Origin of the sequence: Bowmanella denitrificans (assembly GCF_039522935.1) — a bacterium.
Lineage (GTDB): Bacteria > Pseudomonadota > Gammaproteobacteria > Enterobacterales > Alteromonadaceae > Bowmanella > Bowmanella denitrificans.
On record NZ_BAAAEI010000031.1, the window covers coordinates 115344 to 173014 of the forward strand.

The following is a 57671-nucleotide window of genomic DNA, read 5'->3' on the forward strand; positions in this document are numbered from 1 at the left end:
GTTGTTATTGGACTATCAATCTGGTGGTTTTAAACCCTCCAAGTACACTAGTTTTAACACCAGATACGATAAGCTGAATACGCCTAATAGCGCAGGGTATAAAGCCTTTAGACAGTCACGTTGTATTATCCCTGTCACAGGTTTTGGTGAAACTCAGGGGCAGGGTGTTAATGCTGTTTATACCGATTTTTTTGCGCTTGAGGGGGCGTTGGCGCTGGGAGGGTTGTGTCGGGAGTGGCTGCACTACAAAACCGGGGAGCAAGCGCTGTCCTGTTCTGTTATCACTCTTGCAGGCCACGAAAAGTTGCGCCCCTTCCACGAAAAATCCATGCCGCTTATTTTAAATCAGCAGGATGGCTCAATGGATTTGTGGCTGGATGGCAGCCAGACTGATGTCAGCGTCTTTGATATCATGCTCCAGCCGCACTTGCCACAGGACTTACTGGCCCAACATGTGGATAAACCCTCCACACATAGACCTGTTGGCGAGCCGCTGTTTATCGCTGCGGACAATCCATGAAGCTTAAGCCCAAGCATGTCTTGCTGCTCCTACCAAAGCAAACTGTAATTCAGATAATGCATATTGGCGCCCTGGTTGCGTTCGGCCAGATAGGCGTTGGAATAATGGTTAATGCCGTAGGAAAGCCGGTGACGCCGGGCAAATTGAACCCCCAGTTCAAATCGGGTTTCAAACAGCCAGCGCGAACCCAATGAACGGTCCATCAGATAAACATCGCTGAAGTAGCTGGCGCCGGCACCTACGCCCAGATACCAATCCATCGATTGTACTGGGATGCTGTAACGAAGTACCGGCAGCAAGCTGGCACCCTGCTTACTTTTGTCACGCCAGGGATCTTCCCAGTGATTAAGCGCGCCTTCCAGTTCAATACTGAGCTGATGGTTAGCGATAACAGACCATTGGTAACCTGTGGAATACAGATAGGCCAGCCGGTAGGAGTCGGCCTTCGTGCTAAGGTGCTGCTCAGCTTCCCCCCGCGACCAGCTTTGGCCGACGGATAACACCACCCCATCTGCCAGTGCCTGCGGCATCAGAATTAAAATCAGCCAGCTTAGTGATCGCATAATGGCATCTGCGTCGTACTACCTGAATTAACGTTAGTTAACAACGGGTGTTAACTCAACCAAGACTTAACAAGACACTTAGTTACTTTAACTACGCAGGCTGTAACTGGCTGTACTATAAATGAAATGCCTTAGGTTAAAGAAAGAAGGACAGATTGATGTTTGGGCGTGAACTGAAAAAGCAAAATCAAGCATTGTTTAACGAACTGCATCTGCTTAAACAGGTTCGTGATGGTCTGTTTGAGGAAATGTTGTCATTGTCACTGGATGCTAAGGGAAGGGTCTTTTTTGCTAATGATAGTTTTCTGAAGGAATTAGGCTTTACGACGGAAGAGCTAAAGGGAAAGCTGCTGCAGGATATGGTACCACAGGAGCTCAGAGGGACAGATCACTTTAAACGTATGGTGTCAGCCATCGGCAGCAAGGAACACTGGGTGGGAGCCGTTCAGGTTACTCACAAAAAAGGCGAATATTGCTGGCTGCGCGCCATTATTCATCCTGTATTTGATCAGCAAAATCAGCTTGAACACTTTGTTGTATACGCCAATAACCTGACACGTACTATTGAGGCATCCCAACACTACGAAAATATGATCAAGGCATTACAGCGTTCCACCGCCACCATTGAGTTTGATATGGATGGCAATATATTGAATGCCAATCCGCTGTTTTTAAACGCGATGGGCTACAAGCTGGAAGAAATAAAAGGCAAGCATCACCGCATATTTTGCGCCCCTGAGATACATCAATCTCCTGAGTACGAGACATTCTGGCGCAGGCTCAGAGATGGCAATTTTTTTGCTGAGAGATTTAAGCGCATAGATAAACAGGGGCGTGATGTGTGGCTGGAAGCGTCTTATAACCCTATTTCTGATCTGAGAGGGCGTTATTACAAGGTAGTGAAATTTGCCACTGTGATCACCGAGCAGATTGAACGGGAAATCGCTGTATCTGAGGCAGCCAATGTGGCTTTTGAAACTTCACAGGAAACCGATGCGGCAGCACAACGGGGCATGCAGGTGATGGAGCAAACGGCTGAGGTTATGCGCAAGCTTGACCAGCAAATGAGTGATGCTGCTGCCAGTATCGCTGGACTTGAAACGCAATCTAAGCAAATTAGCACAATTGTTCAGGCGATCAGTAGTATTGCGGAACAAACTAATCTGCTGGCCTTGAATGCGGCTATAGAAGCTGCACGAGCGGGGGATCAGGGCCGGGGCTTTGCCGTGGTTGCGGATGAAGTACGCCAACTTGCATCACGTACCAGTAAGTCCACCGAAGAAATTGTCAATGTAGTGACAAACAATCAGACCATGACCAACACTGCCGTGGGCACCATAGAAAAGAGTAAGAAACAAGCCGAAGATGTGCAGGAACTGGTGATTCAGGCCCAGGCAGTTATTGACGAAATACTGCAAGGCTCTACCCGTGTAGTTGAGGCCGTTGCGCAGTTCTCCAATCAGTTAAAGGATTAATCCCGAGGCACGGTTTGTCGGGACAACTTACTCGCCGTGTCAACCAGGTGCTGCAGGTTGACACTTACATCCTCATACATTTTTCTACGCCGGACAACATCTTCCCCACAGCCCGCTCACAGATCTGAGATTCACTATTGGGCACACTGTCTCCCACAAACATAAGGAGACCATCATGATCAAAACACAAATATTGCCACTGTTATTTCTGGGTTTAGCCGCACCGGCTTTTGCCCAGGCCGAGCCTGAGTTTTCCCCACATAGTATGGGCCTGACCTTAGGGGGCGGCAGTGCCAAGTACAAGGGTTCCAGTGAAGATGGCAACGGGGTGGGCAATCTGTATCTGTATTATCACTACAGCTTTACCTCTCAGTTTGGTCTGGAAGTGGGTATCAATGGTGGTACTGAAGCCAGCGACTGGGAATGTAAAAAACGTGACCGGGATAACTACGAGTGTCGTAATGACCGCAAGCCCATTTTCGGAATTAATGCCGATGAACTGGATTACACTAATCTGGTCGTAGCGGCGACGGCAAACTATCCCCTGAGCGAACGTAACTCGTTGTATGGCAAAGCGGGTGCGCAGTTTTTTGACTACGAAATCAGTCAGAAAAACGCCAAACTTGCTGATGATTCTGGCGTTGGCCTGTATCTGGAAGGGGGCTGGCAGTATCGCTGGGACAATGGGATTGGCATGGACGTCGGGGTAAAATACCTGACCATGAGTGATCTAAAAGTCACAGGGATGGATGTGGGTATCAGCTACCGGTTTTAACTTAATGCACCAGCCCAATGCCGGGCTGGTGTTTTTATACTTTAGTTTGAATGCGCCGAACGCCCTGCTGCCAGGATTTGTATAATTCGTCCCGTTTCGCCTTGCTTAAAACGGGATCAAATGAACGGTCTTCTGTCCATTGCGCGGCCAGTTCCTCAAGGGATGCAAAAGTACCGGCCTGCAACCCGGCCAAGTAAGCCACACCTAGTACCGTGGTTTCATTTACTTTGCTACGTTGTACCTGGGCCCCGAGCATATCGGCCAGAAATTGCATTAACCAGTCGTTTCTGACCATGCCGCCGTCCACCCGCAGGCAGGTAGGGCGCACACCGTCGGCTTCCATAGCCTTTTGCAGATCTTTGGTTTGATAACATACCGACTGTAATCCGGCGCTGACAATTTCCTTAATACCGGTATCGCGGGTTAAGCCTAAAATGGCCCCTCTGGCATCCGGATCCCAATAAGGCGCTCCTAAGCCGGTAAAGGCCGGTACCAGCAGCACGCCGTGATCTACCTTGGTTTCCCGGGCTAATTGCTCAGATTCACCGGCTTGTTCTATCAGGTGCAAACCATCGCGTAACCACTGTATGGTGGCGCCAGCCATAAAAATGCTGCCTTCCAGGGCATAGGTGGGTTTGCCGTTTAAACGATAAGCCAGGGTGGTCAACAGGCGGTTTTGTGATTGCAATGCCTGTTCGCCGGTATTGAGCATCAGAAAGCAACCCGTGCCATAAGTGCTTTTGGCCATGCCCTTGTCAAAGCAGCATTGGCCAACCAGGGCCGCCTGTTGATCCCCTGCCATGGCCAGTATCGCAATCGCACCGCCAAACCAACTGGTATCTGTACTGCCAAATTCACAGGCGCTGTCTTTCACTTCGGGCAGCAAAGCGGCGGGAATATCAAACAGCCTGAGCAGCTCCTGATCCCATTGCTGAGCATGAATATCAAACAGCAATGTGCGCGAAGCATTAGTGGCATCGGTGGCATGTACCCGCCCCTTGGTTAAGTGCCAAAGCAGGTAGCAGTCCACCGTGCCAAAACACAATTTGCCTTGCTCTGCCTGGTGTCTGGCGCCAGGCACGTTTTCCAGTAACCAGTGGATTTTGCTGGCACAGAAATAGGGGTCCAGCAGCAGGCCGGTCTTGCTCTGTACTTGTGCTTCAAGATCGGGTTGGGCGTCCGTCAGTTTTTGACAATAATCTGCGGTGCGTCTGTCCTGCCAGACAATGGCCGGGTAAATGGGCTCGCCGCTGTCTTTATCCCAAATCAGGGTGGTTTCGCGTTGGTTGGTAATGCCGATACCAATAATGTCAGCAGCATTGAGCTGATGTTCTTTTAACAGCTGTTGGCAGCAGTCTAATACGGTGTGCCATAGATCGCCGGGGTGGTGTTCCACCCAGCCAGGCTCGGGATAGTGCTGGCTGAAATCCCGCTGCACCATATCAACGATGTGGCCTTGGCGGTGGACCAGTACCGCTCTGGAACTGGTGGTTCCCTGGTCTATGGCAAGCAAATAGCGACTCATATGACATCCTTTGTGACTGGCTGCATTAACCATATCTGAGACATCAGAGAATACCAACTGTACAGATTGCCTCTGCGTATTTATATGGATACATTGACCCTATCTGACCGGGAGTGGCAAATGGATGAATTCGACCTGTTGGTGGTAGGGGGTGGTATTAATGGTACAGGCATTGCAGCTGACGCGGCAGGGCGGGGCTTGTCAGTACTGTTGTGTGAACAGAAAGATCTGGGCTGGGCCACCTCTTCATCCAGCAGTAAACTGATACATGGCGGACTAAGGTATCTGGAGCATTATGAATTCCGCCTGGTCAGCCATGCCCTGGCAGAACGTGAGGTACTGCTTAAAAACGCCCCACATATTATCCGGCCGTTGCGTTTTCGTTTACCGCACCGCCCCCATTTGCGCCCTGCCTGGTTAATCCGAACCGGGTTGTTTTTATATGATCATCTGGCTAAAAGGGTGAGTTTGCCACCGTCGGCCAGGGTGCGTATGCATGACCCTAGCCCACTGCTAAATGACGTGGATACCTGTTTTGAGTATTCCGATGGCTGGGTTGATGATGCCCGGCTGGTCAGCCTGGTGGCGCAACAGGCGCGTGACAAGGGCGCGCAGATTTGCCCCCGCACCCGTTGCAGCGCCGTGCAACGCCAATCGGATCACTGGTTGGTGGAATTAACGTCAGGCACAGGGGAAAAACGTCCGGTTAAGGCCAAAGTACTGGTAAATGCCGCGGGGCCTTGGGTGGGCAGATTTTTGCAGCAGGGAGTGCATCAGCAATCACAAAACCATATCCGCCTGGTGCAGGGCAGTCATATTGTGGTGCCGCGTATTGATGACCAATCTTATGCCTATATTTTGCAGCACACAGATGGCCGCATTGTCTTTGTCATTCCTTATGAGCAGCACTTTTCACTGATTGGCACCACTGAGGTGGAATATCAGGGGGACCCGGCTAAGGTGCAGATCAGTGCTGCAGAGGTGGACTATCTGCTGAGTGTAGTAAACAGCTACTTCAAAATTAAAATTGCAGCCACAGATATAGTACACAGCTTTTCTGGGGTCAGGCCGCTACTGGATGACAATCAGCAGCAGGCAGGTAAGGTCACCAGAGATTATCGTTTTGAACTCAGTGGCGCCAAGGATCAGCCACCACTGCTAACGGTGTTCGGCGGTAAAATCACCACTTACAGACGCCTGGCACAGGCGGCGGTCAACAAACTGGGCGAGTTTTTGCCAGCCATGGGGCGGCCCTGGACGGCAGCAGCCTTGTTACCTGGGGGAGATTTTACCTCTCTGGCTGCTTTACAATCGGAGTTGTGGCAACGCTACCCCTGGCTGGACAGGTCGGTGCTTGATCGCTATGCCCGTCAGTACGGCACTTTGAGTCATCGGATACTGCAGGATTGCCAGGCGGTTGAAGATTTGGGCGAACATTTTGGTCAGGGATTGTATCGCCGGGAGGTGGACTATTTGTGCCAGTATGAATGGGCCAGCACCACAGAAGATATATTGTGGAGACGCACTAAACTGGGGCTGCATATGAACCAAAGCCAGCAATTGCAGTTGCAGAGATTTATGGATAAAGAGTGAGACAGGAGGGGCTATGCGTATAGCGGTACTTATTGGCGTTGCGATGATTCCAGCCTTTTTGGCAGGCTGGTGGGTTGGTAAGCAAAGAATGGAACCCGTTCTGAGCGACAAGGAACAATATGTACAGGTTGGCAGCTCGCCCCAATCGCCAATTCCAGCCGTTAGCCGACCACAAAGTCAGATGAAGGAAGCAATAAAACTGTCCGGCCGCCAGGCATCAGACCATTCGGAATTTCAGTTGTACTGGCAAACCTATCAAACCGCTGCCGGGTTGTCGGCCCAAACGCTGCAAGATGAACTGACCGTACTTGCCACAAATACCGATGAGCATTATCGCCAGGGTATTTCCAGAATTTACTTCAGTCGCCTGGTAAGCCTGGATGGTGCACTGGCTTTCCAATTGGCTCTGAGGTTGTATGGCGAGCGCATGGAAGACTTTGAGGTCTTGCAAAATGTATTGCATGAATGGGTACTTATAGCCCCCGAGGCTGCTGTAGCAAGCCTGGCTCAACTGGATGACAAACCAATAAAGCACTGGCTGATTTCCTCGGTTATCCATGATCCTGCGGCTGCATCATTGTTGGATAAAGAAAGTCTGTTACCCATGCTGCCATCGTCAATGCGTCAGGGGATGTTAGTCAGACTGAAGCAGGATCTGCCACCGGAGCAAAGTTTTGAGCACTTTCTAAGCGGAAATTACAGTACCAATGAGCGGGAAGCCGGTTTGATGAATGCGCTGCTGCAGTGGGGCCGACAAGATCCTCAGGCTGCCCTGGATAAAATCATAACCAGTCTGCCGGCAAATCGACAGCGTAACTATCTGAATCTAGTGTTACGGCAGTGGGCAGAGACTGATGCCAACAGTGCCCTTAACCAGGCTCTTGTGCTGGAGAAAGGTGACGGTGATTTGATTGCCACTGTGTTACAGGCGGTTGCAGAGCGCGACGGCCTGGCTGCCATGACACAATTCCAGCAACACAGAAACAGAATGCAACCGCACGCCGTACAGGGCATTTTGGCCACCTGGGCTACGCATGATTTGGACGGTACCTTAAGTTATGTGGAACAAAACAGTGCCTGGATTGATAAAACCCAGCTAACCCCGATGCTGAGTAATTTTGCTCAGCAGCGTCCAATTGACGCGGCGCTGTGGGTGTCTAATGCCAACCTGCCACAAGCCGTCATTCGTAATGTAGCTGGTCAACTGGTTTATGCCCATCCGGATGACGCGGAAGCATTGCTGGAATACAGCCTGGATGGCAATTTACGTAATAGTCTGATCGACAGTCTGGCTAACGAAAAACTGGCGATGGGCTTTGCAGAGGCCAGTGCCTGGGTGCAGAGCAAGCTGCCACCGCAGCAATGGACAGAAAAAAGGCGTGAACTGTTGTCTAATCTGGCCCATCAGAACCCGGCCGAAGCGGCTGATTACGTGTTTGAGCAAGTGCCGGTGGACGAACATCTGGTGGCCAGTGTGGCGATGAATTGGGCATCAAGGGATACCCAGTCTGCCAGGCAATGGGTACAGTCACTGCCCAGTGGACCTGCAAAAAATATGGCCATTTCAGGTTATATGCGCAACCTGAATCCCAGTCAGATTAATGATGCGTACTTTCTGCTTGAGCAGATTAGTGACGATGCCGTGCGACAACGTTTGCAAAACCATTTAACCCAGCAACTGAATCAGGGGCAATAAAGACTGCGCTTTATCGCCCCTCAGGGAGCCCTATTAACCTTGTTCGGCTATCCATTCATTGGTGAGCTCTTCAAGTAGATCCAGTGGCAGGCTGCCGGTGCGCAGGATCTGGTCATGGAAAGCGCGAATATCGAACTTGTCACCCAGTTGCTGTTCGGCACGTTGGCGCAGTTCGAGTATTTTCAGCTCGCCAATTTTGTATGATAGCGCCTGACCCGGCCAGCTGATGTAACGGTCTATCTGGTTGACTACATCCGGCATGGAGAGTGCCGTATTGTTGGCCAGATAATCTATTGCTTGTTGTCTTGACCAGCCCAGGGCATGCATGCCGGTATCCACAACCAGACGGCTGGCTCGCCAGGCTTCGTAAGTTAAACGGCCAAAATCACTGTATGGGTCCTGATAGAAGCCCATTTCTTTGCCCAACCGCTCTGAATACAAGCCCCAGCCCTCACCGTAGGCGGAATGGTAGAGGGTTTTGCGAAACTCCGGCATATCCATCTCGCCGGCAATGGCAGATTGAAAATGATGGCCAGGCTCTGCCTCGTGGAAGGTTAATGCTTCCAGGTTATACAGTGGTTCTGCCTTAAGGTCTTTGGTGCCGATAAAGTAGGTGCCTGACGTGGTGTCGCTGCCATCAGAAGCCACGTAGTAAGCACCGCCGCCGGGACTGGACTTAATATCAAAGGTGTTACGTGGCAGCGTATTGAACCACTTAGGTAACTGGCCGGCCATTTTACGGGTTATGTAGGCAGCCTTTTCCAGCAACTGCAATTCAGATTCGGCGTAGAATTTCGGCTCATTGCGCAGATAATGAATAAACTCTTTAAAGTTGCCGCTGAATTTTACCTCGCGGATGATCTGCTCCATCTCGCCACGAATACGCTTTACTTCATCTAAACCCAACTGATGAATCTGTTCTGCACTCATATTGGTCGTGGTGTAGAAGCGAATCAGATACTGGTAGTAGTCCTTGCCTCCAGGCAAGGCGCTGATGCCCACCTGTTTGCGGCAGTAAGGCATATACTCGCGGGTAAAGAACTCAAACAGCTTGCGGTACTCAGGAACAACCACTTGCATAATCACCTGTTTACCTTGCTTAATCAGTTGCTGCTGGGCTTGTTGATTGATGCGGGATGGCATATTTGCGAAAGGGGCAAAGAACACTGAGTCTTCTACTTTATCCACCAGATGCTTGCTGATTGTCTGTTCATAGCCTGCAAAGCTTTGACAATACTGGGTATGGCCCTGAGCAATGGCTTGCTTGAGACTGGTAAGGTGATCTTCGTTGTAGCGGGGAAAGTCTGCCAAACTGACCAGATAATCCTCATAGTCCTGTTGACTGAGAAATGACATATTGTCCGGCGCAGCGGCGAAGTAAGTATGGTAGCCCGCATAAATGGTGAAAGGATAGAAATGATCTAACTGCTGGTAACTTTGCGCTTCGCTTTGTCGTTCGTATTTAAATAAGCGATAGGTCAGCTGGTCAGCTTTTGGCAGCTGCTGCCAATCGATTTTTTCCAGCTCTGCCAGCATGTCTTGATTAAAGGCGGCGCGGCGCTCGCGACCTTGCTGAGACATATCGGGCAGTTTTCCATTCATTCTGAAGGTATCGGGATCTTTGCGAAAGAATATCTGTTCCTTATTCGCCTGCTGCCAATGACGTGCTAATAATTGTTGCAGGCTGTCACTTGCTTCATTAGCCTGAGCGGGCAAAGCCAACCCGATACCCAGTAAAGCGCCGCTTAGGATTAATTTGATTTTCATTCTGCTTCCTTCAAACATGGCGAGGCAGACAAACTAGCGTAAACCATCGAAAATGCCTAGCTGCAATCCACAGATTGCAGCATAGAGGGCGTCAATGGGACTATGCAGGCCTCAGGCTGAAGGCGGGGCTGTCAGGCATCAGTGTTTTAACCTGTAGCCGGTTTTAAAAATCCACCATACCCCGAACAGACAAATCAGCAAGAACATCAGGGTCATAAACAAACTCAGACCGACACTAACATCCGCGACGCCATAAAATGACCAGCGAAATCCACTGATTAAGTACACCACGGGATTAAACAGGGTAATTTGCTGCCAAACAGGCGGCAACATATTGATGGAGTAAAAGCTGCCGCCCAGGAAGGTCAATGGCGTGATAATCATGGCAGGAATGACCTGCAGCTTGTCAAAGCCGTCAGCCCAGATACCGATAATGAAACCAAACAGGCTGAAGGTCAGCGCGGTGAGTACCAGGAATGCCAGCATCCACCATGGATGGGCAATTTCAAAAGGAACAAATACCCTGGCGGTAGCCAAAATCAGGATACCGAGAATAATTGACTTGCTGGCGGCCGCCCCGACAAAGCCGGTGACTATCTCGAATGGCGATACGGGCGCTGACAATACTTCATAGATGGTGCCAGTAAACTTAGGCATATGTATCCCGAATGAGGCATTGGAAATACTCTCGGTTAACAGTGACAACATTATCAAGCCCGGCACGATAAAAGCACCGTAACTGATGCCGTCTATTTCCACCATGCGCGAGCCGATGGCTGAACCAAACACGACAAAATACAAGGATGTGGAAATGACCGGGGAGGCGATGCTTTGCATCAGAGTGCGCCAAGTGCGGGCCATTTCAAACTGATAAATTGCGCGAATTGCGTAAATGTTCATGCATGCTCCCTGACCAGGTTAACGAAGATATCTTCGAGTGAACTTTGTGAAGACTGCAGGTCTTTAAAATCGATCTGGTGATCGTTCAGTGTTTTGAGCAATTCGGCGATACCTGTGTGCTGAGCATGAACGTCGTAGGTATAAACAAGCTGACTGCCATTGTCCGTCAGCTCCAACTCATAGTGGTCCAAGCCATTCGGCAAGGCAGATATTGCGGTTTGCAGATGAAGTGTCAGTTGCTTCTTACCCAGCTTGTTGATCAGACTATGTTTGTTTTCCACCAGAATTAAACGTCCTTTATTAATAACCCCGATGCGATCGGCCATTTCCTCGGCCTCTTCAATATAGTGGGTGGTCAGTATGATGGTGACACCCTGCTCACGCAGCTTTCTTACCAGATTCCACATGTCACGGCGCAAATCCACGTCTACCCCGGCCGTGGGTTCGTCCAGAAACAGGATTTTAGGTTCATGAGCCAGGGCCTTGGCAATCAGGACCCTGCGTTTCATTCCGCCTGACAGGGCCATGATTTTGCTGTCTTTCTTTTCCCACAGCGACAAACTACGTAGTAACTGCTCCAGATAGGCCGGATTAGCCGGTTTACCAAATAGGCCCCGACTGAAAGTGACCGTAGCCCATACGGTTTCAAAGGTATTGGTAAACAATTCCTGCGGTACCAGGCCAATCAGTGAACGTGATGCCCGGTAGCTGGTTAAAATGTCGTTGCCATCTACTGTAACCCCGCCATGACTTGGATTGACGATACCGCATATAATGCTGATTAATGTGGTCTTGCCTGCGCCGTTTGGTCCGAGCAGAGCAAATATTTCACCTTTATGGATATCCAGATTGATATCCGCTAAGGCGCTATGGCCGGAAGCATATTGCTTGCCCAATTGTTTGACAGATATGATTGGATGCACGACTTCTCCTTGTTGAAGTGGAACGGCAAGGATAAATCCTCAAGTAATATTGAGGTCAACAGTTTAAATGTATTTTTGCTACAGGGACGTTGCCCGGCTACTCTGATATTGTACGCAGGCCAGAATGGCGCTTAACAGCAGCGCTATCAATCCTGTTGCCGCAGATCCTGGCCCCAGAGCCGCCAAACCATAGTTTGCAATGATCTTAGCACCCACAAAACTCCCCAGCGCTATACCCAGATTACACACTGAAATATTCAGTGCCGCTGCCAGAGCAGGTGCATCCGGTGCGGCTGCCGTCACCCTGACTTGGCATGCGACAAATGCAGCCATATGCGCCACCCCCCAAAATACAAACAACAGAAATGCTGGGGCACTGGGCGCTGCATACTGACTTAACAGCAGCAACACCAGTCCTAGCAGCAATGTTATATAGACAGTCGTTTGCAAAGGCTTTTTTTCGACAAGACGGGAGGCAAATTCATTACCGGCCAGACCTGCCAGGGCAAATATAAACAAGGCAACACCGATACGATTTGTCGTAATACCGGCCAACTGCAATAACCAGGGACTAATGTAACTGTAACTGACAAACATACTGGTAAACACCAACAGAGACAGCAACAAGTGCAAGATAAAATGTGGCTTTAGCAATGCATCGCTGATAGTGGTGTGCATTGTTACCCGATGCCTTATGGGGATCGCATGGCGGGTTATCGGAACAAGAACGAAGCAAAGAACGGCTAGCAATAAAAGGATGTTTTGCCAGCCCAGCCATGGACTGAGTGAAAGTCCTAGCGGGATAATCACAACCAGACTGACAACTACACCCAGATTAATTTGACCTACGGCCCGACCCTGTTGTCCTGAGGCCGCGTGAAAGGCGGCATAGCTGCTGGCGATGCTGATATAGGCCGTTAACACTGTGCCCTGAATCATTCTGCAGCCTATGGCAACTTCAAATGAAGATGAAACGGCCGTCAGCATGGTACTAAAGCCTGCCACTGCCAAGCATAAAGCCAGCGCTCGTGAGGTCGACCATCGGCTAAGGTAAAACGTGATAACCGGGCCTGCCAAAGAGGCAGAAAGCGCAAACGTCGACACTAACATTCCCAACTCTTCCAAGGAGCGGTTGTAACTTGGTACCAATAATGGCAACAGTCCAACTATCAGGAACTCAAGAGTAACAAACAGGCAACAGCCTGTGATCAGAGTAAATAGATGGGCGGCGGTTAAACCGCTACCCTGTTGATTAGCTGCCATAGCAAGGCTAAATGTTGGCGCCGTGATCGACAGTAATTTCAGTTCCGGTTAGGGCTTGCCCAGCTTCTTCAGCTAACCAACTGACCACATTGGCAACATCCATGGCAGAGTTAAATTTGGGAATGGCCATTAGCGCAAGTTGACCGCCGGCATGTTCACCGTTGGCTGGATTCATATCTGTGTCCGTTGAACCAGGATGGACGATGTTCACATTGATACGTCGATGACCCAATTCCCGTGCCATAGCCTTTGTCAGCCCAACCAACGCAGCCTTGCTCATGGCATACAGGCTAAGCCCCGGTCCCGGCACTCTGGTCGCAAGATTGCTGCCGATATTGATGATCCTGCCACCATTCGGCATATGTTTGAGCACTGCCTGGCTGGCAATAAATACCGCACGAACATTCACGTTGAGGGTGCTATCCAGATCCTCAACAGAGAAGGATTCCACTGGTCTGGCGTCAAAGATACCGGCATTGTTGATAAGAATATCGATATTTTTGCGGGAGGCACCTAACTGCTGAATAGCGCCCTGCAATGCACGATGGTCGGTATTATCCGCTTTTATTGCCAAAGCGTTACCGCCGGCGTGCTCTATTTCTGCTACCAGTGCGTTAGCCGCATGCTCAGAGTTATGGTAAGAAAATGCCACAAATGCGCCCATTGCCGCCAGTTTTCTGGCAATAGCAGCTCCAATGCCGCGGCTACCACCCGTAATAAATACCGTTTTTCCAGTTAGATTTTTCATTATTTGCCTTTTATGTAGTGATCAATACATATTAAGATGTGGTCAACAGAGTGAGATGTCAAACTATTTTTATAGTGATCGATAAATAATGAGTGACAGTAAGAGAGGAAGGCCCCGGGCCTTTGATCGGGAAAAAGCGTTACAAAACGCAATGGAGCTATTCTGGCAGAAAGGCTTTGATAACACGTCGTTGTCAGAGTTGACGGCCTGTATGGGGCTGAATCCGCCAAGTTTATATGCCAGTTTTAAAAGCAAAGAGGGCCTGTTTAACGAGGCGTTGGCGCGCTATGAAGAAACGGAAGGTAAGGGAATTTGGGAGCACCTGGAAGAAGCGGCAACCGCCCGGGAGGCTGTGGAGCAGTTGTTACATGCGTCTGCCTTAAACTTCTCCCGGCAGGACAAACCCAAAGGGTGCATGATAGTCTTATCGGCACCGCAGATGTGTGGGAGCAGCAACACTATCTGTGAAGAGCTGAGGCTAAAACGTAAGCGCTCCATGCAATTACTGCATAGCAGGCTGGAACGGGCTAAACGGGAAGGTGAACTGCCTGAACAGACCGATTGCGCAGGTCTTGCCAATCTTGTGCTGACTTTTCAGCATGGTATGTCTATTCAAGCCCGGGATGGAAGCAGTCGTCAAACTTTGGTCAAGCTGGCGGAACAGTTTATCAGCGCCTGGGAATGTCTGATTCATATCCGCTAAAGACAGGGCTTGAATATTTTGAGATTATTTTTTGAACAATTTTGCCGATAAAGTAAACTAAGTATTGTAAGTGTCGGGTTTGTATCCATACCCAAAGGATTATCGGCACTGTCATTGGCAAGGGAGGGAGTAGCTGATGAAAAGCCAGACTTTATATTTCGCATACGGCTCTAATATGTCGCAAGCCAGAATTGCCGCCAGGATCCCGTCTGCATGCAAATTATTGGCGGCAGAACTAATGGGCTTTGTGTTACGTTTTGATAAACCCGGCCAGGATGGTTCAGGTAAAGGTAACGTGTGGCGCACCGGCGATCCGAGTGACAGTGTATGGGGAGTGGTCTATCAAATGGATACTGCCGCTATACCGACTCTGGATAGTATCGAAGGCGACGGCTATATCAGACGCACCGTCGCTGTTTACCTGGATGATATCCGCCTTGAAGCGCAAACCTATATTGCCCAGCATACCCAAGCCAATTTGAAGCCTTTTACCTGGTATAAGAATCATGTTCTGACAGGGGCACGAGAAAGCCAATTGCCCTCCGAGCATATTGCTAATATCGCAAGGGTGCGAAGCGTGAAAGATCCTGTCACCAGTCGGCATATGCAGGAAATGGCAGTCTACAAAATGACACCGCAGTTAACCGCTACACATTAACAACATTCACTGGCTGTGAGGATAACAGCCAGTGCCTCTTGGTGTGAAAAAGCTGAAATTTTCACCGCATTAGCTTAGAATCGCGGCCTTTTTTCAACGCTGCGAAGTCCACCTATGCTGGAAAAACTCTTTAAGCTGTCCGCTCGCGGAACAGATGTCAGAACCGAGGTGTTTGCCGGGCTGACTATCTTTCTGACCATGGCTTACATTATTTTTGTCAATCCTTCCATTCTTGCCGACGCAGGTATGGACAAAGGTGCGGTGTTTGTCGCTACCTGTCTGGCCGCTGCCATTGGTTGTCTGATTATGGGGCTGGTGGCCAACTTCCCATTGGCATTAGCGCCTGGTATGGGGTTGAACGCCTTTTTTACATATGGTGTTGTGCAATCCATGGGGCACAGTTGGCAAACTGCGCTGGGGGCTGTGTTTTTATCAGGCATTTTGTTCTTTACCTTAAGTGCATTTAAGGTGCGGGAGTGGATTATTAATGCCATCCCACGCACTTTAAAACTGGGGATTGCCACAGGTATTGGTGCTTTTCTGGCCATGATCGCCCTGAAAAATGCCGGGATTATTGTTGCTCATCCAGCCACTTTGGTGACTCTTGGCGATCTAACCGCTTTTGTCCCGCTGATGAGTATTCTTGGTTTTTTCCTTATAGCAGGCTTTACCGCCCGCAATATGCCCGGCGCGGTGTTGGTGGCTATTCTGATTATGACGGTCATCGGGCTAATGAGCGGCGATGTGCAATATCAGGGGATCGTCTCGGCTCCTCCCTCTCTGGCTCCGACTTTTCTGCAAATGGATATTCAGGCCGCATTGGAACTGTCCATGCTCAGCGTGGTGTTTGGTTTTTTGTTTGTGGATCTGTTTGACACCTCCGGCACTCTGATTGCGGTGACGCAAAAGGCCGGATTGGCGGATAAAGACGGTAATGTGCCGCAATTGGGCAGGGCATTGATGAGTGACAGTGCCGCGACTATTGCCGGTGCATCGTTAGGAACCTCCACTACCACAAGTTATGTGGAAAGTGCCTCGGGCGTGGCGGCAGGGGGGCGTACCGGTTTAACCGCCGTGGTGGTGGGCCTGCTGTTTCTGCTCAGCATCTTCTTTGCGCCTTTGGCTGGCATGATTCCTGTTTATGCCACCGCTGGCGCAATTTTCTATGTGGCAATACTGATGTTGTTTAACCTGCGTGAAATTGACTGGGACGACATCAGCGAAGCGGCGCCGGTGACGGTGGTTTTGCTGTTTACTCCGTTAACTTTTTCCATTGCCCATGGTATTACCCTGGCCTTTATTACTTATGCGTTTGCCAAAGCAGTTTGTGGGAAGTGGCGGGAGGTGAGTCTGAGTGTCTGGATCCTGACACTGCTGTTCGTATTGAAAATTGCTTTCTTTGATCATTAAAAAAGGGAGCAACCGCTCCCTTTGTTTTACTTCATCAGAATATCCAGGATATCCGCAAGTTCCTTCTTGCCTTCAATTATTTCTTGCGGTGTCAGACCGGATAGTTCATGGGGAAAGACCAGCCACTCATCGCTCTTGTTGACATAATAATCCGGCACAATGTCGACCTTGCTATTGGCGGGCTTATACCAAGGGCAGGCTACACGGATATCATGTGGTGTATTCAAGCGCGACAGCTTGCGGATCTGTAACAACAGGGCTTCGATACTGCGACCTGAATCGAACACGTCATCTACAATCAGCAGCTTGTCGTCGGCATTCGCGTTTTCAATCAGATAATGCAGGCCGTGCACCTTAATCTCTTTGGACTGCTTGCCAATGCCATAGTAAGACGAGGTGCGCACAGCGATATGGTCGGTTTTAACGTGCTTGTAATCAAAAAATTCCTGAACGGCGATACCTATAGGTGCACCACCCCGCCAGATGCCCACAATATAATCGGGCCTGAAGCCATCTTCATAGACAATAGAGGCCAGACGAAACGCGTCCTGCAGCAGTTCCTGTGAGGTAATGAATTTCTTTTCTGACATACCGCTCACTCAGTTTGATTAAAAAGGGCGCGAATTATAGAGGAATCGACGGGAAATTACAGGCTTTTACCCTGAAACCAGCCAATTCTGCTGCGGATACTCAATACATATTGTCAGGGTATTAGCACGACTATCATTCACAGTATGAAGGTAAGTATACTGGGTACATAGAATTTTAGCGGGAAAATAGCATGCAGTTAATGAAAGCCAGTTGGATGGAAGTTGAAGATTACTTGCGAACCAGTAAAGCAGTATTGATTCCTATCGGTTCGGTGGAGCAACATGGCCCTAATGGTTTGCTTGGCACTGACGCATTGTGCCCGGAACTGATAGCACATCGCGCCGCGCAGCAGGCCAAGATGCTTGTCGGCCCCACCTTTAATGTTGGCTGTGCACAACATCATCTGGCCTTTGCCGGCAGCATAACCCTGCGTCCCAGCACGATGATTGCAGCGATACAAGATTGGACAGCGTCACTGCGTCGTCATGGTTTTGAACGGATTTACTGGCTGAATGGTCACGGTGGCAACATTGCCACCATTAACGCCGCTTTTGCCGAAGTTTATGCTGAGATGAGTTTTCAATCTCATGCACCCGCGCAAGACTTGTATATGAAGCTGCAAAATTGGTGGCAGTTGCCTGGCGTGGCAGAGCTTTGTAAAGAACTGTATCCCATCGGAGATGGTATGCATGCTACCGCCTCGGAAGTGGCGGTGACCTATGCAGGTTACCCGGAGGCGCAGAAACAGGTTGATATGTCACCCAGAATTGCCCCGATGGGTGAAATTCGCCATGCCCATGCTTACCGTCAGACCTTTGCTGATGGCAGGATCGGCTCAGATCCCAGTCAGGCTACAGTCGAAGGTGGTGAACGCATCATTCAACTGGCGGCCAAGTCTTTGCTGGCAGACTTTCAGACATTCAGTGTCTGAGTAAGGCAAGAGTCAGCCGTTACTCAGCGCGACCTCTAGTCTGGCTTCAGGTAACAGGCTTCGCATGCTTTCCTGCAACCTGGCCAGATTGATCGGCTTGCTCAGGTAAAGGTCCATACCTGCACTCAAACAGGCCTCTTCATCGCCTTGCATGGCATTGGCAGTCATAGCGATAACCGGGATATTGCTATAGTGTGGGCCTGCTTCACCCTGCCTGATACGACGAGTCGCTTCATAACCATCCATAACGGGCATCTGGCAATCCATCAATACTAATTTGTAGTCAGGACTGGCTTTTAATTTTTCCAGTGCATGCTGACCATTTTCAGCAATGTCTGTGTTAATTCCCAGTCGCTCCAACATGGACTTTGCCACTTGCTGGTTAATCTCGTTGTCCTCAACCAATAACACCTGAAGTGTGTCATTGTTAGCCGGCCGTTCGGCGATAGTGGCAGGCTTCTGTGAGCTGACGGTTCTGCCTTGCTGCCAGGCAATCAGTTCCCTGGCCAGTTCTGCCGAAGCAAAGGGCTTATGCAAATTGGCTCTGCTTAGCTGATAAAGCAGGGTAGCCGGACCGGTATGTGGATGAAATGCCAGAATTGGAGGGGCCATGCTTTTCAGACTTTTAAGTTGCGACTCGTCAGGCTGTTCGGACAACACATCAGCATCCATCAATAACAATGCCCAGGGGTGCTTGTGGCTCATACCTTCCTGAAGTTGGGTATTTACTTCACTCAGGCTCGCAACTGATTGAACAATGGCGCCCCAGGCTGCTAATTGTCTGGTGTAGATTTGCCTGGATAGCTCGTGTCTGGCGGCAACCAGAATTTTTTGCTTTTTAAGATCGGGGCTGGCTAAATCCTGTCCTTCTGATGCTTTGACTATTATCTGTAAACTAAAGCAACTGCCCTTGCCTTCTTCGCTTTGCAAACTGATCTCACCCTGCATCAATTCACAAAGCTGGCGACAAATGGCCAGACCCAGTCCTGTACCGCCATAATGCCGGGTGGTGGAAGCATCAACTTGAGTAAATGGGGTGAATAGATCTGCCTGGCGCAGCACAGGAATGCCAATGCCGGTATCTTCAATATCGATCAGCAGCTGTACGGCTTTATCGCGGGCTTCTGTGCGACATCTCAGTAAGATATGACCGCTATGGGTGAACTTAACCGCATTGCCAAGTAAATTGACCAGCACCTGACGGATTCTTCCCGGGTCACTAATAATCCAGGGGTGTTGTACTCCCTGGGCGTCTAAAAATAATTCCAGACCTTTACTTTGCGCACGATAAGCCATGGATTGGGCAACATCTGTGAGTAGCGGCTTAAGTTCAAATCGGGTGGATTCGATTTGTAACTGCCCGGCATCAATTTTGGAAAAATCCAGAATGTCATTGAGTAAGCCCAGCAGATACTCTGCGCTGCTTTTGGCGATGTCGGTGCGATATCGCTGTTCCTGATTTAACTCATCTGCCAGCATCAGGTCGAGCATGCCTAGAATACCGTTCATCGGCGTGCGAATTTCATGGCTCATGACTGCCAGGAATTCGCTCTTGGCCTGGGCTGCCTTTTCTGCACTTTCTTTGGCACTTAGCAGCTCCTGCTCTGCCTGGCGGCGCAAGTCAGCAGCATGTATGGAACCCGCCAGGGTAGCCAGTGAACTGATAAAGGCCTCTTCTGCTTTTGTCCAGCGCCGCATCTCCCCCATATGCTCTGCACACAAAAGACCGACTATACCGCTACCGCCAGTAATCACCGTGTCCAGCATTGAACTGATATTGTGGGGTTTAAGATAAATTTCGGCGAATTCTGAGGTACGAGGATCGTGCAGGGCGTCATTGGCGGCAATATGTGAATCCAGGTACATAGCGGCAAAATAGCGAGGGAAGTTCTCTCTTTTCAGCACTTCGCCCTGACTAAACATGCCTGTACAGCGTTGATATGACGCCAGACAATACAGACTGCTTTTATCATCAGAAAACATCCATAAACTAGTTCGTTCTACCTGTAAGCCCAGGTTTAACTGCTCAACCAGTGTATGTTTGGCTACCATTAATTCACCCTGCAGAATGGCCGGATGTACGGTCAGGCGAGCCAGTATTTCGTTGTGTCTGGCAATGGTCTCGTCGGCTTGCTGAGCGCGTTTGCGTGAATTGATATCCTGGAATGAGCCATAGAGTCTGACACACTGGCCATTCTGCATTTCCGCCTGGCAGGTCACAGATACCCAGATTTCTCTGCCCTTGGCGGTAACGGCCAGGAGTTCCAGTTCCCAGGAAGAGCCGTTTTCCGCTGCTTCGGCGATGGCTTGTACAAAGCGTTTACGGTATTCGCCTTCTTTTATAAAGGTAGCTGTATCGCCCAGTGCTGGCTTAAAGTCCTGCTCCACCTCCAGAATGTTTTTAGTCATCTGTGACCAGAACACCAAAGAGTGGCTTAGATCCTGTTCCCAGGCGCCAATACGGCCTTGTCTGCTCATGGCTTCAAGCATTTCCCGCTGTCTTGCCAACTGTTGCTCATGCATTCTTTCTTGTGTCACATCGGTAGCTGAAGCATACAGCTTGCCCGAGTGTACATCCGGTGTGGTGTTCCAGCGCAGGTAAACGAAGCGGCCATCTTTACATTTATATCTGTTGGTAAAGGAAATTGTCGGCACGCCCTGGTTCAGTTTTCTTATTTCCTCCAGGGTGACCCGGATATCCTCCGGGTGGACAAACTCCAGAAAAGGGCTAGTCAGAAGTTCGGCTTCGCTGTAGCCAAGAATGTTTTCAAACGCACGGTTTATGCGCTCAAAGTAGCCATTGGTGTTGGCAATACATAACAGGTTACGTGACAGGTCAAAAAAGTTTTGCAACTCCCGTTGAGATTTCTCCAGCTCCATGCTGGCCAGCTTTTGCGCTGTGATGTCCAGATGGGTACCGACCATACGCACAGGTTTACCTTCGTCGCTCCACTCCACCACCTTGCCGGTGTCCAGCACCCAAATCCAGTTGCCATCCTTATGTAACATGCGGGTTTCACAGATATAGTGGCTGGCTTGCCCCTGCCAATGACGGTCAAGCTGAGCATCTGAGATTGTCAGATCATCCGGATGAACCAACGACAACCAGGTATTGATCGTCAGGGGTTGCAGCTCCTCAATGCGATAGCCGACCATGGCTGCCCAACGTTCATTAAAGTGGGTTTTGCCACTGGCAATGTGCCAGTCCCATATGCCTACAGCGGTACTTTCCAGCACCAGCTCCAATTGTTCCCGCTGTTGTTTGAGCAAAGTCTCGGTCTGTTTCTGTTCAGAGATATCTTCAATGATGCACCAAATTAACTCCTGCCCCTGGCTATCTGTGATCAACATGCCATTTAACAGGACCGGAAAACGGCTACCGTCTTTGCGAATGTACTCTTTTTCATATGGGCCGAACTGACCGAGTTCTCTAAGTTGGCGAAGTTGTTCCTGCTCCTGCTGAAGATAACTCTTGGGAGTAATCTGCCAATAATTCAGTTGCAGAAATTCGTCTTTCTGATAGCCAGTAGCGTCCAGCAGGGCCTGGTTAACGTCCAGAAAACGCCCACTTTCAAAGTCGTTCAGTCCGATGCCAATGGGGGATAAATGAAACAGGCCTTTCAGGCGTTTTTCCTGATCGCGGCGTTTGGCCGCCAGTTTTAGCTGGGTGTATAAAGAGAGGAACAGGATCAGCGCGACCGAGACCAGAATAACGCGAAAAACCACGGCATTTTCTGCCTTGTTCGGCCACCCGCTGGCTGGAATTGCTGAAATCTGCCATTGGTTTTGCGGCAAGGTCACCTGCATCTGGACCGGATTGCTTGCCAGTACTTGCTGTTCGCCAAAGAAAATCTGTGGCTTGTTGCTACCCTCTTCGTTTTTGCTGATGGTGATACTGAGTTTAAGAGGTTCATTCAACAGGCCGCTGAGACGATATACCTGCTCTATATCTATTACCGCTGACACCAGTCCCCAAAATTTGTCAGTGTCATTCTCTGAGCGGGTACGTACGGGAATACGACTAATAAATGCCTGCCCACCCTGCACTAAATCAACCGGGCCTGCCAGTACCATATGCCCGCTCAGCATGGCCTGACGGGCGCTATCCATTTGATCCGGATGGGCCAGATAGTCAAGGCCAATGGCTTGCTCATTGCCTTTTATTGGGTAAATCATACGCAGCACCATATCTGGTGCAGCACCTATATTGCGAAGCTGGCTTTGCTCTCCCACCAGATGCCGGGCAATTTGTTCAAAGCGGGACTGGCTAATATCGGGTTCGGTTTGAATAACTGCCACCAGCCCTTGCACCACCTGAATATTACTGACAATCGCGCCTTCCAGTCTGGCGCGTATAATGCCAAGCTCGTCGGTCACTTCCCGCCTGCTGTTTTCCAGATAGCGTTGATTATTCAGGTGATCGGCATACAGGCCAAGGCTGATGAGTACGATCAGAATACTATATAAAAGCAGGTTACTGGGATGCGCCAGGCGGCGAAGTGTGGCGAAAGCCCTACTTTTTAATGGTGTAGTCAAATTGGCATATCCCTGTCTTGACCCTTCTATCGGGGTGATATCTCTTGTGTATCAATCTCCAAGAATAGTCGCAAGGGGAATTTATTCCGCGACGAGCTCAACAAAAAATTACCTTTTATGATTGAAAGCGCACTAAATGCGCCAATATCTGAGCTATCGAATTGTCGGGAGAGCGTTTATGTCAGCCTCTGTTCAACTGGTCTGCCCGTCCTGTGAAGCGATTAATCGCATACCGGCAGACCGGTTAAGCCATGCACCTGTGTGTGGAAAATGTCGTGCTGCCTTGATTGTGGCATCGCCAATCCAGGCTAATGATCACAGTTTGCAGCGTCATATCAGCCGTAGCGATTTACCTGTGCTGGTGGATTTCTGGGCACCCTGGTGTGGGCCTTGTGTGGGTTTCGCCCCAATATTCAGTGACCTTGCCAACCAAATGCAGCAGCAGGTCCGGTTTATCAAACTGGACACCCAGGAAAACCCCCAAAGTGGCGGGCAGTTTGGTATACGTTCTATTCCAACCCTGATACTTTTTCACCATGGTAAGGAAATCACGCGACTATCTGGTGCCTTACCTAAACAACAGTTCCACCAGTGGCTGCAGCAACAACTGCAGTCGCTGACTTAAACCACACAATCTGGAGTCTTTATGTCTCTGTCTATGTTCAATGCATCCATTCCTCTGCTTATGCAGGGGCTAAATAACTTATTGGTGATCCTTGGTAAAGCTGAGACGTTTGCCGAACAGAAGAAGGTTGCCTCTGACGTGATGGCCGCCAGTCGGCTGGCTATAGATATGGTGCCTTTAACCAGGCAGGTACAAATTGCCTGTGATACGGCCAAAGGCTGCGGCGCCAGGTTATCAGGTCAGGACAACCCCAGTTTTGCTGACGATGAAACCAACCTGCAGGAATTGCAGGCCAGAGTGCGCAAAACCCTGGCGTTTCTTGAACAACTTCATGCCGAGCAATTTGAAGGTAGTGACGACAAGGCCATTGTGCTGAATTTCCCCAGCATCACCCTGAATTTCAACGGCCAGGATTATCTGACCCAATTTGTGCTACCCAACTTTTATTTTCATCTGACCACGGCGTACGGCATCCTGCGCCATATTGGTGTGGATTTGGGTAAACGTGATTACCTGGGTAAGGTTGGCGGGGTCTGAGCTTCAACAAAAAAGGCGCCTGTTGCCAGGCGCCAAAGGGTTGAGGAATCGGAGAATGAAGCTAACTAGTGATTAATGAGTCGCAGCGGTTTGCATATCGTCTACGCTCAGGCGCAGACTTACCCGGCGGTCAAAGGCATCGCCATCCAGGCTGGGAGTGCTGTCCAGTGGATTGGCTTCTCCCAGGGCCTGACTGCTGATTCGGGATGCCGGTACGCCTTGGCGGACCAGTAATTGCTTCACCGACTCTACCCGCTCAGCTGAGAGTTGTTTGTTGCGCTGTTCGTCACCTCGGCGGTCAGCAAAACCAGCCAGCTCAACTTTCATCGATTTATTGCGTTTCACCGCATCGGCGAGTTCAGTCAGCTGTTGGCTGTAGATGGATTCCAGCGTGCTGGAGCCCGTGCGGAATTGTACATGCATGGTTAGATTGCTATCTTTACCGGCTTGCTCCTGTTCGCCAAGCGAGGCAAGTTGCATGCGACTTTTCTCCTCGCTGCTTTGCAGGCGGGTCAGAAGCTGCTGATTGGATGCCAGCAGTTGATTGATTTCTGCTTCATTTTGCGCCAGGGCCGTTTCCATTGACTTCATTTCCTTGTCAGCTGCCACCGAGTGGCCGACAAAGATACCTGAGACTCCACCTATGATGGCGCCCAGTGGACCACCAGCAATAGCGCCCACCAGCAGGCCGGAACCGAAACCGATGTTTTCCGCTTTCTTTATCTCCTGGTTGGCCAGGGCTGGGGTGGATAGAACCATCATCATGCTTGAAACCAATACTAACTTTTTCATCAATGCTCTCCTTACAAGGGAATATGTGTGTTGCGACAATTTGATTAAAACGCTGTTGGCTGGCACAAAAGAGGAGCAATAAAGGCAATACGCCGATGAATTGTGGCAAAAACATGGCATTTGCCCGGGGCGGCTAGTTTATGGTGTGGTTTAAGGTATAGTCCGCCTCATGCAAGAGGATTGTTGTTATGAGTAGAAGAATTGCCATTGTTGAAGATGAAGCCGCCATTCGTGAGAATTATGCAGCGGTCCTCAGACGTCAGGGCTATCAGGTTGCGACCTATGCCAATCGCCGCGAGGCGATGAGTGGTTTTGAACAACGTCTGCCTGACTTAGCCATCATAGATATAGGGTTACAGGATGAAATCGACGGCGGCTTTCTGCTCTGTCAGTCACTGCGTGGCATGTCGCCAACTTTGCCGATCATCTTCCTGACTGCCAGGGATTCGGATTTGGATACCGTGTCGGGATTACGCATGGGGGCGGACGACTATCTGACCAAAGATATCAGCATGCCACATATGACAGCCCGCATTTCAGCACTGTTTCGACGTATGGAAGCGTTCAGTCAACCCGACGACAAGCAGCAGCAGGTTCAGTGTGGCAGTCTGAGTCTGGATCTGAACCGTATGCAGGCGCGTTGGAAAGAGCTGGCGGTGGATTTAACCGTGACTGAATTTTGGATGGTGCATGCCCTGGCACGTTTTGCCGGCCATGTGAAAAGTCGCCAGCACCTGATGCAGGACGCCCGCGTGGTGGTGGACGACAGCACTATTACCTCCCATATCAAACGCATCCGCAAAAAGTTTGTACAACTGGACGATGCCTTTGACTGTATTGATACCGTTTATGGTATGGGTTACCGCTGGACGAGTGACAGGGACTGATGTTTGGCACTACGTAAGTTTCATCTTTTCGGCCTGCGCTTCAAGCTGCTACTGTTGTCAGGCTTTTTGTTCAGTATTCCCTGGCTTGGCTATGAATATGTGTGGGAAATGGAAAAGTATCTGCGTGCCGGCCAGGAAAGAACGTTGCTGGGTACTGTACGAGCGGTGGCAACGGCGCTGCATGAAAGGCCAAAGCTGTTTGATGCCCAGGCCAGTTACCTAAGTGTTGAGAAAGGCCGGGATCTCTATGCTTACCCAATTGTCGACCCTATCCGGTTGGATGGTGATTTGTCAGACTGGCGTCAGCAGCAGCATGCTTTGCACTATGGGCAGGATCACCTGATTAGCCAGCGCGATGGCAACAATCCGGTCAGCCTGAGCTTTAATCATCTTATTGGTAAGTATCGTCAGCACCTGTATGCCTATTTTGAAGTGTCAGACGATCATGTGGTGTATCGGCCCGCCAATAGTCTGAGCGTGGACAACAATGATTATTTACAAATCGCCTTTACCACGCCTGCGGGGGATTTTCGCCGTTATCTGATCGCCACAGCCAAACCCGGCTGGCTGACCCCATATGAAATGAATGTTCAGGACAGTTTGAGCAACCAGCCATTGAGGCCGGAGAACCGCATTCAGGGCGCATGGCGGGAAACGCCTCAGGGTTACAATATTGAATTACGTATTCCCCTGGAACTGCTTGGCAGTAAACTCAGTTTTGCTGTTACCGATGTGGATAGTCCGGGTGGGCAGGCCCTGGCGACGATTGGCACCTCAAATGTATGGGAAGAAGACAAACTCGGTACAGTGCTGGTTCCTTCACCGGAAATAGAGCTGATTTTAAAAGGCCTGGGGCATACCAACTCGCGGATTTGGGTAGTAGATCAACATCAGCGGGTACTGGCGAAATCCGGAGATATCAAGAATTCAGACGGTATCTGGAGTCGCCCCGCGACAACGACAAACGAAAACTGGTGGGAGCAAATTGCCAGACGCTGGCTGCATCCACTGTACTATAAATTTCTGACCCGGCCCCCCAGTGATTTTATTGATGAGTTATATGATGTTGCCAATTTACAGGGCAGCCATATTGAACAGGCGTTGCGCGGGCAGGCAGGCTCCAGTTGGCGGCTGACACCGGATAATAAAGCCGTGGTGTTGGCGGCGGCTTATCCAATTTATATTGATGATAAAGTCATGGGGGCGGTAATCGCCGAAGAAACCACCAACGGCATTCGCAGTTTGCGCAATCTGGCATTGGAAAAGCTCTTTACCTTGATGTTGGCGGTGATGCTGCTCGGTACTTTAGCGCTGTTTTTGTTGGCGTCGCGTATTTCCAGCCGGATCCGGCGGTTACGCGATCAGGCTGATGCCGCTATAGATGAACAGGGCCGAATCCGCAGTCAATTGAAGGCATCCAAGGTACAGGATGAAATTGGTGACTTGTCCCGCACCGTATCCGATATGGTGCAACGTTTGGGTCAGTATCACCATTATCTGGAAAGCATGTCATCCAGGCTTTCACATGAACTTCGGACCCCTGTAGCAGTGGTGCGCTCTTCCCTTGAAACCCTGCAGATGGAAGAAGAGAAACTGACAGATTCTGTTTATATGCAGCGTGCTCAGGAGGGTTTGAATCGCTTGTCTGCCATCCTAACCAATATGAGTGAAGCAACCCGGCTGGAACAAAGCCTGCAAAGCGCTGACAGACAGGAATATCTGCTTGATGAGGTGTTGGAGGGCTGCGTGCAGGGTTATCAGCTTGCTTACCCTGATACTGCATTGGTGCTTAAATTAGATGACCGTCAGCTTAAGGTTAACGGTGCCCCCGAGTTGTTTGCGCAATTGCTGGATAAACTGGTGGCCAACGCGGTGGAATTTGCCACCCAGGGGACGCCAGTGGAGGTGGTGCTAAAACGCCATGGTCGCAAAGCCGTGCTGGAAATCAGTAATCAGGGGCCGCTGCTACCAGCGCAAATGCAAGGTCGACTGTTTGATTCCATGGTCTCGGTACGACCGCCCAATCAGGCAGGTAAGCTGCCCCACCTTGGTCTGGGCCTGCACATTGCCAGGTTAATCAGTGATTTCCATAATGGTCAGATTAACTTGCACAATTTAGCAGATAACACGGGGGTGATTGTCAGGCTGACCTTGCCCCTGGTGTAATGCACCAAGGTGGTGCATAAACGGCAGTATACCCAGATCCCGGGATAAACGCGCTAGCGCCCGTCAAGCCTGAGCCACAGCGGCATAACAGGTTTTTGCCTGTCAAGTCACAAATGGCAAAAAAACTGACATTTTGTTTAATTTCTAGCCTTTTCATCATGGCAAAAAAACCGTAAACTTAGCGCCCTTTTGAACGGGGTGGATGTTTTTTGCACAGTGGTGTTATGCAGATTGGTCCTTACAAACTAGACAATAATCTGATCCTGGCACCGATGGCGGGGGTAACAGACCGCCCATTTCGGCAATTATGCAAACGCATGGGCGCCGGACTGGTGGTGTCAGAAATGCTGCTGTCCAACCCTGACGTGTGGAAATCCGACAAGTCCAAACATCGAATGGACCATGAAGGAGAAACTGGCATCAGATCGGTACAAATTGCCGGCGCTGATCCAGCGTTGATGGCGATGGCCGCTATTCATAACGTCGAAAGTGGCGCCCAGATAATTGATATCAATATGGGCTGCCCGGCAAAAAAGGTAAACAAGAAAATGGCGGGCTCTGCCCTGTTGCAATATCCCGAACTGGTTCGCGATATTGTTCGTGCAGTGGTGAGCGCGGTGGATGTGCCGGTGACCCTGAAAATCCGTACAGGATGGGACAGGGACAATAAAAACGGTGTGGACATCGCCAGAATAGCTGAAGGTGAAGGTATTCAATCCCTCGCTGTACATGGCCGCACAAGGGCTTGTATGTACAAAGGGGAAGCCGAATACGACACCATTCGAGCCATCAAGCAGGCGGTGAACATTCCCGTTGTCGCTAACGGGGATATTACCAGCCCGCAGAAAGCCAGCCAGGTGCTGGCCATGACGGGGGCTGACGCTGTCATGATTGGACGTGGAGCCCAGGGACGCCCCTGGATATTCCGTGAAATCGCGCATTATCTGGAAACAGGTGAGGTTTTGCCTTCACCTGCATTAGCTGAAATCAGGCAGGTGATGCTCGAGCATGTCAGCAATGTACACCAGTTTTATGGTGAGTTTTCAGGCGCACGTATCGCCCGCAAACATGTGGGTTGGTATTTGGCGGAACATGACCAGGATCGTCAGTTTCGTAGTCGATTCAATGCCATTGAGGATGCCGCTGAGCAAATCAGGGCCTTGGATCAGTATTTTGAACAGTTGATGGAACCGAAGCCTGGCTTCGCTTCTGTCGCCGAGTATCATTAACCTAAGAGCAAAGATAGTATTATGTTCGATCAAAACGTAACTTCTCCTTTTACCACAACGGTAACGACTCCTTCTCAAACTCAGGCTCAGAAGCCACTGCGCGACTCCGTCAAGCAAGCCGTCAACAAATACTTGAAACAGCTGGACAACACTAATATCGAGAACCTGTATGAGCTGGTTCTGGCTGAAGTTGAAGCGCCGCTCCTGGAAGAAATCATGACCTTCACCCGCGGCAACCAAACCCGCGCCGCCATTATGATGGGAATCAACCGTGGCACACTGCGTAAGAAACTGAAGCAGTACGGTATGAACTAAGGCCAATTGGCCACCGATGAAAAGAGCACCTGATGGTGCTCTTTTCATTATTCCGGTCGGCAATTGCAGTGCAATTGGTATTACACTGTGCCAGGCCAATCTCATGTTCTTCTATTTTCATGCCAAGAGGACTTCTTGATGGAAAATGCAAAACCCATCCGCCGCGCCCTGCTGAGCGTATCAGACAAAACCGGTATCTTAGAATTTGCTCAGGCTCTGGCAGCCATGGACATCGAACTGTTGTCCACCGGCGGCACAGCCAAATTACTGGCCGACAATGGTCTGAAGGTCACTGAAGTATCGGATTACACTGGTCATCCGGAAATCATGGATGGCAGAGTGAAAACGCTACACCCTAAAGTGCATGGCGGTATTCTCGGACGCCGTGGTCAGGATGAAGCGGTGATGGAACAACATGATATCCAAGCCATTGATATGGTGGTAGTGAATCTTTACCCGTTCGCTAAAACAGTGGAAAACGATGATTGCACATTGGAAGATGCCATTGAGAACATCGATATTGGTGGGCCGACCATGGTGCGGGCGGCGGCCAAAAACCACAATGATGTGGCTATTGTGGTGAATGCCCAGGACTATGCCAGGGTGCTGGAAGAAATGCAGAACAACAACACCAGCCTGACCTATGCCACCCGCTTTGATCTGGCTATCGCTGCTTTTGAACACACCGCCCAGTACGATGGCATGATCGCCAACTATTTCGGTGCCATGGTGCCTTCTCACGGTGAACCTTCCAGTGAAGGTTCGCAGTTCCCCCGTACGCTGAATCTGCAATTTATTAAACAGCAGGATCTACGCTATGGCGAAAACAGTCATCAATCTGCTGCATTTTATGTGGAAGCCGACGTGCAGGAAGCGTCCGTGGCCACTGCCCGTCAATTGCAGGGTAAAGAGCTGTCTTACAACAACATCGCCGATACCGATGCGGCACTGGAATGTGTGAAAGAATTCGATGAGCCAGCCTGCGTGATCGTTAAACACGCCAATCCTTGTGGTGTGGCGCTGGGCAGCGATATTCTTGAGGCTTACAATCGCGCCTACCAAACCGACCCCACATCTGCATTTGGCGGCATCATTGCATTTAACCGCGAATTGGATGGTAAAACCGCTCAGGCCATTATCGAACGTCAGTTTGTGGAAGTGATCATTGCTCCCAGTGTGTCTGCCGATGCCGTGGAAATCGTCAGTGCTAAACAAAATGTGCGCCTGCTGGAATGTGGTGACTGGCGCGGCCAGTTAACCGAAGAGTTTGACCTGAAACGGGTGAATGGCGGCCTGCTGGTGCAGGACCGAGACTTTGGTATGGTGGAAATGGACGATCTGAAAGTGGTTTCTAAGCGCCAGCCCAGTGAGCAGGAACTGAAAGATCTGCTGTTTGCCTGGAAGGTGGCCAAGTACGTTAAGTCTAATGCCATTGTGTATACCAAAGACGGTATGACCATAGGGGTGGGCGCTGGCCAGATGAGCCGGGTTTACTCTGCCAAGATTGCCGGTATCAAAGCAGCAGATGAGAACCTTCAGGTAGCCGGTTCTGTGATGGCGTCGGATGCCTTCTTCCCATTCCGTGACGGTATAGATGCTGCGGCAGCAGCAGGAATCAAAGCTGTGATTCAGCCTGGTGGCTCGATGCGTGATGAAGAAGTGATTGCCGCAGCCGACGAGCATGGTATGACCATGGTCTTCACTGGTATGCGTCATTTCCGCCATTAATCTGTAAGTCGGCCTGCGGGTCGACTTTCTGTTTGCTGAAGCCGGGGTATACTCGGGCTTAAAACAAGGACAATGGGAGAACAGAATGAAAGTATTGATTATCGGCGGCGGCGGTCGTGAACATGCGCTGGCATGGAAGGCTGCCCAGTCTGAACAGGTTAGTCAGGTGTTTATTGCCCCAGGTAATGCTGGCACCGAACTGGAACCGAATATCCAGAATGTTGCCATTGGTGCAGAAAACATTGGCGGTTTACTGGCATTTGCCCAGCAGGAAAAAATCGACCTGACCATTGTCGGTCCTGAAGCCCCGTTGGTGCTTGGCGTGGTAGACAAGTTCCAGGCCGCTGGTTTGCGCATTTTTGGTCCCAGCCAGGCGGCCGCCCAGCTTGAAGGCTCCAAAGCCTTTACCAAGGACTTTCTGGCCCGCCATAACATTCCCACTGCGGCTTATCAGACTTTTACTGAGGTTGGCCCTGCACTGGATTATGTTAAGCAGCAAGGCGCGCCTATTGTGGTAAAGGCCGATGGCCTGGCCGCTGGTAAAGGCGTTATCGTCGCCATGACGGAGCAGGAAGCGGAAGATGCCATTCGTGATATGCTGGCTGGCAACGCCTTTGGCGATGCCGGTAGCCGGGTGGTGATCGAAGAGTTTCTGAGCGGTGAAGAAGCCAGTTTTATTGTGATGGTGGATGGTAAAAATGTGCTGTCCTTTGCCACCAGTCAGGATCACAAACGTGTGGGCGATGGTGATCAAGGGCCAAATACTGGCGGCATGGGAGCCTATTCTCCGGCGCCCGTAGTTACCGCTGATGTGCACCAACGCATTCTGAACGAAGTGATTTTCCCCACCGTACAGGGCATGGCATCTGAAGGGCATCCTTATGTGGGCTTTCTGTATGCCGGCTTAATGATTACCAGCGACGGCACACCTAAAGTGATCGAATATAACTGCCGTTTTGGTGACCCTGAAACTCAGCCCATTATGCTGCGTCTGCAATCAGACCTGGTCGGTTTGTGTGAAGCGGCGCTGGATGGCAAGTTGGATAACACTCAAATCGACTTTGATGCTCGCGCTGCCGTGGGGGTGGTTCTGGCTGCCAAGGGCTATCCCAGCGATTACCCTAAAGGTGACGTGATCAGTGGTTTGGGCAATGGCGAAAGCGCTACTGCAAAAGTGTTCCATGCTGGTACCAAAATGCAGGAAGGACAGGTTGTCACCAATGGCGGTCGGGTACTTTGTGCCACAGCATTGGGGGAAACAGTGAGCGAAGCGCAGCAGAACGCTTATAAACTGGTTGAAGAAATTAGTTGGAACGGCATGTTTTGCCGAAAAGATATTGCCTGGCGTGCTATTGCCAGGGAACAGGGCAAGTAAACCCAATACCATTAAGGCCCTGAACGGGCCTTAATGGTTGTTCACAAAGCATTGTTTATTGCACCCTGGGATGCTGTTGGCTTAGATCAACGCGTCTGCGGATAACGTAATATAAAACGCGCGCCTCCCAACGGCGAGCGTTCTACTTTACAACTGCCCTGGTGCCATTGTTGTATCCGTCTGACAATCGCCAGACCAAGTCCGGCCCCTCCGCGTTTTCTGTCCCGTCCTGCATCAGGTCTGAAGAAAGGTTCAAAAATTTTGTCTTTGTCGGCTTCTTCCACGCCCTGGCCGTCATCGTCCACCATCAGACGAATTTCGTCTTTATCTGTTTCAATACTGACCAGAATCCTGCTTTTGGCATGGCGCATGGCGTTCTGCATAATATTTTGCAGCGCCCGCTGCACAAAGTACCCATCAGCCAGCAACTCAGCATCGGATAATTGCAATTCGAGCTTAATATGTGGCGGGCAGTTGGCTGCCATGCGATTGGCTAGTCCTTCCACTAATTCCGCCAGTGGTAGGGTCGAGTAATCCATCTCCGGTGCGGTATTTTCCATGCTGGCGTAATCGAGCATTTCCTGCACCAGTCGCTCCAATTCTTCAACATCCCGTGTCATATCCTGCCAGGGGGCTGAGCCGGGTGGTGGCTCCATGGCCAAAGCAAACTTCAGGCGTGACAATGGCGTACGAAATTCATGTGCCACGGCTCCAGTGAGTTCCCGTTGATTCTGCACTAACTGTTTGATTTGTGTTCCGAGCTGATTGAATGAATGCATAATGCTGGACAAAGCCGACGCTGAACCGACGGAAATGGCGGGCAGTGAACCATCCTGACGCAAAGAACGTGAGGCTTCTCGTAACTTGGATAAGTCGCGCCAAAGCGGCCAGGTCCATAGTGACAGAAGTAAAGCCAGCAAAGCGAAAAACACACCGCTATACAACCAAACATTTAACTGACTGGGTTGATCAGGATGATAAATCTGCAGAAGCTGATTGTTGCGGCTGTCGAGGATGTATAGCTGCTGCCCATATTCATCGTCGAACAACACCAGGGGCTGGCCATTTTGCAGTTGTTCAGCCATGTCTTGCGGCCAGGCAATGCTGTCTACATCCAGACGGTCAAGTTTAAGCCCGAAGGTGTCTAGCTGGCTGGGTAAATTTTCTGGTAGCGAAAGTTGTTGGCTAACAAAGGCAGCCGTGGCTGCAACCCAGGGGTCCAGCTTACTGTCGTTCTCCAGGAATACTTTGTCCAGAACTGCCGCCAGCCCAACTAAAGACAGCACAATAAAAACATACAGGCTGACGAATAGTCTGCCCATTATCTAAACCTGAAGAGTGACAAAGACTGCCTGCATATTAATCCCAGGCATCGGCCACAAAGAAGAAGCCTTTGCCCCAGATCGTTTTAATGCGCTGTGGGTTTTGCTGATTATCACGTAATTTTTTGCGCAATCGCGAAATACGTACGTCGGCTGAACGGTCCAGGCCGTCATATTCACGACCGATTAAATCCCGGTAAATCTGTTCACGGTCAACTAACTGTGACGCGTTTTCCGCCAGCATCCATAATAAATCAAATTCATGGCTGGTCAGTTGAATGGGCTCTTCCCCAAGCATGACCTGTCTGGAGGCGCTATCGATACGCAGACTACCGAACTTCAGTTTGCTGGCAGGCTGCGGGCTACCAGTTGGTTTGACTCTCCTGAGTAAGGCATGGATACGGGCCAGCAATACACGAGGCTCGACGGGTTTGATCACATAGTCATCGGCACCCAGCTCCAAGCCCAGCACCTGATCATAGTTTGTATCTCTGGCCGTAAGAAACAGAATAGGGCCGTTGAAGGACTGGCGTAAAGAGCGGCAGAGCATAAAGCCATCTTCACCTGGCAGCATCACATCCAGCAAAATAATGTCTGGCTGTTGTTTGCGTACTTGCTGAAGTAAGTCGGTACCATCGGCAAATTGCACAACATCCAACTGTTGGTTACGCAAAAATTCCGCCGTTAACTGGCTTAATCTCTCGTCATCTTCTACCAGAAAAACTTTTGCCATCAGAATAAACTCCAGGGCTTACGTACACGCTGGCGAACAGCACTCAGTGCCTTTACTTCCAGTGTCTCTGTCAATAAGTCGCGGTCATCCTGCCGCATACTGATAACCGAATCTTCACTGTAACTCAGGCTTAAACGAATATGTTGCCGTGGGGTCTGCCAGCATTGCAACTGCTCGTCACTGAGAAACAGACAGCTGTCAGGAGGTAAGTCCCCCCATATTTGAATATCCAGTTGCAATTGGCAGGCTTCCCCCAGCTCTTTAACAATGCAGACACTAGGCTTAACACGCCATCCCAGGTCCTGCGCTGCCACTGACAAATGCCAGCCACTGACTGCCATTAATATCAGCAGCCGGTACCAAACCGGCTTCAACCTTGAGTCTCTTCAGAAGTGGTAGGCGGCACCGACAAAAATTCCTCTAATCTTGCTTTCATCCAACAACGGGCTGGCCGTCATCCCTTTATGCAGTTCTGTCCAGGTCAGGCTGCCAATCAGTCGCCAATGCTCAGCTATGGGACGGATAACCTGAATTGACAGAGAAGGATACCAGCCGGAACGGGCTTCATAATAGAGGGAAGTGTCAACCTCGTCGCGATCATCCAGACCGTAATAATAATCTACCAGTTTTGTGCTTTTCCATACCAGTGATGGTGTGGCAACCCAGGTCCAGTGACCGGTTTGCCAGGACAGGCTGTAGCTAAGCTCGGCTTGCTGACCATGGTGAACCTTACCAACGTCTGTCACCATACTGGCCTGAAACTCGCCTGATTCATGGCGAAGGTGCAGCCTGACGCCACCATTAACAGACCAACGCCGGGTGGCCACGTCATCTTTGGAAACGGTACGCTTTACTTCCATCGAGGGGCCAATAAAACCAGACCCCAATGCCATATTAGAGAATAGATTGGCAGGGTGCCAAAAGGCAAAGTTAGCGGCTTCCTTGTTTAAATTAACGAAGCCTTCCAAAGCGAAGGTGCCATTATCAATAACCTGATAACCTACTTCATCATTATCCAGATAGAAGGCCTCGCCATACCAGGCGATATCGGGTAGAACCACCAGCGGAATATTATCGCCGTCAACCAGAGGATTGCTTCGGACGCCCGCCCCGATGGCCACACCCAACTGCCACTGCCCCTTTTCAATACATTGGCTTTCACAGGCAATAGCAGAGGGACCAGCCATTAGGCCAACCAATACAATCCACAAACCAACCCGCAACGTCATGACAGCTCCTGATACACCGGCAGACAAGGGTAGCAGAGGCCAAGGCCGGACTCATCTATGAATTACAATTATTCACAAATGCTGTCAAATTCGATCTGACCGAAGGAAGGCCAGAAGCTAGGATTGTGTTGTCGGTTTATGGCTAGGAAGCCTGCAGTTACCGACACAGTGCAAGAGCAGGTAACTTAATCCTTTACCTGTGTTGTGGTTGGCCGGTTCTACCGGCCTTTTTTATGTTCAGGATGAACGGTATGCCTTGGGTTCATGGAGGAACAGGAGCGGCGATGTTCAGGATGAACGGGACGAAAAGCTGCTCCTGCATTTTCGTCACTTCCGCCCTCCTTGGAGGTCGTATGCCGTGGGTTCATGGAGGAACAGGAACGGCGATGTTCAGCAAAAATTCAGTTGTATCCTGTAGACTCATACTCATCGTTCAGACATTTGTGCAGAGGTAAGAGTATGAAACAGGTTACCCGTTCCTTATTGTTGGCTACTACTTTAATGAGTGTCAGTGGTGTCAGTCTGGCCAAGGCCGATGTAGAGATAAACTGGCAGGATCCCGACCGTTATACGGATGTACACCCTGCCAATGAATCCAGAGTAAAGTTCAGAGAAAGAACCTTTGCCGAGATCCAGGAGTACGTAGAAAAGCTGGCAGAGAAGCTTCCCGATGGGCAAAAATTACAGTTGAATGTCACTAATCTGGATTTAGCCGGTCAGGTCTGGCCAGGCAGTTTTGTTGGCCTGAACAGTCCCTCTGATGTGCGCCTAATTAAACGTATTGATATTCCAAGGATGAAGTTTGATTACAAACTATTGGACGCCAGTGGTGAGCAGATCAAAGGTGAGGAAGTGGATCTTAAGGATATGAGCTTTCAGGACAGAGTGAACCCGCTGTTTAACAGTGAATCACTGCGCTACGAGAAAAATATGATTCGGGAATGGTTTAATGAGGCGTTCGCCGACATATTACCTAAAGAATAAACCCACAAAGCCAGGCTCCGCCTGGCTTTGTTTTGGTTAAAGCATTTTTTCAATAGACTTATATAACTCCGTCGCTTTTTCAGCGGACAAGTTATTGCTTTGCGCAGACGGCCCGACGCTGCTGGATACCCTGACAAAATCACTGCTGCCATCCTCGGCATCGTCCTGTTGTTTGTCCTGGCTGGCTGGGCGTGTTTGTTGCTGGGCTTGCAGATTCTGTTCAGTCTGCTGCAATATCCTGGCCTGGGGGGACAGTTCCACCTTGGGTTGTCCGGCGCCGATACCAAAGGCAACAGGCTTTTCCTCTGCCGCGCTGACCGACTGTTGGCGGAAAGATGAATTTAAACTTGTGTTGGTTGCCAGTACTTCCATTACAACCTCCCCTTGATGCTTCGCACTTAGTTCAGTTCCATCAGATTTCAACGGAACCTGTATAAGTATGCACCAGGCAGGCTAAAAAACAACCTGCTCGCTTAGCCTTTCAGGCTGTCTTTAAAACCGGCCAGGGTAGAAAACAACAGTTCCATTTTGCGCACGACGTTGGCTAGTTGGGGCTCAAAGGTTTCGGTATCTGTCTGGTTTTCGAGAGTAACGATATCGCGAGCCAGTTCTTCAACATAAGGCCCAAACCTTTTACTTTGAACCTCAAATCCAGCGTCATCGGCAAACACCTGCTGGAATTTTCCCTGGCCTTGCTGATGCAGCTTGGCCAGTGACTGGTCGGCGTCCAGCGCGCGCCGATAGATGACCTGCATGTTGTCTTTGAGTTTATCCAGGATGCTTTGCATGGAAAAAATTCACTTTTTTATTAAAGATGCGCTAAGGCATGCCGATAAGCTGTCGAAGGTGGGCAATTCTGCCCGCTTTTAAACTCAGTCTCAAGCTGTAAGAGGAACAGGTATGGAACTACAAGGTGCTTCTACCTCTGGAATGTCCGACGTGTCGGCAGAACTTCGCTCTGCAAAACTTGCTAAAAATCAGCAGGAACAAGAGGGCAAAGCCGCACTTCAGTTGCTGGATTCAGCTTCTGGCGTACCCAAAGCTTCTTCGGCAAATCCTGCGTTGGGATCGACTATCGATACCTTCGCCTGATTGGCAGCCCGACCCTGGCCAGGCTTGCCTGCGTTAGGGATGAAGATGTAAGTCGACGGGCGTCTTGCCGGGCTGGTGACCAATTTCTCTGACGAGTTTGGGCACCAGGTATCCCGGCAGGCGCTTTATCATTCCTGCCATTATTTGCCTTGCCTGGCTGTCATCCACCGCAAAATGCGCCGCGCCTTGTACCTTGTCCAGCAAATGCAGATAGTACGGCAGTACGCCAACAGCAAATATTGCTTCACTAAGCTCCACTTGAGCCTGCACAGAATCGTTCACACCTTTTAGCAATACAGCCTGATTCAGCAAAGTAACACCGGCAGCACGTAGCTTGTGTAGCGCTTCTTCGAGCTTTTTATCCACTTCGTTGGCATGGTTGATATGCAGCACCATGACAGGGCGCAGACGGCTGTCGGCAAACCAGCCAAGTAGCTCATCAGTTATCCGCGCCGGAATTACCACCGGTAGCCTGGTATGCAGGCGCAAGCGTGTTACATGCGGAATGTTTGCAACCTCCTGGCTAAGCCAGGCGAGGAAATCATCTTTGGCCATCAGAGGGTCGCCACCTGAGTAGATAACCTCGTTAATCTCCTGATTGGCGCGAATATAGTTCAGTGCCTGTTGCCATCCTTGCCTGGAGGGGGCGTTGTCTGCATAAGGAAAATGGCGGCGAAAACAATAGCGGCAGTTTATCGCGCAGCCACCGCGAATAATCATCAGTACCCGACTTTGATACTTATGCAATAAACCCGGCACGGCACTTTGCTGTTCGTCCAGTGGGTCTGTACTGTATCCCGGTGTTTCAAGCAGTTCTTCTTCCAGGGTGAGCACTTGGCGTAGCAGGGGATCACTGGCATCGCCTTTTTTCATCCTTTCAACAAAAGGTCTTGGCACTATCAGCGGAAATAGTTTTCTGGCGGCAAAACCGCTGCTAAAGGCTTCTGCAGGCAACTCCAGCGCCTCCAGCAATTTGCCTGGATCGCGATATGCTAAAGCCAATTCTTTTTGCCAGGAAGTCTCTACAGCGGGGACAATTTTAGGTATTATCTGCGCCAATAACGTGCTCTCAAAACGTAATGGGGAAAAGATGGCATTTTACAGCACAAACGAATTCAAAGCTGGACTAAAAATCATGCTCGACGGTGAGCCATGCAACGTCCTCGAAAACGAGTATGTCAAACCCGGTAAAGGCCAGGCCTTTAACCGGGTTAAGATCCGTAAGCTGATTTCTGGCAAAGTGCTGGAGAAAACCTTCAAATCAGGCGATACCGTTGAAGGTGCCGATGTAATGGATCTGAGCCTGTCCTACTTGTATACCGACGGTGAATTCTGGCACTTCATGAACAATGACACCTTCGAGCAGATTGCTGCTGATAAGGCCGCAGTAGGTGACAATGTTAAGTGGCTGGTAGAAAACGACCCTTGCACTATTACCTTGTGGAATGGTTCGCCTATCACTGTCACACCACCTAACTTTGTGGAACTGGAAATTACCGAAACCGATCCCGGCCTTAAAGGCGATACTGCCGGCACCGGTGGTAAGCCTGCCACCTGCAGCACTGGGGCGGTAGTGCGCGTGCCTTTGTTTGTGCAGACCGGCGAGGTGATTAAGGTTGATACCCGCAGCGGCGAGTATGTTTCCCGGGCGCAGAAGTAACACCTAAACTTGCTTTGAAAGCCCACTTCAGGTGGGCTTTTTTCATTGTTGCAGATATTGAGTTCAACATGGCACCTTCATCAGTTTCCTGGCGGCCAACGGCCAGCATCGACATCTTGCAAAAACGCGCCGAGTTAATGGCGGCAGTACGGTTATTCTTTGCCAGGCGCGGTGTTTGGGAAGTGGAAACCCCCTGTCTTTCAAGTGCCACAGTGACGGATGAGCATCTGCAAGGCTTTAGTACTGAATTTGTTGGGCCAGGGGCAGCACAAGGGCGTACCTTATACCTGCAAACCTCGCCTGAATACGCCATGAAGCGGTTATTGGCGGCAGGCAGTGGCGCTATTTTTCAGATATGCAAAGCCTATCGCAATGAAGAGTCGGGGCGTTGGCACAACCCGGAATTCACCATGCTGGAGTGGTACCGGCCCGGTTTTGATCATTTTGATTTAATGCAGGAACTGGATGAGTTGGTACAACTGATTTGCAGCACAGAACCGGCTGAGCGAGTCAGCTATCAACAAGTGTTTATGCAGCATGTCAAGCTGGACCCGTTATCCTGCCATCTGGCTGAGCTTAGGCAGGCCGCTGCTCAATTGGGGCACGGCGAGTTGGCAGACAACGAGACAGACCGGGATGTGCTGTTACAACTGCTGTTTTGCGATGCGGTTGAACCACAAATCGGTCAACAGCGACCTTGTTTTGTCTATGACTTTCCTGCCAGTCAGGCCGCATTGGCTAAACTTAATCCTGATGATCCACGCGCAGCACAGCGCTTTGAACTGTATTTCCGCAATCTGGAACTGGCCAATGGCTTTCACGAACTGGACGACGCCGGTGAGCAAAAGGCCAGATTCGAGCAAGACAATCTGAAAAGGCGCTCGCAGGGCAAGCAGGAAAAACCCATAGATCCCATGCTGTTGCAGGCACTGGAAGCCGGCATTCCCTCCTGTGCCGGAGTGGCAGTAGGGTTGGACAGGTTGTTTATGCTAGCGTTGGCGCAATCCAGCATCAGTGATGTGCTGAGTTTTGATGTAGGAAATGCCTGAGCATGAGACTGAATGACGCCCAGGACAAAGCTGTAAAATATATCTCAGGACCTTGCCTGGTATTGGCTGGCGCTGGCAGCGGTAAAACCCGCGTTATTACCAACAAGATTGCCTATCTGGTCAGGGAATGTGATGTGCCCGCTCGCGGTATTGCGGCGGTAACATTCACCAACAAAGCCGCCCGGGAAATGAAAGAGCGGGTGGCGCAGACCCTGGGTAAACAGGAAGCCAGGGGCCTGAAGGTGTCTACCTTTCATACCATGGGCCTGAATATTATCAAGTCAGAAGTAAAAGCCCTGGGGTTAAAGGCGGGGTTTTCCCTGTTTGATGATAAAGACAGTCTGGCGCTACTAAAAGACCTGACGCAGGAGCAGTGGGACGGTGACAAAGAGCAGCTTGCGCTGCTGCAAAGCTGCATTTCCAACTGGAAGAATGACCTGATTCTGCCCGAGCAAATGCAACGAGCCGCAACATCTGCTGGTGAAAAGGAGTTTGCCGAGTATTACCTGCGCTACCAGCAAAATCTGAAAGCTTACAATGCCCTGGATTTTGACGACCTGATCCTGATGCCAACCCTGCTGCTGCGGCATAACGAAACGGTTCGGCACAAATGGCAGAACAAAATTCGTTATCTGCTGGTGGATGAATATCAGGATACCAATACCAGTCAGTATGAACTGGTCAAGCTGCTGGTCGGGGAGCGGGCGCGCTTTACCGTGGTTGGCGATGATGATCAGTCCATTTACTCCTGGCGCGGTGCCAAGCCACAGAATCTGGTGTTGCTGCAGAGTGATTTCCCCAAACTCAGGGTGATTAAACTGGAGCAGAATTACCGTTCATCGGGCCGTATTCTGCACAGTGCCAACATTCTGATTCAGAATAACCCCCATGTGTTCGACAAGAAGCTGTTTTCTGAACTGGGTTATGGTGAACCGCTGAAGATACTGCAGGCCAAAAACGAGGAGCATGAGGCAGAGCGGGTGGTGGCCGAGCTGATGGCACACAAGTTTATGAATGGTACGCAGTTTAAGGACTATGCCATTTTGTACCGGGGCAATCACCAATCCAGACTGTTTGAAAAGACGCTGACCACTAACCGAATTCCTTACAAAATCAGCGGCGGTACGTCCTTTTTTGCCAAGGCTGAGATTAAAGACATTATGGCTTACTTGCGCTTGCTGGTGAATCAGGACGATGACAATGCCTTGCTAAGGGTGATTAATGTGCCTGCCAGGGGGATTGGCCGGGCTACTCTGGAAAAACTAGGCAACTTTGCTAATGAACTGCATGAGTCATTGTTTAGCGCATCCTGCCATGGGCAATTGCATAGTGTGTTATCCGGCAAAGCCCTGACGGCGGTACAGAATTTCAGTCGCTGGTTGGTGGAACTGTCTGACCAGGCTGTGCGGGGGGATACCACCCAAGCCATCCGCGACATGATCAAAAGCATGCATTACGAAGAATATCTGTATGAGTCCAGTGCCAGTCCCAAAGCCGCAGAATGGGCCATGAGCAATATCAGCACGCTGTTTGGCTGGATCAACGACATGCTGGAAGGCAATGAGCTCGACCCGCCTATGAGCTTGCAGGAAGTGGTAAACCGGCTGATTTTGCGCGATATGATGGAACGGGGGGAAGACAGTGAGGAGTCCGATCAGGTACAGCTAATGACCCTGCATGCATCAAAAGGCCTGGAGTTTCCTTATGTGTTTATGGTGGGGATGGAAGAAGGTCTGCTGCCGCATCAAAGCAGTATCGATGAGAACAATATAGAGGAAGAACGACGTCTGGCATACGTTGGTATCACCCGTGCCCAGCGAGAGCTATTTTTCACCCTTGCGAAAGAGCGTCGTCAGTACGGCGAAGTAATAAACCCGGAGCCCAGTCGATTCCTGTATGAACTGCCACAGGATGATCTGGTTTGGGAGCATAAAAAAGTTAAGGACAGCGCCGAGGTCAGACAGAAAAAAGGAGAGGTAGGGATCGCCAATCTGAGAAACTTGCTTAAACGCTGATTTTTCGGCTGGGTCCGCTGGTCAGTAATTCCATACGTTGAGACGGCATCACAAAACTACCCTGACCGAACTGGCAACCAATTTCCCGCAATGCGTCAAACTGGGCCTGTGTTTCAATGCCTTCGGCTATCAGTTTAAAGCCAAGGTGTTCGGCAATGCTGATAACGGACTGAATCATCTTCAGGTTCTTCTCTGACCTGGGCAGGGACTTAACAAAGCGATGGTCCACTTTCACATAGTCAAACGGGTAGGAATACAGGTAGGAAAGTGATGCCAGGCCGCTGCCAAAATTGTCCAGTACCAGTGTGACGCCGGCCCGCTTGAGCTTCTTTAAGGCAGGCAGAATATGAGTGGAGCGCTTATTCAGGTCGTTCTCGTCAAATTCCAAGACCAACTGTGCGGGGGAAATTCCGGCCGCTTCCACCTGCTCCAACATCTGGGTGACTAATTTATTCTGCAGCAGATGATTAATGCTCAGGTTCAGGGCCACGCGTACAGGTTGTTTGGCCATACCCTGCATCTGGCTCAGGCATTCGCAGGCCCGTTCCAGCATAAAATTATCCATTTCTATGGTCAGGCCGCTATGCTCGGCAACTTGCCAGAATTGTTCGCGCTTCACCTTACCCAAGGTTGGGTGCTGCCAGCGGATATAGCACTCCAGATATACCCAATCCTGATTGTCCAGATTAACCGCAGGCTGACAGTAGCACTCGAACAGACTTTCTTTGAGCATGCGGCGGAACTCACTTTCCAGCTCAAGTTCTTCCAACAGACGTTCCCGCATACTACTGTCGAAGGTCATAAAGCGGCCACGGCCTAATGCCTTGGCCTGATACATGGCGGCATCGGCATCGCGAATCACTTCTTCGGCCTTTTTGTACCAGCTTTGAATAAAAGCAATACCGATACTGGCCCCTGAGTACATTTCCTTATCGTCCAGTACAAAGGGATTAGACAGTAAATCAATGATACGGCTGGCGACTTCTTCGGCGTCTTCTTCGTGTTCCAGACTGTCCAGTAATATCACAAACTCATCGCCGCCCAACCGTGCCAGCAAGTCATGGCCACGAATACACTGACTAAGGCGTTTGGACACCTCAATCAGGAACATATCGCCAGCATGATGGCCGATGGTGTCGTTGATTAATTTGAATCTGTCCAGGTCAATAAACAGTACGGCAAAGTTGTGGTCAGGGTGGCGTTTTTTATTGGCCACCGCCAGTTCCAGTCTGTTACTGAACATAACTCGGTTGGGCAGATCGGTGAGGGCGTCGTGATGAGCGTCATGGATTAACTTCAGCTCTATCTCTTTACGTTCTTCTATCTGCTTTTTCAGGTGCTGGTTGGTTTTATACAGCTCCTCGGTACGTTCCTTAACCTTCTCGGCCAATTGCAGATTAATGGTCTGCAAGGCGTCGGCTACCCGCTTGCGCTCCATGGCAACGGCAATATGGTGGGACACAAATTTCAGTAGTTCCAGATCTTTTAGGGTGTAGCCTTTCTTGCTTTCATAGGTCTGTACGGCAATCACGCCGGAAATCTCGCCATCTACCACCAGGGGTGAACCCAGCCAGGAATTGTCACGCTGGATCATCTTGTCGCTGACCCGTTTATCCAGCTCGCCTTGTTCGGTTAACAATCTGGAGCGCTGCGCGTCAATCAGGGCAGCCTGGCCATTGGTGAGCACATATTCGGTCAAGCCTTTACCCAGGGGACGCGGGGCGATACTTTGCTCAAGCTCATCGCTGAAGTAGGGAAAATTCAGCAGATTCTGCTGTTTATCCCAAATGGCGATGTAACAGTTAGGGGCACTGAGTAGTCTGGATAAAATGTCATGCAGGCTGGAATAGAAGTCCTGCATATCGCCTTCCACATTGGCAGACAGTTCGGAAATCTCAAATAAGGCCTGCTGCAGTGACTCTATTTTTTGTCTTTCCTGGATTTCATCCTGCAGCTCTTCGTTCATCTGCCGCAACTGGCGAGTGCGCTCGCGGATGGTCTTTTCTGTGATCTCACGGTTTTTCACCCTGTCCAGGGCATTGACGATATGCTGAGACACAAATACCAGAAATTCCAGATCCTGCTCTGTGTATCGTATCGACTCATCATAGCTTTGCACTACCATGGCACCTACGGTTTGTGCGCCACGTTTGAGGGGAACGCCCATCCAGTCGACCGGATCAGAGCCCAGTTCTTCCACTTGAATATGTTTTAACCGCTGGTGATAGTTTTCCTGAGTCAGAAACAAGGCTTCGCCACTGCGCAGCAGGTATCCGGTCAAACCTTTGTTCAATTCTGCAGAAGGCATCTGTCGCACTTCCAGCTCATCGAACTCGTCGACAAAATAGACAAAATCTACCAGCTCGGCGGTTTGGTCATACAAGGCAACAAAGAAATTACGGGCATTCATCATGCCACTGATAATGTCGTGAATGGCGGGATACAGACGAGACAGCTCGCTAACGGAGTTTGCAAGCTCAGAAATATCAAACAGGGCCTTCTGCAGGGCTTCTGCCTGTTTATATTTTTCTGTTAGTTGCTGCAGTTCTGGCACAAGAGCGCGTAACTCTTCAATGCTCATAGACTCAGCGAGTTTTTCAGGTGCCATGTTGCCTTTGTTAAGCGAATTGCTTTAGGTGTTATAGTTTATTGGTCGCTAACCGGCCAAAAATAGCGCAATTCAAACAAAAAGACCACCAAAAAGGTGGTCTTGCATATAGCCAAAAAGCCTTTGTCGGCGGTTTTACAGCCCTTCGATCATATGTTCGATAGCGGCTTTAATTTCTTCATCCGAGCAGTTACCGCATGTCCCTTTTGGCGGCATGGCGTTGAAACCGTTGATGGCATGATTCAACAGCGTATCCATCCCTTTGGCGATACGATCATTCCAGCCTGCTGCATCACCGGCTTTCGGTGCGCCCATAACGCCAGTACCATGGCAGGCAAAGCAGGACGATTTAAATACGTCTGCACCAGAACGGGGACCTGATGCGGCAGCGGTTTGCGCCTGAGCACCTGCCACGTGAATTTGCCCAACAGGTTTGATGCGGTCTTTAATCGCATCACGAGCCATGTCGTCGGCCTGGCCAGCGAATACTCCCAGCAGACCTGCACCCAACACCAGTAAAGCTTTAATTTTCACAACCTACTCCCGCACCGATTCTGGTCTTTCATTAGATGTATGTTTTGGGCTCAGATTATAACGGTTAATCGGTGCCCTACAACCATTTATACACTATTAGTGTGGTCTTTATTGCCCTTACCTGCGGTTATACCCACCTTATGCTTGGCCAAGGTTATCTACAGGATTGATTTCAACTGTCTAATCAGGCATAGTACGCGGCCTCCAGACATCCCGTCTTGCTCTCGTGGTGAAATGGATATCACGTGGCCCTCCGGAGGCCAAGTTATAGGTTCGATCCCTATCGAGAGCGCCATACCTTTCAAGGCTTTTTACGATAGTTTTCACTATCAGAATATTTTCCGTGACCACAATTGGTAAGGCCACTAGATGCCAAGCTTAAGTCTAAGCTCGAATTCTTCACTGGTGGTAAAGCATTCCCTGGCTAGTAAAAATGTCTAAGAATATCTAGAAATGTCTAAGCTATTGCTTGCTAGACATTCTCCAAATCTTACCTTCGCTCTCAATCCAGCCCTCTTTTTTCAGGGCTTGTTACAGATTTTTGATCTTGTGGTGTTTCTGGGGGGCGTCCAATACATCAGGCAATTTGTCTAAAAGTAGCCCGTCAATGTCTACAGGTCTTGCTGTACCGAATTTGTCCAAATATTCGACAATAAGTTGTTTGTAGTGATGGTCATCAAAGGCTCTGTTACGAATATATTGGGCCCTGTCTCCACTATGATCCGCCAGTTGCGCTGGAATATGATAGTTAGGCTTACGGCCTTCGATCAGTCTAAGAGCCTTGAGGTGTTTGGCCTGACCATCCGTGAGTGGTTTAGGTTTTTGTACCCGATCCAGCAACAGAATGTGTTCCAATGTCAGGTCTGGGTATTCGGCCAGCTTTCTGGCGTAGGCTATATCTGCGACTCGACCAATGATGGTGACTTGAACGCGATTATCCTTTAGCTCGTATTCCGGCAGAGGGAAGTAACGTTTCTTTTGAATGAGGAACATCTTGCGAATGCGCTGCCAATGGTATCAATCATGTTCAAATTGACCATACATCGGTTAAAAAACGATTGCGGTAATGGAAGTGCAAAGGCGGCGGAGTTGAACGACTTCCCCTGGTCACTCCACCTTGAACTTATTTAATACTCAAACCAATTATCCGTATATGCGTATAAATTTATTTTTATACTCAAATGCGTATAAAATTTGACTTATCTCCATTTGCGTATAAATTGTATTTTATACCCACTTGCGTATAAGGCAGCGAACAATGAAAGTGACGGATCCGAAAACACTCTCGGTATATCTGCGGGACGAGCGCAAACGCCGTGGTATCAGTCAGTCTCAGGTTGCAGATCTAGTTGGGTTAAGGCAAGGAACGGTTTCCCGTTTTGAATCTTCTCCGGAAAAAATGCAACTCGATACGCTGTTCCGTTTATTGTCGGCTCTGGAATTGGAACTCTCCGTTACCCCTAAAGGTTCAATCAAACCTGAAGAGAATGATGATATCTCCGGCGCGGGTAAAACATGGACTGAGGAATGGTAATGAACACACTGGATGTGTATATGAATGGTTATTGTGTCGGTTATTTCGGTCGCGATAATGCTGGTGCCCATTCATTCCGCTATGAGCACTCCTGGATTGAACAGGAAGGGGCGCGGCCAATTTCTTTGTCGTTGCCATTACGCCGTGAGGTCTATAAAGGCCAGGAAGTCATCAATTTTTTTGACAACCTACTACCCGATAATGACGAGATTCGTGACCGTGTGGTTGCCCGTTTCCATGCCGATTCAGGTCAAACGTTCGATCTGTTAGCGGCAATAGGGCGAGACAGTGTGGGTGCCTTACAGTTTGTTCCTGCGGGCAAAAAACCGGGGACTATTCGCCAGTTAAATTACCAAACACTCAGTGAAGAAGCGTTGGAGCGCATACTGTTGGGATACCAGTTCCGCGCCCCACTTGGCATGTTGCGTGAGAACGACGACTTCCGGATTTCCATCGCAGGGGCGCAGGAAAAAACCGCATTGCTTAAAATTGGCGAGCACTGGTGTGTGCCGACAGGCAACACACCTACTACCCACATAGTAAAACTACCCATTGGGAAAATTCAAAGCCACGACCATACGATTGATTTAAGCGACAGCGTCGAAAATGAAATGCTTTGTTTACGCATCGCCCGGGAATTTGGTTTTGATGCACCCAATTGTGAAATTATTAACACCAAGAAAATCAGAGCATTGGCGATTGAACGCTTTGATCGCAAATATGCCAGCGATGGCAGTTGGATAATGCGCTTACCGCAGGAAGATTATTGCCAGGTATTCGGCCTGCCCTCGGCCAGAAAGTATGAATCGGATAAAGGTCCTTGCATTGCCGATGTGATGAAGCATCTGCAAGGCTCAGCCAATGCAGTGCGAGATCGCGACGTATTTATGGGCGCACAGGTACTGTTTTTTTTGTTGGGCGCCACAGATGGACATGCGAAGAACTTTTCAGTGCGTATTGATCCATTCGGTGCATACAGATTGACGCCGCTTTATGACATTCTTTCCGCTTATCCCGCCATTGGCGGCACAGGTCTTAATCTTAGAGATCTGAAGCTCGCGATGAGTTTACGCGGAAGCAGTGGCAAAAAATGGAAAATCTCACAGATGTTTCGACGACATTTTCTGGCTACAGCAAAACAAGCAGAGTTCAGCCAATCCAGAATGGACGCCATCATATCCCGCATGTGCGAGCAAGTGGATGGCGTTATTGAAAAAGTTCAACAGGCATTACCTGCTGATTTTCCTGAGCGGGTAGCACAACCCATTTTTGAGGGAATGCAAGAGCGAAAACATCGTTTACTGCTTAAGCCAGCTAGCTGTTTTCCCCCAAACTGATTTGCTCAGCAGTGACCAGCAAACGCCAGGGCGTATTGGCCGCCAGCGAGTCATAAGGGTAACAGGTGGTCAGATACAGTCCGCTGTGGTGTAAAAAGCCGGTGTCGGCCTGATGTACCACGCGCATTTCTTTTACCTGAAAATGCTGCCATGTGCCGTTTTGTAGTTGCATGCGAAATTGCTCCCCTGTTTTCAGGTGCTGCAGAAAAGCAAAATGGGTGTCGTTATGCCCGGCAATTAATACGCCTTTTTCGGCACTGTTGCCCAGCTCACCGCTGGCCAGCAAGTGGCCGGGGCCAAAGGCCAGATTGCGGCCACTGGCACCCGACAACACCGTTAGGCGCTGATGCTGGTGCGGAAAATCCAGCTGCGCGACGACATGGGTATCGGCATAAAACCAGGGTTTAACTTTGCTGTCTGGTTCGGCCAGGGCCTGCTGCCAGGCGTCACTAATCAGGTATTGGGCCAGCCACGCTTTAGCCTGCATATGGCCACCTGTGGCCAACAGAACCAGACCAGACACCAGCAAGGAGTAAAAGAGTAATGAGCGCCAGTTGCTTAACGGATCCATCTGCGTGCTCCCACAAAGCTCAGTATCAGCAGCATGCCCAGCAGCAATTGCAGACGGCTTTGTCCGTCGGTTTGTGGCAGGGTTAAGGAGCCTGCGTCGGGCAGCGCGTTGGGTACCTGAATATTCTGCGTAGCTGGCTGGCCTGAAGGCACGGTTTCCACGGCAACAAAGGCGGTGAAGGGGCTCAGCAATTGAAACTGCAAGGCCAGTTGTTCGACGCTGGATTTAACCTGCTGTTCAGGGTTGTACAGCAGTAGTGATTTGATTTTTTGTCTGGCCCATAGCCTGGCAATGCTGTCTCCTTTGCTTTGCAGGGTGGGGGTTAAACCAATATGCAACGGGCCAAGCGGGGTTTGGCCGGTAAGGGTAATGTCACCCGGACTATCCGGCAGTTTGATGGCCGCCATTAAGGGCTGACCAAAATACAAATCGGGCAGCGGATTGGGCCAATACGTCAACATCTGTCCGCCGCTGCTTAGCGACAAATTGACAATGGCCGGGTGATGCAGGCGATTAAACAATGCCTGCATTTTTTCCTGCACTTCAAAGGTGGCGCCAATAAAAGTGTAGGAGCCCCGGCCAACATCCGCCGCTCTGTTCATAAACAGGCTGTTTGGGGCACTGCCGATACCTACAGTGAACAGGCGGCTGTCACCCAGTTGCTGGCGGATTTTCTCAAACAGCTGAGCTTCATTGCTGACACTGCCATCGGTCAGAAACACCACTTGTCGCACTCTGTCATTTTGTTCACTCCCATCCAGCACCACATCCAGGGCCTGGGCTATCTCAGTGCCGCCGTCGGCTTCCAGGCTATGGACAAAGTCTCTGGCCATGCGCAGATTGGCTTTATTGGCCTCTAGCGGGCGCATACTGAGAGGATTGAGCCGGTGATTGAAGCCCAGGATATTAAAGCTGTCCTGGGCATCCAGTTGAGTTAAGGCAAATAACAACGCCTGTTTGGCCTGCTGCATTGACTGGCCATGCATAGAGCCAGAGGTATCAATCACAAAGATAGTTTCTCTCGGCAGACGTCGTGCGGCGGTAAAGCTGTCGGCCGGCGGTGTCAGCATCAGCAGCGCGTAGCGTTCACCCTGTTCGGTTTGCTGCACCAAGAATGCCGCCTGGCTGTCCTGCTTTAGTCTTGGGGTAAAGCGCAGGACTAAATCTTTGTTCATCTGTGGGTCGGTAAGGGAGAGCCGGTAACGGCCAAAGGCCGGGTTGTCCAGCGCCAGTGGTTGTTCACCCGCGCTGACTTTGGCCAGTTCCAGGCCTAAATCCATGTCCAACTCCAGGGTAAGGCCCGCATTGACTGGTTGCGGCTTGGCACTCTGGCTGAAAAGTGGTGCTATCCAACCCCTTGGTTGCGCGGTATTGTCAGCGCTGGCTGGCTCGTCTGTATCCGGCATTTTCATCACCATGGGGTGATAACGTGGGGTAATGGTGACCGGGAAACGCACAGAAAACTCACCGTCGGCGAAAGCCAGGGTTTGTTGATAATGCAACTCCACCGAAATGCTCTGGCCCGGTTCAATATTCGCCACGTCGGTAACGAACATATTAGCGCGCTGCTGGCGCACCAAAGCCGCTTTTTTGCCTTCTTGGCGTGCTTGTTGGTAGGTTCGCGTGGCTTCAGCTTTTTTGTCTATTTTGCCCTGAATGCGCCGCTCGCCTACCACTAAGGTCATGGCATACACGGCACTGTCATCTGGTAGTGGGAACACATAGCGGCCATTGACCGCAAAGGGGTTGTCATTGCGATACCGCTGAGTGACTCTGACCTGATTAATCAGGCCTGTGGTCTGCATCTTCACATCGGTGTTAAGGATAATTCCGGGCGCTACGGCGTCGCCCTGAAGGTTGAACAGTTCCAGTTGAGGAGACGTTGCCCATACCGGGTAGCTGCACAATATAGTGAGCAGGCTTATCAGTAAGCTTGTCCTGCCTATTGGGTAAACATACATTGCGGGTTTCCAATGAGGTGAATTCAGGCTTATTGAAGCAATGACCAATGGCCGACAGAGGGCGAAAAAAAGGCAATACCGGGAACAATTATGACAACATTCTGGCAACGCCTGGCAATGTAGAATAAATACAGCTAATGGCTGTCCCTGAAATTCGTTGTTTGTCATTGCGAGCTTGATCACCGAAGATAGCCGCAATATTCCCCCGGGTGCCCAATCATGACCGACAGAACCGCGCAAACCGGCGTGCTCCTTGCCATCGCCGCTTACACTATGTGGGGCTTTGCCCCCATGTATTTCAAACTGCTGCTGGACGTGCCAGCTACCGATATTTTGCTACACCGCATTGTCTGGTCCATGTTGGTTCTTGTGATTCTGGTGCTGGTTTCAGGGCAACTGCCTAAAGTAAGGCAGGCCATCGTCAATCCCAGAGTGATGAAGGTGCTGTTGATTTCAGGTTTGCTGTTGGGGGGGAACTGGTTGTTATTTATCTGGGCCATCAATAATGATCATTTGCTCGACGCCAGTCTGGGGTATTACATCAACCCGCTGCTGAATGTGGCCCTTGGCCGCCTGTTTCTGGGGGAACGCCTGCGTAAGTTGCAAAAGTATGCGGTGGCCCTGGCATTGTCTGGTGTGGCGATTCTGGTGCTGTCCTTTGGTCAGGTTCCCTGGATTGCCCTGGCACTGGCGGGAAGCTTTGGTATCTACGGCCTGCTGCGTAAACAAGTGGCGGTAGATTCTCTGCCCGGCCTGATGCTGGAAACCCTGCTGATGATGCCCTTTGCCATGGCCTATTGGATTTGGCTGGCCAGCCCGGCCAGCAATATGTTCAGCAACAGCTGGGATCTTAATACCATTCTGATCTGTGCTGGGCTGGTTACCACCGCACCATTGTTATGCTTTACTGCGGCGGCCAGGCGCATTATGTATTCCACCCTGGGCTTTTTTCAGTATATTGGCCCCAGCATCATGTTCGTGTTGGCGGTATTTTTGTACAACGAGCCGCTGCATCATGAACGTCTGATCACCTTTGCCCTGGTCTGGACCGGTCTGGCACTGTTCAGCTTTGACTCTTACCGGCACTTTCGCAACAGCCGCAAGGCCATGAAGCAAAAACTGGCCACCCAGGAATAAGGTATTGATCCAACACGCCGGTTAAGCCGGCGTGAGTCTGGCGTAGGCCAATACCAGCCATTTGCTGCCAACGTCGCTGAAATTTACCTGCACCCGGGCGTGCTCGCCTGAACCTTCGTAATTCAGAACTGTGCCTTCACCAAATTTAGGATGCAGCACCCGCTGCCCCAGTTGAAAACCGGTACTTTCAAACGCCATATGCGAAGTGGCCGGGGTAAAGCGGTTTTGTACCGGTCTGGATACCTGAGTGGCCCGCAGACGGATTTCCTCAATACAATCAGCAGGGATTTCACGGATAAAACGTGAAGGGGTGTGGTATTTATCCTGGCCATACAAACGGCGGCTTTCCGCATAAGTGATATATAGCTTTTGCATGGCGCGGGTCATGCCCACATAACAAAGCCGACGCTCTTCCTCTAAACGCCCCGGCTCTTCATTGCTCATCTGACTGGGGAACATGCCCTCTTCCACCCCGGCAATCACCACCAACGGAAACTCCAGACCTTTGGCACTGTGCATGGTCATCATCTGCACCGCATCCTGATGACTGTCTGCCTGGGTTTCACCGGCTTCCAGAGAGGCATGGGCCAGAAATGCAGACAAGGGGGTCATACCTTCCGCTTCATCCGGGGCGACAAACTGCTTACAGGCGGTCACCAGTTCTTCCAGGTTCTCGATGCGGGCCTGAGCTTTTTCACCTTTCTCCGCCTGATACATGGCATACAAACCAGAAGCCTTGATGGCCAAATCGGCTTGTTGTTCCAAGGCCAAACCGGGCAAATCTTCCTGCAGTTTGAGCACCAAATCGACAAAACCCTGCAATGCATTGGCGGCGCGCCCTGATAGGCGTTTTTCCCGCAGCATCAGCAAGGCAGCCTGCCACATGGATTGCTCGGTGGCTTTGGCCGCTTCACGCACCTGCTCCAGGGTACGCTCGCCTATGCCACGGGCCGGCGTATTAACCACCCGCTCAAACGCAGCGTCATCCAGCGGTTGATTGGCCATACGCAAATACCCTAGTGCATCTTTGATTTCCTGGCGTTCAAAGAAGCGCAGGCCACCGTAGATGCGATAGGCCAGGCCTTCGTGCAACATACCCTCTTCCAATACCCGTGACTGTGCGTTATTCCGGTAAAGTACTGCGCAATCACTCAGTGCCCCGCCTTTTTCCTGCCAGCCACGGATTTGCGACACAATAAAACGGGCTTCATCCAGTTCGTTAAAACCGGCGTACAGGGAAATGGGTTCCCCTTCACTGCCCTCGGTCCAAAGCTCCTTACCCAGCCGACCACTGTTATTTTCAATCACGGTATTGGCCGCCTTGAGGATCTTGCCGGTGGAACGATAATTCTGTTCCAGGCGAATGGTGGTGGCGCCGTCAAAATCCCGCAGAAAATGCTGGATATTGTCTACATTGGCACCACGCCAGCCATAAATGGACTGATCATCGTCGCCCACTATCATCATATTGTTGGTCGGGCAGGCCAGCATGCGCAGCCAGGCATACTGGATATTGTTGGTATCCTGAAACTCGTCTACCAGAATAGCGCGGAAGCGTTGCTGATAATGTTGCAGAATGCGTGGATGATTAACCCACAGTTCATGAGCCCGCAACAGCAGTTCGGCAAAATCAATCAAACCGGCCCGGTCACAGGTGTCCTGATAAATCTGATAGATCTCACGCATTTTAGTTTGTGTGGCATCACCGTGAGTCTCTAAATGCTGTGGACGTAAGCCTTCGTCCTTGTTGCCATTGATGTACCACTGAATATGCTTGGGCGACCAATGCTTCTCATCCAGATTCATGCTCTTCAACACCCGCCGAATCAGGCGGTGCTGGTCGTCAGAATCGAGAATCTGAAAGTTCTCCGGTAAGCCGGCTTCCTGATGGTGGGTGCGCAGCAGCCTGTGTGCCAGACCATGGAAAGTACCTATCCACATGCCCTGCAATGAGGAACGCATCAGGCTTTCTACCCGATTGCGCATCTCACGTGCTGCTTTGTTGGTAAAGGTTACCGCCAGAATGCCATATGGCGAAATGCCTTCCACATCCATCAACCAGGCCATGCGATGCACCAACACCCGGGTTTTGCCACTGCCAGCGCCCGCCAGTACCAGCATATCACTGGGTGGCGCGGCAACGGCCTGGCGCTGTTTATCGTTCAGGGAATCGAGCAGGGCAGATACATCCATCGGGTTTGGCTGGCAGTTGAGTGATGGCGCCAGTATATCAGTTGTACTGTGTATTTATACATTCATTTGGCAGCATCGAACGTTAGATGGGTGCTCTGCTTAGAATTCAAACAAGCTGTCTGGCTGCAAAACAGCCAATTACCAGGCGGGAGAATATTTTTCAGCCCCTATTGTGGAAATATCCTTGCGCACATTAGAATCTGCCGTTGGCGTTTTACGGCAGCACCTTCAGTGTGTTGTCTGCCAGTTCAAACTGCCCATCTTAGAACACGCTCTAATTATTACTGTCAATTTATTTGCGGAGTCTGTATGCAAAGACTGCGGGATCTATCGCGTCTTGTTGAGGCTGTGTATGACGAACTCGATCATACCTTCGGAACCTATCAACGTAACTCTGGGTTGGCCTGTCGCCCCGGATGTGGTGCTTGCTGTAACAATCCGGAAATTGAAGCCACACCACTGGAAATGTTACCCCTGGCCCTAACTTTCTATGATCAGGGCCGGGCAGAGCAGGTGCTGGCTGAGCTGGAGGCTTACTCAGGGTTTGCCTGTTATCACTATGTTCGTCATTCGTTGGATGGCATCTTGGGGCAATGTGGGGTGTATCAGCAGCGGCCGGCTATTTGCCGTATGTTTGGTGCCGCTGGTGTAAAGGGTAAACAGGGGGAAACCCGATTATCGGTGTGTCGTACCATTAAGCAGGATCATAGCGACAAGTACCAGCAAACCCTGATTACCATGTTAACTGAGCCTGCGCCTAAAATGGCGGAAGGCAAGGACAGGGTCAGACAATTGGACTATGCCCTGGGTAAGCAGGATATGCCTATTAATCAGGCGCTTAAAGTCGCGATTGAGCGAGTGCTGTTTATTGCTTATTACAGTGGTTTTGAACAGACCGAAGAAGTCGCATAATAGAAGAACTAAAACGGCCAGGGTTTAAATCAAGACCAATAGTTCTTCAAGCTTATGCAGGTGCAAATGTGGCAAGGGGCCGGACAGCTCCTCGCTTAACAGCATCGGTCGATTGACGGCAAACCAGGCGGTTTGGTAACCGGCCTGTAATGCCCCGAATACATCGTTATACAGGTTATCCCCCACATGTAAGATGGTATTTGGTGAGCAAGCCAGGCGCGAAGCCGCCAGGTCAAACATGGCACGATGGGGTTTCATTGGCTGTGACAGGTTGGCACGCAGGCACACCTGAAAGTAATCGCTAATACCAATACGCTGAATATCTACGTTGCCGTTGGTAATGGCCAGTAAAGGCACTTTTTCGGCAAGCCTGGCGAGTACAGAACAAATGTTCTTATCTACCTGAAAGTGGCTGCGCTCTGCATAAAAGAAGGCAAAGGCTTCCTGTACCGCTTTATCCAACTCCTGATTGCGATAGCCACAATGATATAAGCCTTTATTTAATACCGTCAGGCGCAACTGGCCCATGTCATTCTGAAGCTGAGGGTGCTCTTGCAGTGTCTGATGTTTGATGGTCTGCCAAAACTTACTGTCCGTGCCGGCAGTTGCGGCATAGGAAGAATGTAAAAAAGCCAGCAGCGCTTGCTCGGCCCGCATCAAAATGGGCTTGTTGTTATACAGGGTGTCATCAAGATCAAAGGTAAGGGCGCAGGGGCGTTGAAAAGGGCGATAGAAAATCATTTATTCTTCTTTGCTCTTGGGTGCGCACCATCATACACCTGGGCCAGGTGCTGAAAGTCCAGATGAGTATAAACCTGAGTGGTGGACAGATTGGCGTGCCCCAGCAATTCCTGCACGCCGCGCAAGTCACCGCTGGACTCCAGTAAATGGGTCGCAAAAGAGTGGCGCAGTTTATGCGGATGTACAGGTTGGGCCATGCCCTGTTTCTGTGCCCACAGGTTCATACGTTTGGCAATCTGACGCGAGGTAATCCGCTTATTTTGCTTACTGACGAACAGGGCTGGCTCATCAGCAGGGGCTAATTGCCCCCTGACTTTCAGCCAGGCATCCAGGCATTGTCTGGCCTGACGGCCTATGGGCAGTTGCCGCTGCTTGCTGCCTTTACCCAGTACCCGCAGCTCGCGCTCTCGTACATCGAGTAAATTCAGACCGGTAAGCTCGGCTAAACGCAGCCCACAGCCGTAGGTGAGTTCAAGCATGGCCTTGTCACGAATCGCCAGAATGTCATCACCAGGCTCAAAATCCAGCAGATTGCTCATTTCATCCACATGCAGTTGTTTGGGCAACGGTCGCCCGCGTTTGGGGGCCTGCACCCCCGTGGCTGGATTAAGAGACAATTGCTTCATCTGTACCAGATATTGACAAAAGGTGCGTAGCGCCGACAGTCGCAGTGCGATTGAATTGGCACTTAGTCGTTGCAACCTGGCTTTGTTCAACACCTGGCGAATATGCTCGGTCTGCAGCTGTGACCATTGCTCAATGGGCAGCTCCTGTGCAGACTGGCGCAATTGCCGGGCGTAGTTTTCCAGGGTCTTTGGCGACAGATTGCGTTCGTAACGCAGATGCGCCAGAAAGGCATCCAGCCATTCTTGCAGGGCCGGGGTAAGCAAGACTCAGTACTCCGCCAGTTGCGGTACCACTAATGTCAGGAATTTCTGTAACTGGGTAATAAGTAAGGTATCCATACCCGGATGGAAATGGTGGCTCTCATTACTGCCAATGGCCAGCAAGCCCATCTCGCCGCGCTCACCAATCAGCATCACCGCAACCGACTCAATGCGTTTTTCAGCAAACAACAACTGTTGTTCTTCCTGACTTAAGCGGCCCAGATAGAACAAGCCACTGGAGAAGCGTTTGGCCAATAACAAACGCTTATTGGTTTCCGGCAGATCATCATCAAAGCCGAACAGACGCAAGGAAATGGCTTGCAGCTCCAGTTGGTGCAAAAGCACCTGCTCAAGTATTGTGCGTACCTCAAATAGGGTCTTACAGCTAAACAGGCGCAGGTTCAGATCGGCATAGATACGATAAATACGCTCGTTCTGTTTAGCCACAGACATAAGCTCGCTGATTTGGTGCTGCAACTGGCGCACCTTAAGACGTAACTGCTCACCTTGCCTTTCTACCAACGACACCGCGCCTTTTTGTTGATGTGGAATACGCAGACTGTCAAGCACGCCAGGGTAGTACATAAAGAAATCCGGATTGGCCAACAGATAATCTCTGACCTGATCGGGATTGAGGTCATCACTGTCTGCAACCAGCGACGCTGCGCGCTTTTCCTGTCTCGACATATCACTCATAGACTGAGGCTTCCATCAAATACATGTTCGGCCGGGCCGGTCATCTTGACCACTTTGTCACGTCCCTGCCAGCGGATATTCAGAGTGCCGCCGGGCAGATCGACCTGTACTTCGTTTTCCAGTTTTCCCCATAACTGCCCCACCACCACGGCTGCACAGGCGCCACTGCCGCAGGCTAGTGTCTCTCCGGCACCGCGTTCATATACACGCAGTTTTATATGCCTCGGCGACAGGATTTGCATAAA

53 protein-coding genes and 1 tRNA gene (2 of these 54 cut by a window edge) are annotated in these 57671 nt (G+C 50.4%); 27 read left to right on the forward strand and 27 right to left on the reverse strand.

From position 1 onward, the window contains the following. On the forward strand, positions 1–520 hold the 3' portion of the coding sequence (locus tag ABD028_RS21780) for an SOS response-associated peptidase family protein (protein WP_343847463.1). It extends 224 nt beyond the left edge of the window; the window shows 520 of its 744 coding nt (coding positions 225–744); the start codon falls outside the window, past its left edge; the stop codon is at positions 518–520. Between the two features lie 29 nt (positions 521–549). Here the strand turns inward: ABD028_RS21780 and ABD028_RS21785 are convergent, their stop codons facing one another. Beyond that, positions 550–1083, reverse strand: coding sequence for an acyloxyacyl hydrolase (locus ABD028_RS21785; protein ID WP_343847464.1), 534 nt, complete (start codon positions 1081–1083; stop codon positions 550–552). Between the two features lie 158 nt (positions 1084–1241). Between ABD028_RS21785 and ABD028_RS21790 the strand changes: the two genes are divergently transcribed. Next, positions 1242–2558, forward strand: coding sequence for a methyl-accepting chemotaxis protein (locus ABD028_RS21790; RefSeq protein WP_343847465.1), 1317 nt, complete (start codon positions 1242–1244; stop codon positions 2556–2558). Positions 2559–2733: 175 nt separating this feature from the next. After that, a complete protein-coding gene (locus ABD028_RS21795) occupies positions 2734–3333 on the forward strand; it encodes a porin family protein (RefSeq protein WP_343847466.1) in 600 nt (199 codons plus the stop codon). Positions 3334–3367: 34 nt separating this feature from the next. Here ABD028_RS21795 and glpK read toward each other — a convergent pair whose 3' ends face one another. Next, positions 3368–4858 (reverse strand): glycerol kinase GlpK, encoded by a 1491-nt coding sequence (gene glpK / locus ABD028_RS21800; RefSeq protein WP_343847467.1) that lies wholly within the window; start codon positions 4856–4858, stop codon positions 3368–3370. An 84-nt stretch (positions 4859–4942) separates the two neighbouring features. Between glpK and glpD the strand changes: the two genes are divergently transcribed. Both glpD and ABD028_RS21810 read left to right on the forward strand, forming a co-directional pair. Beyond that, entirely contained in the window at positions 4943–6451 is a 1509-nt protein-coding gene (gene glpD / locus ABD028_RS21805; RefSeq protein WP_343847468.1) for a glycerol-3-phosphate dehydrogenase, read from the forward strand. Between the two features lie 13 nt (positions 6452–6464). Next, a complete protein-coding gene (locus tag ABD028_RS21810) occupies positions 6465–8147 on the forward strand; it encodes a hypothetical protein (RefSeq protein WP_343847469.1) in 1683 nt (560 codons plus the stop codon). Between the two features lie 33 nt (positions 8148–8180). Here ABD028_RS21810 and ABD028_RS21815 read toward each other — a convergent pair whose 3' ends face one another. From ABD028_RS21815 to ABD028_RS21835, 5 genes are all read right to left on the reverse strand, one after another. Then, positions 8181–9914: a DUF885 domain-containing protein gene (locus tag ABD028_RS21815; RefSeq protein ID WP_343847470.1), complete on the reverse strand. Its 1734-nt coding sequence runs from the start codon at positions 9912–9914 to the stop codon at positions 8181–8183. A gap of 138 nt (positions 9915–10052) precedes the next feature. Continuing rightward, the gene (locus ABD028_RS21820) at positions 10053–10814 is read right to left on the reverse strand and encodes an ABC transporter permease (RefSeq protein WP_343847471.1); all 762 of its coding nucleotides are present in this window, start codon (positions 10812–10814) and stop codon (positions 10053–10055) included. Further along, positions 10811–11737 carry an ABC transporter ATP-binding protein gene (locus tag ABD028_RS21825; RefSeq protein ID WP_343847472.1) on the reverse strand — a complete coding sequence of 309 codons (927 nt, stop codon included), beginning with the start codon at positions 11735–11737 and terminating at the stop codon, positions 10811–10813. The genes ABD028_RS21820 and ABD028_RS21825 overlap by 4 nt, the downstream gene beginning before the upstream one ends. Before the next feature lie 78 nt (positions 11738–11815). Continuing rightward, the gene (locus tag ABD028_RS21830) at positions 11816–13000 is read right to left on the reverse strand and encodes an MFS transporter (protein ID WP_343847473.1); all 1185 of its coding nucleotides are present in this window, start codon (positions 12998–13000) and stop codon (positions 11816–11818) included. Positions 13001–13007: 7 nt separating this feature from the next. Next, positions 13008–13748 carry an SDR family NAD(P)-dependent oxidoreductase gene (locus ABD028_RS21835; RefSeq protein WP_343847474.1) on the reverse strand — a complete coding sequence of 247 codons (741 nt, stop codon included), beginning with the start codon at positions 13746–13748 and terminating at the stop codon, positions 13008–13010. 88 nt (positions 13749–13836) lie between these two features. Here ABD028_RS21835 and ABD028_RS21840 point away from each other — a divergent pair, with 88 nt between their 5' ends. From ABD028_RS21840 to ABD028_RS21850, 3 genes are all read left to right on the forward strand, one after another. Beyond that, entirely contained in the window at positions 13837–14451 is a 615-nt protein-coding gene (locus ABD028_RS21840; protein ID WP_343847475.1) for a TetR/AcrR family transcriptional regulator, read from the forward strand. 136 nt (positions 14452–14587) lie between these two features. Then, a complete protein-coding gene (locus ABD028_RS21845; protein WP_343847476.1) occupies positions 14588–15109 on the forward strand; it encodes a gamma-glutamylcyclotransferase family protein in 522 nt (173 codons plus the stop codon). Positions 15110–15223: 114 nt separating this feature from the next. Further along, the gene (locus ABD028_RS21850) at positions 15224–16519 is read left to right on the forward strand and encodes an NCS2 family permease (RefSeq protein ID WP_343847477.1); all 1296 of its coding nucleotides are present in this window, start codon (positions 15224–15226) and stop codon (positions 16517–16519) included. A gap of 26 nt (positions 16520–16545) precedes the next feature. Here the strand turns inward: ABD028_RS21850 and ABD028_RS21855 are convergent, their stop codons facing one another. Then, positions 16546–17109, reverse strand: coding sequence for a phosphoribosyltransferase (locus ABD028_RS21855; protein WP_102794444.1), 564 nt, complete (start codon positions 17107–17109; stop codon positions 16546–16548). Positions 17110–17300: 191 nt separating this feature from the next. On the opposite strand from ABD028_RS21855, the gene ABD028_RS21860 reads away from it, so the two are divergent. Further along, entirely contained in the window at positions 17301–18041 is a 741-nt protein-coding gene (locus ABD028_RS21860; protein WP_343847478.1) for a creatininase family protein, read from the forward strand. Between the two features lie 12 nt (positions 18042–18053). Here ABD028_RS21860 and ABD028_RS21865 read toward each other — a convergent pair whose 3' ends face one another. Further along, positions 18054–22577 (reverse strand): PAS domain S-box protein, encoded by a 4524-nt coding sequence (locus ABD028_RS21865; protein ID WP_343847479.1) that lies wholly within the window; start codon positions 22575–22577, stop codon positions 18054–18056. A 178-nt stretch (positions 22578–22755) separates the two neighbouring features. Between ABD028_RS21865 and trxC the strand changes: the two genes are divergently transcribed. Beyond that, positions 22756–23202 carry a thioredoxin TrxC gene (gene trxC / locus ABD028_RS21870; protein ID WP_102794848.1) on the forward strand — a complete coding sequence of 149 codons (447 nt, stop codon included), beginning with the start codon at positions 22756–22758 and terminating at the stop codon, positions 23200–23202. Between the two features lie 21 nt (positions 23203–23223). Next, positions 23224–23739 carry a DUF1993 domain-containing protein gene (locus ABD028_RS21875; RefSeq protein ID WP_343847480.1) on the forward strand — a complete coding sequence of 172 codons (516 nt, stop codon included), beginning with the start codon at positions 23224–23226 and terminating at the stop codon, positions 23737–23739. Positions 23740–23811: 72 nt separating this feature from the next. Here ABD028_RS21875 and pdsO read toward each other — a convergent pair whose 3' ends face one another. After that, complete coding sequence (pdsO, locus tag ABD028_RS21880) at positions 23812–24531, reverse strand: sortase-associated OmpA-like protein PdsO (protein ID WP_172449199.1); 720 nt, start codon at positions 24529–24531, stop codon at positions 23812–23814. 188 nt (positions 24532–24719) lie between these two features. Between pdsO and pdsR the strand changes: the two genes are divergently transcribed. From pdsR to purD, 6 genes are all read left to right on the forward strand, one after another. Beyond that, positions 24720–25418, forward strand: a complete 699-nt coding sequence (pdsR, locus tag ABD028_RS21885; protein WP_343847481.1) for a proteobacterial dedicated sortase system response regulator — start codon at positions 24720–24722, stop codon at positions 25416–25418. 3 nt (positions 25419–25421) lie between these two features. After that, on the forward strand, positions 25422–27584 hold the full coding sequence (gene pdsS / locus ABD028_RS21890) for a proteobacterial dedicated sortase system histidine kinase (protein ID WP_343847482.1): 2163 nt from the start codon (positions 25422–25424) through the stop codon (positions 27582–27584). A 224-nt stretch (positions 27585–27808) separates the two neighbouring features. After that, positions 27809–28813, forward strand: coding sequence for a tRNA dihydrouridine synthase DusB (gene dusB, locus ABD028_RS21895; protein WP_343847651.1), 1005 nt, complete (start codon positions 27809–27811; stop codon positions 28811–28813). A 21-nt stretch (positions 28814–28834) separates the two neighbouring features. Continuing rightward, entirely contained in the window at positions 28835–29128 is a 294-nt protein-coding gene (gene fis, locus ABD028_RS21900) for a DNA-binding transcriptional regulator Fis (RefSeq protein WP_102794436.1), read from the forward strand. A 138-nt stretch (positions 29129–29266) separates the two neighbouring features. Next, a complete protein-coding gene (purH, locus tag ABD028_RS21905) occupies positions 29267–30856 on the forward strand; it encodes a bifunctional phosphoribosylaminoimidazolecarboxamide formyltransferase/IMP cyclohydrolase (protein ID WP_102794435.1) in 1590 nt (529 codons plus the stop codon). An 85-nt stretch (positions 30857–30941) separates the two neighbouring features. Further along, positions 30942–32231, forward strand: coding sequence for a phosphoribosylamine--glycine ligase (gene purD, locus ABD028_RS21910; RefSeq protein ID WP_343847483.1), 1290 nt, complete (start codon positions 30942–30944; stop codon positions 32229–32231). An 86-nt stretch (positions 32232–32317) separates the two neighbouring features. On the opposite strand, the gene ABD028_RS21915 is transcribed toward purD, so the two are convergent. The 4 genes from ABD028_RS21915 to ABD028_RS21930 are packed head-to-tail and all read right to left on the reverse strand — an operon-like array spanning position 32318 to position 35515. Further along, on the reverse strand, positions 32318–33553 hold the full coding sequence (locus ABD028_RS21915) for an ATP-binding protein (protein ID WP_343847484.1): 1236 nt from the start codon (positions 33551–33553) through the stop codon (positions 32318–32320). A 37-nt stretch (positions 33554–33590) separates the two neighbouring features. After that, positions 33591–34286: a response regulator gene (locus ABD028_RS21920; protein WP_343847485.1), complete on the reverse strand. Its 696-nt coding sequence runs from the start codon at positions 34284–34286 to the stop codon at positions 33591–33593. Further along, positions 34286–34660, reverse strand: coding sequence for a DUF3019 domain-containing protein (locus ABD028_RS21925; RefSeq protein ID WP_343847486.1), 375 nt, complete (start codon positions 34658–34660; stop codon positions 34286–34288). Before ABD028_RS21925 ends, ABD028_RS21920 begins: the two co-directional genes overlap by 1 nt. Before the next feature lie 12 nt (positions 34661–34672). Continuing rightward, complete coding sequence (locus ABD028_RS21930; protein ID WP_102794430.1) at positions 34673–35515, reverse strand: MipA/OmpV family protein; 843 nt, start codon at positions 35513–35515, stop codon at positions 34673–34675. 459 nt (positions 35516–35974) lie between these two features. On the opposite strand from ABD028_RS21930, the gene ABD028_RS21935 reads away from it, so the two are divergent. Further along, positions 35975–36499: a DUF3016 domain-containing protein gene (locus ABD028_RS21935; RefSeq protein ID WP_102794428.1), complete on the forward strand. Its 525-nt coding sequence runs from the start codon at positions 35975–35977 to the stop codon at positions 36497–36499. A gap of 36 nt (positions 36500–36535) precedes the next feature. On the opposite strand, the gene ABD028_RS21940 is transcribed toward ABD028_RS21935, so the two are convergent. Together ABD028_RS21940 and ABD028_RS21945 are read right to left on the reverse strand one after the other, a co-directional pair. Further along, on the reverse strand, positions 36536–36871 hold the full coding sequence (locus ABD028_RS21940) for a hypothetical protein (RefSeq protein WP_343847487.1): 336 nt from the start codon (positions 36869–36871) through the stop codon (positions 36536–36538). A gap of 101 nt (positions 36872–36972) precedes the next feature. Next, a complete protein-coding gene (locus tag ABD028_RS21945; protein WP_102794426.1) occupies positions 36973–37287 on the reverse strand; it encodes a hypothetical protein in 315 nt (104 codons plus the stop codon). Between the two features lie 112 nt (positions 37288–37399). On the opposite strand from ABD028_RS21945, the gene ABD028_RS21950 reads away from it, so the two are divergent. Then, positions 37400–37591, forward strand: a complete 192-nt coding sequence (locus ABD028_RS21950; protein WP_102794425.1) for a hypothetical protein — start codon at positions 37400–37402, stop codon at positions 37589–37591. Positions 37592–37624: 33 nt separating this feature from the next. On the opposite strand, the gene epmB is transcribed toward ABD028_RS21950, so the two are convergent. Beyond that, entirely contained in the window at positions 37625–38650 is a 1026-nt protein-coding gene (gene epmB / locus ABD028_RS21955) for an EF-P beta-lysylation protein EpmB (RefSeq protein WP_343847488.1), read from the reverse strand. A gap of 31 nt (positions 38651–38681) precedes the next feature. Here epmB and efp point away from each other — a divergent pair, with 31 nt between their 5' ends. The 3 genes from efp (at position 38682) to rep (ending at position 42315) form a co-directional block, all read left to right on the forward strand. After that, on the forward strand, positions 38682–39251 hold the full coding sequence (efp, locus tag ABD028_RS21960) for an elongation factor P (protein ID WP_102794423.1): 570 nt from the start codon (positions 38682–38684) through the stop codon (positions 39249–39251). Positions 39252–39319: 68 nt separating this feature from the next. Further along, positions 39320–40300 (forward strand): elongation factor P--(R)-beta-lysine ligase, encoded by a 981-nt coding sequence (gene epmA / locus ABD028_RS21965; protein WP_343847489.1) that lies wholly within the window; start codon positions 39320–39322, stop codon positions 40298–40300. A gap of 2 nt (positions 40301–40302) precedes the next feature. After that, entirely contained in the window at positions 40303–42315 is a 2013-nt protein-coding gene (gene rep, locus ABD028_RS21970; RefSeq protein ID WP_343847490.1) for a DNA helicase Rep, read from the forward strand. Here rep and ABD028_RS21975 read toward each other — a convergent pair. After that, positions 42305–44923, reverse strand: coding sequence for a sensor domain-containing phosphodiesterase (locus tag ABD028_RS21975; RefSeq protein WP_102794420.1), 2619 nt, complete (start codon positions 44921–44923; stop codon positions 42305–42307). The two genes, rep and ABD028_RS21975, sit on opposite strands and share 11 nt — an antisense overlap. Before the next feature lie 135 nt (positions 44924–45058). Further along, positions 45059–45457, reverse strand: coding sequence for a c-type cytochrome (locus ABD028_RS21980; RefSeq protein ID WP_343847491.1), 399 nt, complete (start codon positions 45455–45457; stop codon positions 45059–45061). A 220-nt stretch (positions 45458–45677) separates the two neighbouring features. Here ABD028_RS21980 and ABD028_RS21985 point away from each other — a divergent pair. After that, a tRNA-Arg gene (locus ABD028_RS21985) sits at positions 45678–45752 on the forward strand. A 236-nt stretch (positions 45753–45988) separates the two neighbouring features. On the opposite strand, the gene ABD028_RS21990 is transcribed toward ABD028_RS21985, so the two are convergent. After that, on the reverse strand, positions 45989–46450 hold the full coding sequence (locus ABD028_RS21990; protein WP_343847492.1) for a hypothetical protein: 462 nt from the start codon (positions 46448–46450) through the stop codon (positions 45989–45991). 265 nt (positions 46451–46715) lie between these two features. On the opposite strand from ABD028_RS21990, the gene ABD028_RS21995 reads away from it, so the two are divergent. Further along, complete coding sequence (locus ABD028_RS21995) at positions 46716–46991, forward strand: helix-turn-helix domain-containing protein (protein WP_102794418.1); 276 nt, start codon at positions 46716–46718, stop codon at positions 46989–46991. After that, entirely contained in the window at positions 46991–48328 is a 1338-nt protein-coding gene (locus tag ABD028_RS22000; RefSeq protein WP_343847493.1) for a type II toxin-antitoxin system HipA family toxin, read from the forward strand. Before ABD028_RS21995 ends, ABD028_RS22000 begins: the two co-directional genes overlap by 1 nt. On the opposite strand, the gene ABD028_RS22005 is transcribed toward ABD028_RS22000, so the two are convergent. Together ABD028_RS22005 and ABD028_RS22010 are read right to left on the reverse strand one after the other, a co-directional pair. After that, positions 48306–48899 carry a class GN sortase gene (locus ABD028_RS22005; RefSeq protein WP_102794416.1) on the reverse strand — a complete coding sequence of 198 codons (594 nt, stop codon included), beginning with the start codon at positions 48897–48899 and terminating at the stop codon, positions 48306–48308. The two genes, ABD028_RS22000 and ABD028_RS22005, sit on opposite strands and share 23 nt — an antisense overlap. Next, positions 48887–50860: a marine proteobacterial sortase target protein gene (locus ABD028_RS22010; RefSeq protein WP_102794415.1), complete on the reverse strand. Its 1974-nt coding sequence runs from the start codon at positions 50858–50860 to the stop codon at positions 48887–48889. Before ABD028_RS22010 ends, ABD028_RS22005 begins: the two co-directional genes overlap by 13 nt. A gap of 219 nt (positions 50861–51079) precedes the next feature. Here ABD028_RS22010 and rarD point away from each other — a divergent pair, with 219 nt between their 5' ends. After that, positions 51080–51997 (forward strand): EamA family transporter RarD, encoded by a 918-nt coding sequence (rarD, locus tag ABD028_RS22015; protein WP_343847494.1) that lies wholly within the window; start codon positions 51080–51082, stop codon positions 51995–51997. A gap of 21 nt (positions 51998–52018) precedes the next feature. Here the strand turns inward: rarD and uvrD are convergent, their stop codons facing one another. Further along, entirely contained in the window at positions 52019–54190 is a 2172-nt protein-coding gene (gene uvrD, locus ABD028_RS22020) for a DNA helicase II (protein WP_343847495.1), read from the reverse strand. A 309-nt stretch (positions 54191–54499) separates the two neighbouring features. Here uvrD and ABD028_RS22025 point away from each other — a divergent pair, with 309 nt between their 5' ends. After that, complete coding sequence (locus tag ABD028_RS22025; protein ID WP_343847496.1) at positions 54500–55102, forward strand: YkgJ family cysteine cluster protein; 603 nt, start codon at positions 54500–54502, stop codon at positions 55100–55102. A 24-nt stretch (positions 55103–55126) separates the two neighbouring features. On the opposite strand, the gene ABD028_RS22030 is transcribed toward ABD028_RS22025, so the two are convergent. The 4 genes in view from ABD028_RS22030 to dapF are tightly spaced (at most 3 nt apart) and all read right to left on the reverse strand, a layout consistent with a single transcriptional unit that may run on beyond the window. Next, on the reverse strand, positions 55127–55843 hold the full coding sequence (locus tag ABD028_RS22030) for an HAD-IA family hydrolase (protein ID WP_343847497.1): 717 nt from the start codon (positions 55841–55843) through the stop codon (positions 55127–55129). Beyond that, the gene (gene xerC, locus ABD028_RS22035; RefSeq protein ID WP_102794410.1) at positions 55840–56733 is read right to left on the reverse strand and encodes a tyrosine recombinase XerC; all 894 of its coding nucleotides are present in this window, start codon (positions 56731–56733) and stop codon (positions 55840–55842) included. The genes ABD028_RS22030 and xerC overlap by 4 nt, the downstream gene beginning before the upstream one ends. A 3-nt stretch (positions 56734–56736) precedes the next feature. Further along, positions 56737–57426, reverse strand: a complete 690-nt coding sequence (locus ABD028_RS22040; protein WP_343847498.1) for a DUF484 family protein — start codon at positions 57424–57426, stop codon at positions 56737–56739. After that, positions 57423–57671, reverse strand: partial view of a diaminopimelate epimerase gene (dapF, locus tag ABD028_RS22045; RefSeq protein WP_102794408.1) — the 3' end only. 582 nt of this gene lie beyond the right edge of the window; only the last 249 of its 831 coding nucleotides appear in the window; its start codon lies off the right edge, out of view; the stop codon is at positions 57423–57425. The genes ABD028_RS22040 and dapF overlap by 4 nt, the downstream gene beginning before the upstream one ends.

Bases quoted from the DNA above. Each gene is read 5' to 3' on its own strand.
- ABD028_RS21785 (WP_343847464.1), bottom strand. From the start codon at position 1,083: ATGCGATCACTAAGCTGGCTGATTTTAATTCTGATGCCGCAGGCACTG.
- ABD028_RS21790 (WP_343847465.1), top strand. From the start codon at position 1,242: ATGTTTGGGCGTGAACTGAAAAAGCAAAATCAAGCATTGTTTAACGAA.
- ABD028_RS21795 (WP_343847466.1), top strand. From the start codon at position 2,734: ATGATCAAAACACAAATATTGCCACTGTTATTTCTGGGTTTAGCCGCA.
- glpK (WP_343847467.1), bottom strand. From the start codon at position 4,858: ATGAGTCGCTATTTGCTTGCCATAGACCAGGGAACCACCAGTTCCAGA.
- glpD (WP_343847468.1), top strand. From the start codon at position 4,943: ATGGATACATTGACCCTATCTGACCGGGAGTGGCAAATGGATGAATTC.
- ABD028_RS21810 (WP_343847469.1), top strand. From the start codon at position 6,465: ATGCGTATAGCGGTACTTATTGGCGTTGCGATGATTCCAGCCTTTTTG.
- ABD028_RS21815 (WP_343847470.1), bottom strand. From the start codon at position 9,914: ATGAAAATCAAATTAATCCTAAGCGGCGCTTTACTGGGTATCGGGTTG.
- ABD028_RS21820 (WP_343847471.1), bottom strand. From the start codon at position 10,814: ATGAACATTTACGCAATTCGCGCAATTTATCAGTTTGAAATGGCCCGC.
- ABD028_RS21830 (WP_343847473.1), bottom strand. From the start codon at position 13,000: ATGGCAGCTAATCAACAGGGTAGCGGTTTAACCGCCGCCCATCTATTT.
- ABD028_RS21835 (WP_343847474.1), bottom strand. From the start codon at position 13,748: ATGAAAAATCTAACTGGAAAAACGGTATTTATTACGGGTGGTAGCCGC.
- ABD028_RS21840 (WP_343847475.1), top strand. From the start codon at position 13,837: ATGAGTGACAGTAAGAGAGGAAGGCCCCGGGCCTTTGATCGGGAAAAA.
- ABD028_RS21845 (WP_343847476.1), top strand. From the start codon at position 14,588: ATGAAAAGCCAGACTTTATATTTCGCATACGGCTCTAATATGTCGCAA.
- ABD028_RS21850 (WP_343847477.1), top strand. From the start codon at position 15,224: ATGCTGGAAAAACTCTTTAAGCTGTCCGCTCGCGGAACAGATGTCAGA.
- ABD028_RS21855 (WP_102794444.1), bottom strand. From the start codon at position 17,109: ATGTCAGAAAAGAAATTCATTACCTCACAGGAACTGCTGCAGGACGCG.
- ABD028_RS21860 (WP_343847478.1), top strand. From the start codon at position 17,301: ATGCAGTTAATGAAAGCCAGTTGGATGGAAGTTGAAGATTACTTGCGA.
- trxC (WP_102794848.1), top strand. From the start codon at position 22,756: ATGTCAGCCTCTGTTCAACTGGTCTGCCCGTCCTGTGAAGCGATTAAT.
- ABD028_RS21875 (WP_343847480.1), top strand. From the start codon at position 23,224: ATGTCTCTGTCTATGTTCAATGCATCCATTCCTCTGCTTATGCAGGGG.
- pdsO (WP_172449199.1), bottom strand. From the start codon at position 24,531: ATGAAAAAGTTAGTATTGGTTTCAAGCATGATGATGGTTCTATCCACC.
- pdsR (WP_343847481.1), top strand. From the start codon at position 24,720: ATGAGTAGAAGAATTGCCATTGTTGAAGATGAAGCCGCCATTCGTGAG.
- dusB (WP_343847651.1), top strand. From the start codon at position 27,809: ATGCAGATTGGTCCTTACAAACTAGACAATAATCTGATCCTGGCACCG.
- fis (WP_102794436.1), top strand. From the start codon at position 28,835: ATGTTCGATCAAAACGTAACTTCTCCTTTTACCACAACGGTAACGACT.
- purH (WP_102794435.1), top strand. From the start codon at position 29,267: ATGGAAAATGCAAAACCCATCCGCCGCGCCCTGCTGAGCGTATCAGAC.
- purD (WP_343847483.1), top strand. From the start codon at position 30,942: ATGAAAGTATTGATTATCGGCGGCGGCGGTCGTGAACATGCGCTGGCA.
- ABD028_RS21915 (WP_343847484.1), bottom strand. From the start codon at position 33,553: ATGGGCAGACTATTCGTCAGCCTGTATGTTTTTATTGTGCTGTCTTTA.
- ABD028_RS21920 (WP_343847485.1), bottom strand. From the start codon at position 34,286: ATGGCAAAAGTTTTTCTGGTAGAAGATGACGAGAGATTAAGCCAGTTA.
- ABD028_RS21930 (WP_102794430.1), bottom strand. From the start codon at position 35,515: ATGACGTTGCGGGTTGGTTTGTGGATTGTATTGGTTGGCCTAATGGCT.
- ABD028_RS21935 (WP_102794428.1), top strand. From the start codon at position 35,975: ATGAAACAGGTTACCCGTTCCTTATTGTTGGCTACTACTTTAATGAGT.
- ABD028_RS21940 (WP_343847487.1), bottom strand. From the start codon at position 36,871: ATGGAAGTACTGGCAACCAACACAAGTTTAAATTCATCTTTCCGCCAA.
- ABD028_RS21945 (WP_102794426.1), bottom strand. From the start codon at position 37,287: ATGCAAAGCATCCTGGATAAACTCAAAGACAACATGCAGGTCATCTAT.
- ABD028_RS21950 (WP_102794425.1), top strand. From the start codon at position 37,400: ATGGAACTACAAGGTGCTTCTACCTCTGGAATGTCCGACGTGTCGGCA.
- efp (WP_102794423.1), top strand. From the start codon at position 38,682: ATGGCATTTTACAGCACAAACGAATTCAAAGCTGGACTAAAAATCATG.
- epmA (WP_343847489.1), top strand. From the start codon at position 39,320: ATGGCACCTTCATCAGTTTCCTGGCGGCCAACGGCCAGCATCGACATC.
- rep (WP_343847490.1), top strand. From the start codon at position 40,303: ATGAGACTGAATGACGCCCAGGACAAAGCTGTAAAATATATCTCAGGA.
- ABD028_RS21975 (WP_102794420.1), bottom strand. From the start codon at position 44,923: ATGGCACCTGAAAAACTCGCTGAGTCTATGAGCATTGAAGAGTTACGC.
- ABD028_RS21990 (WP_343847492.1), bottom strand. From the start codon at position 46,450: ATGTTCCTCATTCAAAAGAAACGTTACTTCCCTCTGCCGGAATACGAG.
- ABD028_RS21995 (WP_102794418.1), top strand. From the start codon at position 46,716: ATGAAAGTGACGGATCCGAAAACACTCTCGGTATATCTGCGGGACGAG.
- ABD028_RS22000 (WP_343847493.1), top strand. From the start codon at position 46,991: ATGAACACACTGGATGTGTATATGAATGGTTATTGTGTCGGTTATTTC.
- ABD028_RS22005 (WP_102794416.1), bottom strand. From the start codon at position 48,899: ATGGATCCGTTAAGCAACTGGCGCTCATTACTCTTTTACTCCTTGCTG.
- ABD028_RS22010 (WP_102794415.1), bottom strand. From the start codon at position 50,860: ATGTATGTTTACCCAATAGGCAGGACAAGCTTACTGATAAGCCTGCTC.
- rarD (WP_343847494.1), top strand. From the start codon at position 51,080: ATGACCGACAGAACCGCGCAAACCGGCGTGCTCCTTGCCATCGCCGCT.
- uvrD (WP_343847495.1), bottom strand. From the start codon at position 54,190: ATGGATGTATCTGCCCTGCTCGATTCCCTGAACGATAAACAGCGCCAG.
- ABD028_RS22025 (WP_343847496.1), top strand. From the start codon at position 54,500: ATGCAAAGACTGCGGGATCTATCGCGTCTTGTTGAGGCTGTGTATGAC.
- ABD028_RS22030 (WP_343847497.1), bottom strand. From the start codon at position 55,843: ATGATTTTCTATCGCCCTTTTCAACGCCCCTGCGCCCTTACCTTTGAT.
- ABD028_RS22040 (WP_343847498.1), bottom strand. From the start codon at position 57,426: ATGAGTGATATGTCGAGACAGGAAAAGCGCGCAGCGTCGCTGGTTGCA.